The organism is Mesorhizobium sp. B2-5-13 (genome assembly GCF_006440535.1).
Classification (GTDB): Bacteria; Pseudomonadota; Alphaproteobacteria; order Rhizobiales; family Rhizobiaceae; genus Mesorhizobium; species Mesorhizobium salmacidum.
Window position 1 is genome coordinate 1 of the sequence record NZ_VFUI01000025.1, and the last position, 52,820, is coordinate 52,820.

At 61.6% G+C, this 52,820-nt stretch carries 61 protein-coding genes and 1 pseudogene; 9 read left to right on the top strand and 53 right to left on the bottom strand.

The features are described from left to right. The 4 genes from kdsA to FJ434_RS30535 all read right to left on the bottom strand — a co-directional run. A partial coding sequence (kdsA, locus tag FJ434_RS26145; RefSeq protein ID WP_140796818.1) for a 3-deoxy-8-phosphooctulonate synthase occupies positions 1-632 on the bottom strand: 632 nt, incomplete at its 3' end. Beyond that, positions 629-1,513 carry a VOC family protein gene (locus FJ434_RS26150; RefSeq protein WP_140752445.1) on the bottom strand — a complete coding sequence of 295 codons (885 nt, stop codon included), beginning with the start codon at positions 1,511-1,513 and terminating at the stop codon, positions 629-631. The genes FJ434_RS26150 and kdsA, both read right to left, overlap by 4 nt. Before the next feature lie 180 nt (positions 1,514-1,693). After that, entirely contained in the window at positions 1,694-1,984 is a 291-nt protein-coding gene (locus tag FJ434_RS26155; protein WP_027145608.1) for a Dabb family protein, read from the bottom strand. Between the two features lie 134 nt (positions 1,985-2,118). After that, positions 2,119-2,253, bottom strand: a complete 135-nt coding sequence (locus FJ434_RS30535; RefSeq protein WP_263489212.1) for a hypothetical protein — start codon at positions 2,251-2,253, stop codon at positions 2,119-2,121. A 332-nt stretch (positions 2,254-2,585) separates the two neighbouring features. On the opposite strand from FJ434_RS30535, the gene FJ434_RS26160 reads away from it, so the two are divergent. Then, positions 2,586-3,842, top strand: coding sequence for a cyclopropane-fatty-acyl-phospholipid synthase family protein (locus tag FJ434_RS26160; RefSeq protein ID WP_140711517.1), 1,257 nt, complete (start codon positions 2,586-2,588; stop codon positions 3,840-3,842). Between the two features lie 152 nt (positions 3,843-3,994). On the opposite strand, the gene FJ434_RS26165 is transcribed toward FJ434_RS26160, so the two are convergent. Then, entirely contained in the window at positions 3,995-5,974 is a 1,980-nt protein-coding gene (locus tag FJ434_RS26165; protein ID WP_140752447.1) for a bifunctional 2',3'-cyclic-nucleotide 2'-phosphodiesterase/3'-nucleotidase, read from the bottom strand. 151 nt (positions 5,975-6,125) lie between these two features. Further along, positions 6,126-7,391, bottom strand: a complete 1,266-nt coding sequence (locus FJ434_RS26170) for an NAD(P)/FAD-dependent oxidoreductase (RefSeq protein ID WP_140752449.1) — start codon at positions 7,389-7,391, stop codon at positions 6,126-6,128. 163 nt (positions 7,392-7,554) lie between these two features. On the opposite strand from FJ434_RS26170, the gene FJ434_RS26175 reads away from it, so the two are divergent. Beyond that, positions 7,555-8,214, top strand: coding sequence for a 5-formyltetrahydrofolate cyclo-ligase (locus FJ434_RS26175; RefSeq protein WP_140505244.1), 660 nt, complete (start codon positions 7,555-7,557; stop codon positions 8,212-8,214). 143 nt (positions 8,215-8,357) lie between these two features. Here the strand turns inward: FJ434_RS26175 and FJ434_RS26180 are convergent, their stop codons facing one another. Further along, entirely contained in the window at positions 8,358-8,831 is a 474-nt protein-coding gene (locus FJ434_RS26180) for an Lrp/AsnC family transcriptional regulator (RefSeq protein WP_015317948.1), read from the bottom strand. A gap of 157 nt (positions 8,832-8,988) precedes the next feature. Between FJ434_RS26180 and ald the strand changes: the two genes are divergently transcribed. After that, positions 8,989-10,104, top strand: coding sequence for an alanine dehydrogenase (ald, locus tag FJ434_RS26185; protein WP_140752451.1), 1,116 nt, complete (start codon positions 8,989-8,991; stop codon positions 10,102-10,104). Between the two features lie 221 nt (positions 10,105-10,325). Here ald and FJ434_RS26190 read toward each other — a convergent pair whose 3' ends face one another. The 5 genes from FJ434_RS26190 to FJ434_RS26210 all read right to left on the bottom strand — a co-directional run bounded on the left by FJ434_RS26190 (position 10,326) and on the right by FJ434_RS26210 (position 14,252). Continuing rightward, positions 10,326-10,793 (bottom strand): DUF1203 domain-containing protein, encoded by a 468-nt coding sequence (locus FJ434_RS26190; protein ID WP_140752453.1) that lies wholly within the window; start codon positions 10,791-10,793, stop codon positions 10,326-10,328. A gap of 210 nt (positions 10,794-11,003) precedes the next feature. Continuing rightward, a complete protein-coding gene (locus tag FJ434_RS26195) occupies positions 11,004-11,567 on the bottom strand; it encodes a GNAT family N-acetyltransferase (RefSeq protein WP_027145601.1) in 564 nt (187 codons plus the stop codon). 4 nt (positions 11,568-11,571) lie between these two features. Next, positions 11,572-12,438, bottom strand: a complete 867-nt coding sequence (gene sseA / locus FJ434_RS26200; RefSeq protein WP_140505242.1) for a 3-mercaptopyruvate sulfurtransferase — start codon at positions 12,436-12,438, stop codon at positions 11,572-11,574. 36 nt (positions 12,439-12,474) lie between these two features. Next, complete coding sequence (locus FJ434_RS26205) at positions 12,475-13,218, bottom strand: alanyl-tRNA editing protein (RefSeq protein WP_140752455.1); 744 nt, start codon at positions 13,216-13,218, stop codon at positions 12,475-12,477. Further along, a complete protein-coding gene (locus FJ434_RS26210; protein ID WP_140505239.1) occupies positions 13,218-14,252 on the bottom strand; it encodes a cysteine synthase A in 1,035 nt (344 codons plus the stop codon). The genes FJ434_RS26205 and FJ434_RS26210 overlap by 1 nt, the downstream gene beginning before the upstream one ends. A 207-nt stretch (positions 14,253-14,459) precedes the next feature. On the opposite strand from FJ434_RS26210, the gene FJ434_RS26215 reads away from it, so the two are divergent. Together FJ434_RS26215 and FJ434_RS26220 are read left to right on the top strand one after the other, a co-directional pair. Beyond that, a complete protein-coding gene (locus FJ434_RS26215) occupies positions 14,460-15,281 on the top strand; it encodes an SDR family oxidoreductase (protein ID WP_140752457.1) in 822 nt (273 codons plus the stop codon). Positions 15,282-15,373: 92 nt separating this feature from the next. Then, positions 15,374-16,348, top strand: coding sequence for an alpha/beta hydrolase (locus tag FJ434_RS26220; RefSeq protein WP_140752459.1), 975 nt, complete (start codon positions 15,374-15,376; stop codon positions 16,346-16,348). A gap of 105 nt (positions 16,349-16,453) precedes the next feature. On the opposite strand, the gene FJ434_RS26225 is transcribed toward FJ434_RS26220, so the two are convergent. Then, positions 16,454-17,878: a DEAD/DEAH box helicase gene (locus FJ434_RS26225; RefSeq protein ID WP_140505234.1), complete on the bottom strand. Its 1,425-nt coding sequence runs from the start codon at positions 17,876-17,878 to the stop codon at positions 16,454-16,456. Between the two features lie 411 nt (positions 17,879-18,289). Between FJ434_RS26225 and FJ434_RS26230 the strand changes: the two genes are divergently transcribed. Then, a complete protein-coding gene (locus FJ434_RS26230) occupies positions 18,290-19,822 on the top strand; it encodes an acyl-CoA carboxylase subunit beta (RefSeq protein WP_140752461.1) in 1,533 nt (510 codons plus the stop codon). A 26-nt stretch (positions 19,823-19,848) separates the two neighbouring features. On the opposite strand, the gene FJ434_RS26235 is transcribed toward FJ434_RS26230, so the two are convergent. Next, positions 19,849-21,378, bottom strand: coding sequence for an NAD(P)H-hydrate dehydratase (locus tag FJ434_RS26235; protein WP_140752463.1), 1,530 nt, complete (start codon positions 21,376-21,378; stop codon positions 19,849-19,851). Positions 21,379-21,735: 357 nt separating this feature from the next. On the opposite strand from FJ434_RS26235, the gene FJ434_RS26240 reads away from it, so the two are divergent. Beyond that, positions 21,736-22,074 carry a P-II family nitrogen regulator gene (locus FJ434_RS26240; protein ID WP_006205430.1) on the top strand — a complete coding sequence of 113 codons (339 nt, stop codon included), beginning with the start codon at positions 21,736-21,738 and terminating at the stop codon, positions 22,072-22,074. Positions 22,075-22,157: 83 nt separating this feature from the next. Next, a complete protein-coding gene (gene glnA / locus FJ434_RS26245; protein WP_015317961.1) occupies positions 22,158-23,567 on the top strand; it encodes a type I glutamate--ammonia ligase in 1,410 nt (469 codons plus the stop codon). A 662-nt stretch (positions 23,568-24,229) separates the two neighbouring features. On the opposite strand, the gene FJ434_RS26250 is transcribed toward glnA, so the two are convergent. Continuing rightward, a complete protein-coding gene (locus FJ434_RS26250) occupies positions 24,230-25,270 on the bottom strand; it encodes a glutamine synthetase beta-grasp domain-containing protein (RefSeq protein WP_140505231.1) in 1,041 nt (346 codons plus the stop codon). Positions 25,271-25,582: 312 nt separating this feature from the next. Between FJ434_RS26250 and FJ434_RS26255 the strand changes: the two genes are divergently transcribed. Then, entirely contained in the window at positions 25,583-25,777 is a 195-nt protein-coding gene (locus FJ434_RS26255; protein WP_140505229.1) for a DUF2735 domain-containing protein, read from the top strand. Positions 25,778-25,856: 79 nt separating this feature from the next. Here the strand turns inward: FJ434_RS26255 and FJ434_RS26260 are convergent, their stop codons facing one another. From FJ434_RS26260 to tuf, 38 genes and pseudogenes are all read right to left on the bottom strand, one after another. Then, complete coding sequence (locus FJ434_RS26260; RefSeq protein ID WP_140752465.1) at positions 25,857-27,746, bottom strand: MFS transporter; 1,890 nt, start codon at positions 27,744-27,746, stop codon at positions 25,857-25,859. Positions 27,747-27,930: 184 nt separating this feature from the next. Further along, positions 27,931-28,722: an ATP12 family chaperone protein gene (locus FJ434_RS26265; RefSeq protein WP_140711511.1), complete on the bottom strand. Its 792-nt coding sequence runs from the start codon at positions 28,720-28,722 to the stop codon at positions 27,931-27,933. Positions 28,723-28,734: 12 nt separating this feature from the next. Further along, the gene (locus FJ434_RS26270) at positions 28,735-29,607 is read right to left on the bottom strand and encodes a DMT family transporter (RefSeq protein WP_181166125.1); all 873 of its coding nucleotides are present in this window, start codon (positions 29,605-29,607) and stop codon (positions 28,735-28,737) included. A gap of 47 nt (positions 29,608-29,654) precedes the next feature. After that, positions 29,655-30,635: an RluA family pseudouridine synthase gene (locus FJ434_RS26275; RefSeq protein WP_140752469.1), complete on the bottom strand. Its 981-nt coding sequence runs from the start codon at positions 30,633-30,635 to the stop codon at positions 29,655-29,657. Between the two features lie 104 nt (positions 30,636-30,739). Continuing rightward, positions 30,740-31,114 (bottom strand): fluoride efflux transporter CrcB, encoded by a 375-nt coding sequence (crcB, locus tag FJ434_RS26280; protein WP_140752471.1) that lies wholly within the window; start codon positions 31,112-31,114, stop codon positions 30,740-30,742. Between the two features lie 48 nt (positions 31,115-31,162). Continuing rightward, on the bottom strand, positions 31,163-32,986 hold the full coding sequence (locus tag FJ434_RS26285) for a hypothetical protein (protein ID WP_246678413.1): 1,824 nt from the start codon (positions 32,984-32,986) through the stop codon (positions 31,163-31,165). 71 nt (positions 32,987-33,057) lie between these two features. Then, positions 33,058-33,879 carry an aspartyl/asparaginyl beta-hydroxylase domain-containing protein gene (locus tag FJ434_RS26290; protein ID WP_181166124.1) on the bottom strand — a complete coding sequence of 274 codons (822 nt, stop codon included), beginning with the start codon at positions 33,877-33,879 and terminating at the stop codon, positions 33,058-33,060. A gap of 157 nt (positions 33,880-34,036) precedes the next feature. Next, positions 34,037-34,294, bottom strand: a complete 258-nt coding sequence (locus FJ434_RS26295) for a DUF930 domain-containing protein (protein ID WP_246678414.1) — start codon at positions 34,292-34,294, stop codon at positions 34,037-34,039. Positions 34,295-34,706: 412 nt separating this feature from the next. Continuing rightward, on the bottom strand, positions 34,707-36,014 hold the full coding sequence (locus FJ434_RS26300; RefSeq protein ID WP_140752473.1) for a replication-associated recombination protein A: 1,308 nt from the start codon (positions 36,012-36,014) through the stop codon (positions 34,707-34,709). Between the two features lie 140 nt (positions 36,015-36,154). Further along, a complete protein-coding gene (locus tag FJ434_RS26305) occupies positions 36,155-37,648 on the bottom strand; it encodes a DegQ family serine endoprotease (RefSeq protein WP_140752475.1) in 1,494 nt (497 codons plus the stop codon). 176 nt (positions 37,649-37,824) lie between these two features. Then, positions 37,825-38,253, bottom strand: a complete 429-nt coding sequence (gene rplQ / locus FJ434_RS26310; RefSeq protein ID WP_027145580.1) for a 50S ribosomal protein L17 — start codon at positions 38,251-38,253, stop codon at positions 37,825-37,827. Between the two features lie 101 nt (positions 38,254-38,354). Further along, the gene (locus FJ434_RS26315) at positions 38,355-39,365 is read right to left on the bottom strand and encodes a DNA-directed RNA polymerase subunit alpha (protein ID WP_006205443.1); all 1,011 of its coding nucleotides are present in this window, start codon (positions 39,363-39,365) and stop codon (positions 38,355-38,357) included. A 102-nt stretch (positions 39,366-39,467) separates the two neighbouring features. Further along, the gene (rpsK, locus tag FJ434_RS26320; protein WP_006205444.1) at positions 39,468-39,857 is read right to left on the bottom strand and encodes a 30S ribosomal protein S11; all 390 of its coding nucleotides are present in this window, start codon (positions 39,855-39,857) and stop codon (positions 39,468-39,470) included. Positions 39,858-39,998: 141 nt separating this feature from the next. Then, entirely contained in the window at positions 39,999-40,367 is a 369-nt protein-coding gene (rpsM, locus tag FJ434_RS26325) for a 30S ribosomal protein S13 (RefSeq protein WP_006205445.1), read from the bottom strand. A 216-nt stretch (positions 40,368-40,583) separates the two neighbouring features. Beyond that, positions 40,584-41,180: an adenylate kinase gene (locus FJ434_RS26330; RefSeq protein WP_140752477.1), complete on the bottom strand. Its 597-nt coding sequence runs from the start codon at positions 41,178-41,180 to the stop codon at positions 40,584-40,586. Further along, on the bottom strand, positions 41,177-42,517 hold the full coding sequence (gene secY, locus FJ434_RS26335) for a preprotein translocase subunit SecY (RefSeq protein ID WP_027145578.1): 1,341 nt from the start codon (positions 42,515-42,517) through the stop codon (positions 41,177-41,179). The genes FJ434_RS26330 and secY overlap by 4 nt, the downstream gene beginning before the upstream one ends. A 194-nt stretch (positions 42,518-42,711) precedes the next feature. Beyond that, complete coding sequence (gene rplO, locus FJ434_RS26340) at positions 42,712-43,185, bottom strand: 50S ribosomal protein L15 (protein WP_140505214.1); 474 nt, start codon at positions 43,183-43,185, stop codon at positions 42,712-42,714. Between the two features lie 22 nt (positions 43,186-43,207). Continuing rightward, entirely contained in the window at positions 43,208-43,405 is a 198-nt protein-coding gene (gene rpmD / locus FJ434_RS26345; RefSeq protein ID WP_006205449.1) for a 50S ribosomal protein L30, read from the bottom strand. A 24-nt stretch (positions 43,406-43,429) separates the two neighbouring features. Continuing rightward, positions 43,430-43,993 (bottom strand): 30S ribosomal protein S5, encoded by a 564-nt coding sequence (rpsE, locus tag FJ434_RS26350; RefSeq protein WP_032933400.1) that lies wholly within the window; start codon positions 43,991-43,993, stop codon positions 43,430-43,432. A 128-nt stretch (positions 43,994-44,121) separates the two neighbouring features. Then, positions 44,122-44,481 (bottom strand): 50S ribosomal protein L18, encoded by a 360-nt coding sequence (gene rplR / locus FJ434_RS26355; protein WP_140752479.1) that lies wholly within the window; start codon positions 44,479-44,481, stop codon positions 44,122-44,124. Positions 44,482-44,620: 139 nt separating this feature from the next. Next, positions 44,621-45,154: a 50S ribosomal protein L6 gene (gene rplF / locus FJ434_RS26360; protein WP_013895694.1), complete on the bottom strand. Its 534-nt coding sequence runs from the start codon at positions 45,152-45,154 to the stop codon at positions 44,621-44,623. A gap of 88 nt (positions 45,155-45,242) precedes the next feature. Next, positions 45,243-45,641: a 30S ribosomal protein S8 gene (gene rpsH, locus FJ434_RS26365; RefSeq protein ID WP_006205453.1), complete on the bottom strand. Its 399-nt coding sequence runs from the start codon at positions 45,639-45,641 to the stop codon at positions 45,243-45,245. Positions 45,642-45,653: 12 nt separating this feature from the next. Continuing rightward, positions 45,654-45,959, bottom strand: a complete 306-nt coding sequence (gene rpsN / locus FJ434_RS26370) for a 30S ribosomal protein S14 (protein WP_010909282.1) — start codon at positions 45,957-45,959, stop codon at positions 45,654-45,656. Positions 45,960-45,986: 27 nt separating this feature from the next. Beyond that, entirely contained in the window at positions 45,987-46,565 is a 579-nt protein-coding gene (gene rplE, locus FJ434_RS26375) for a 50S ribosomal protein L5 (protein ID WP_032935916.1), read from the bottom strand. After that, on the bottom strand, positions 46,558-46,872 hold the full coding sequence (gene rplX / locus FJ434_RS26380) for a 50S ribosomal protein L24 (RefSeq protein ID WP_006205456.1): 315 nt from the start codon (positions 46,870-46,872) through the stop codon (positions 46,558-46,560). The genes rplE and rplX overlap by 8 nt, the downstream gene beginning before the upstream one ends. A gap of 12 nt (positions 46,873-46,884) precedes the next feature. Further along, positions 46,885-47,253, bottom strand: coding sequence for a 50S ribosomal protein L14 (rplN, locus tag FJ434_RS26385; protein ID WP_006205457.1), 369 nt, complete (start codon positions 47,251-47,253; stop codon positions 46,885-46,887). Positions 47,254-47,337: 84 nt separating this feature from the next. Further along, positions 47,338-47,577, bottom strand: coding sequence for a 30S ribosomal protein S17 (gene rpsQ, locus FJ434_RS26390; RefSeq protein WP_010909280.1), 240 nt, complete (start codon positions 47,575-47,577; stop codon positions 47,338-47,340). Positions 47,578-47,588: 11 nt separating this feature from the next. Next, entirely contained in the window at positions 47,589-47,789 is a 201-nt protein-coding gene (gene rpmC, locus FJ434_RS26395) for a 50S ribosomal protein L29 (protein ID WP_006205459.1), read from the bottom strand. A gap of 13 nt (positions 47,790-47,802) precedes the next feature. Then, the gene (gene rplP, locus FJ434_RS26400) at positions 47,803-48,216 is read right to left on the bottom strand and encodes a 50S ribosomal protein L16 (protein WP_006205460.1); all 414 of its coding nucleotides are present in this window, start codon (positions 48,214-48,216) and stop codon (positions 47,803-47,805) included. 27 nt (positions 48,217-48,243) lie between these two features. Continuing rightward, complete coding sequence (rpsC, locus tag FJ434_RS26405) at positions 48,244-48,969, bottom strand: 30S ribosomal protein S3 (protein ID WP_013895697.1); 726 nt, start codon at positions 48,967-48,969, stop codon at positions 48,244-48,246. Beyond that, a complete protein-coding gene (gene rplV, locus FJ434_RS26410; protein ID WP_006205462.1) occupies positions 48,969-49,358 on the bottom strand; it encodes a 50S ribosomal protein L22 in 390 nt (129 codons plus the stop codon). The genes rpsC and rplV overlap by 1 nt, the downstream gene beginning before the upstream one ends. A 2-nt stretch (positions 49,359-49,360) precedes the next feature. Then, the gene (gene rpsS, locus FJ434_RS26415) at positions 49,361-49,639 is read right to left on the bottom strand and encodes a 30S ribosomal protein S19 (RefSeq protein ID WP_006205463.1); all 279 of its coding nucleotides are present in this window, start codon (positions 49,637-49,639) and stop codon (positions 49,361-49,363) included. A 16-nt stretch (positions 49,640-49,655) separates the two neighbouring features. Beyond that, a complete protein-coding gene (gene rplB, locus FJ434_RS26420; protein ID WP_140505210.1) occupies positions 49,656-50,489 on the bottom strand; it encodes a 50S ribosomal protein L2 in 834 nt (277 codons plus the stop codon). Between the two features lie 22 nt (positions 50,490-50,511). Then, positions 50,512-50,805 carry a 50S ribosomal protein L23 gene (locus FJ434_RS26425; RefSeq protein ID WP_010909275.1) on the bottom strand — a complete coding sequence of 98 codons (294 nt, stop codon included), beginning with the start codon at positions 50,803-50,805 and terminating at the stop codon, positions 50,512-50,514. Then, complete coding sequence (rplD, locus tag FJ434_RS26430; protein WP_140505208.1) at positions 50,802-51,422, bottom strand: 50S ribosomal protein L4; 621 nt, start codon at positions 51,420-51,422, stop codon at positions 50,802-50,804. Before rplD ends, FJ434_RS26425 begins: the two co-directional genes overlap by 4 nt. Further along, the gene (rplC, locus tag FJ434_RS26435) at positions 51,422-52,144 is read right to left on the bottom strand and encodes a 50S ribosomal protein L3 (RefSeq protein ID WP_140752481.1); all 723 of its coding nucleotides are present in this window, start codon (positions 52,142-52,144) and stop codon (positions 51,422-51,424) included. The genes rplD and rplC overlap by 1 nt, the downstream gene beginning before the upstream one ends. 61 nt (positions 52,145-52,205) lie before the next feature. After that, complete coding sequence (gene rpsJ / locus FJ434_RS26440; protein WP_010909272.1) at positions 52,206-52,514, bottom strand: 30S ribosomal protein S10; 309 nt, start codon at positions 52,512-52,514, stop codon at positions 52,206-52,208. 69 nt (positions 52,515-52,583) lie between these two features. Beyond that, positions 52,584-52,820 (bottom strand): annotated as a pseudogene (gene tuf / locus FJ434_RS26445) (elongation factor Tu); the annotation flags it as partial.

Sequence of the window (52,820 nt, forward strand, 5' to 3'; positions counted from 1 at the left end):
CCCGGCTGCTGCACCGAATGGGTGGCGTCGAAGATCACCGGGGCGCCGATCTCGGCCATGACAGGCAGAGCGCGCATATCCGACACCAGTGTGTTGTAGCCGAAAGAAGCGCCACGCTCGGTGGTCAGCACATTGGCATTGCCGGAACCGGTGATCTTGGCGACCACGTTCTTCATGTCCCAAGGCGCGAGGAATTGCCCCTTCTTGACATTGATGACCTTGCCCGTCCTTGCGGCGGCGACCAGCATATCGGTCTGGCGCGACAGGAAAGCCGGTATCTGCAGCACATCGATATGCGGAGCAACAATCGCGCACTGCTCCTCGGTGTGGACATCGGTCAGCACGGGAAGCGAGAATTCCTTGCGCAATTCATCGAAGACGGGAAGCGCGGCGTCCATGCCGGCACCACGCGTTGCCGAAAGAGACGTGCGGTTGGCCTTGTCATAGCTCGTCTTGTAGACGAGGCCGATGCCGAGCCTGCCGGTCAGTTCCTTCAGCGCACCGGCCATATCGAAGGCGTGCTGGCGCGATTCAAACTGGCACGGGCCGGCGATCAGCGCGAGGGGCCCCGCATTGTCGAAGACGACATTGCCGACGGTTACCGACGAATTGGGCGCCAGGGGGTTGCTCATTGGATCTCCCGAAAGATGAAAGCCGCGCCCTGCCCGGGTGCCGGCCGCACGATGATGTCATTGCCCGACATATCGTGTTCGATGGCATTGGCCGCAAGCAGGCTTGCGGCGGCGTCAATGTCGCGGATCGAAAAAACCACGGCGGCGAAGCGCAACTCTGATGGCGCCCCGGCCGGCATTCCAAAGCGCGCCGTGAAAGAGGCTGCGTCCAGGACGGTCAAGATCGCGTTCGGCAGATGAAAAGCGCCGCCTTGGGTATCGGCGGACGGGTCGTTGACCGCCACTGAAATCAGCCGGTGCTGCTCGGCTGGGGCGCCGCCGCTGATTGCAATCACCTCGACAATTCCGTCGACGCCGTTGGGGTGAGCCTGCAATGCTGCGCGGTCCACTTTCGGCGCATTGATGCGCTGGCAGGTAAAAAGAAATGCGTCCGTTTGGCCGTGAGCCGCAGCAAAGGCGAGCTTGAACGAGGCCGTATCGCTTTTGCCCGCCGCGTCGGTGAAGGTTCGCGAGAAGCTCAGCGTGTCTCCCGCCGACAGGCCGGCTTTGACATAGCGTTCATGGTCGCCATCGGCATTGTCCGTGCCAAGAACCACCGCGGAAAATCCCTCGTTGCCATGGCTTTCGCGATAAAGGCGGTCGCGCGCAACGAAGACATTGCCCTCGGCAGCCGCCTCTGTCGCAGCCTGTTCACTGCCAATCGCAAGCGGCTCCAGATAGGTGCCGTCAGCAAGGAAAACGCAGCAGTTTTCCGTGCCAAAGGGATGGATGCCGGCCGGAGCGACGACGAAGCCAAGCGCGTCGAGCCGGGCGCGCGCGGCATCGAGGCTCTGTGTCGGCAAAACCAGATGATCGAGCGGATGAATGCCTGATGAGGTCATGGAAGCGCGATGTGCATCATTCGGAAGATCCGTTCAAGACCTTGGTCGCCGGCGGCGGCTCGTCGCGCTGGACGAATTGCGGGCCTGGCGGAAGGCCGTCAACCTTACCGGCGGCCTTCACATGCTGTCCGGTTATTTCACGGGGCGCCGCGAACGGCACCTTCTGGAGCAAGCGCTGGATCAGCTTCCGGCCACGACATCAGCGGAATAGCGCAGTTCGCGCATTGGTTTGACGTTGCTGGTGGTCTGCGCATAGAGCGGGTGCGCCTTGTAGGCGGCCAGCGCCGCGTCATCGGCGAATTCCGCGTAGACGACGACATCAACTTCATCCGACAGCGGGTCGACCTTGGTGTTCAACGTGACCTCGAAAAGGCTGGAATGAGGAATATCGCCGAGCGCCAGCAGCCCGGTGCGAACTGCTTCCACATCTTCCTTGCGCCGTGCGCTGAAGAAAACGATATGCCGGATCAATCCCGCCTCCTCGATCTGAATGTCGGGGTCTTTTGTGACGGCGGTCTCCTCGCGTCAACCGGTCATGGCGCCACACGTCCCTGCGACGCGCCTCGATCGGTGCTGGACCTCAGCTGCCAATTTGAAGGGGATGTCTAGGTCTTGCCGGTGACGTAGCGCACCGCATGGGAAACCTCCCTGACCGTGACGTCGAGATACCGGCCCTGATTGTAGAGGCCGTCCCAGATCAGGAAGAACGCGATGGCGGCAATGACAATTACATAACGCATGGCTAAAGCTATCGTACTAGCACTGCTGCTGCCATAGGCGTTTTTGATTGGGCTGCAGCGACCTTACGCAAGGCGTCAGATGCCGGGCGCCGCGTGGCACGGTCCAGCTTTCGGCATGCCTCTTGAAGTTCCCCCTCATGACGTGGAAGATTGTGGCAGGCATTCACTGGAAGCGCTGAAGCTCTGGCTAAGGGGCGCGCTTTCGTTCGAGCCCGCCTGTCGCCGGATCCGCAAGCTACCGGTCGAGGCAAGGGCGTTCGAACCCGGCGGATGATCCAAGGGAACCGTAGCTCGGCAATTGCGCCGACGCCACGGAGATCCAGGGGCATGGAATGGGACACGGGGAACATCACGGCATAGTGCCGAGCGAAGCGGTCAGGCTCGATGAATTCAATTTCGCCGAGATCGTCAAGGGCCTGCCGGCCAAGGCGCGCATGGTGCTGTCGGCGGCCATGAGCCTGCCGCGCGGATCGCTGAAGGTCAGGATGCCGGACGGCCGCGCCGTTCTCGTCGGCGGCAAGGCGCCGGGTCCCGACGCCGAACTCGTGCTCAAGAACTGGCGTCTGCCAGGCCGCGCCTTTTCCGGCGGCACGATCGGCGTTGCCGAATCCTATATGGACGGCGATTGGGAAAGCCCTGACGTCACCAGCTTCCTCGAACTGTTTGTGGTCAACTCGGCGATCGGCGAACGCGTCGCGGGCGGCGCCAGCTGGCTCATCAACACGGTCCAGCGCATCCGCCACTGGTTCAACGAGAACACCCGCACGGGGTCGAAGCGCAATATCTCGGCGCATTACGATCTCGGCAATGCCTTCTACAAGGAATGGCTCGACCCGAGCATGACCTATTCCTCGGCGCTTTATGCCAATGGCGCCAACGATCTCGAGAGCGCCCAAGCCGCCAAATACCGGGAGCTGGCCAGGGATACGGGCATAAGTGGCAAGGATCATGTGCTGGAGATCGGCTGCGGCTGGGGCGGCTTTGCCGAATTCGCGGCGCGCGAAATCGGCTGCCGGGTTACCGGATTGACCATCAGCCGCGAGCAGCACGATTTCGCCAAGGCACGCATCGCCAAGGCCGGGCTTGCCGACAAGGTCGACATCAAGCTGCAAGATTACCGCGATGAAACCGGCACTTACGATCGCATCGCCTCGATTGAGATGTTCGAGGCTGTCGGCGAGAAATACTGGCCGGTATTCTTCTCCAAGATGAAGGCTTGCCTGAAGCCCGACGGCACCGCGGGGCTGCAGATCATCACCATCAACGAAGCCGCCTACGACACCTACCGCGCCAGGCCGGATTTCATCCAGCGCTACGTCTTCCCGGGCGGCATGCTGCCGACGCCGTCCATCTTGAAGTCGCTTGGCGCAACGCACGGCCTTGCCCATCTACGCGAACGCGTTTTCCCCGAGGACTATGCCCGCACGCTTTCCGAATGGCGCCAGCGTTTCCGGGGATCGTGGGAAAAGATCGTGCCGCTCGGCTTCGACGATCGTTTCAAGAAGCTCTGGGAATTCTACCTGCATTATTGCGAGGCCGGTTTTCGCACCAGCTATATCGACGTGCGCCAGGTGGTCTACAAGGCGTAAGGCTGGCCAGGCTGACAGCGGCTTTTCCACGGATGCGCTGGATCTTGTCATGCCGGTGATCAAGGGCGATCCGCGCCGCCCACCCTCCAAAGAGCTGACTGGAGGCCTGGGGATGCGGCCAAGACTGACCGCATCCGGCTTTGACGGCCTTATCAGAGAAAAATGCGATATCTGGCAAAACCAGCTTCGCCCTCGCCGGCAGGCTCGATCCTCAGCGACTTCACATCGGCAATGAAGTCCTTTGCCTTGACGCCTGTCTCGAAGACGACGCTGGCTCCCGGCAACGGAGCGAACGACCAGTTGCCATCCGCCGTCGGGTTGACGGTGCCTTGGCTGATGACGTAGCGGACGATGACGTCGCGGTTGGTGTCAGGCGCCTCGTAGATGATCTTCGAGGCATTGATGTCGGGAAAGTTGCCACCGCCGCCGGCACGATAGTTGTTGGTCGCAACGATGAATTTCGCTGCTGGATCAATCGGCTTGCCGTCGAATTTCAGGTCGACAATTCGATTGGAACCGGCATTGGCGACGCCGCCCTTCGAATCGTATTTCGGCGGCTGCGACAGGTCTATCCTGTAGCTGACGCCATCGATGACATCGAAATTATAGGAGGGGAATTCAGGGTCGATCAGCGGCTGGTCAGCCTTCCCTGCCTCGATCTTTTTGAAGATGCCGGCCGACATCTCCAGCCATTCCTTCACCTGCGCACCCGTGATCTCAACCGCGCGAACCGTGTTCGGATAGAGATAGAGGTCGGCGACGTTCTTGATTGCGATGTCGCCCACCGGCACGTCGGTGTAGTAGTCGGCGCCGCTGCGCCCGCCAGCCTTGAAGGGCGCCGCCGCCGACAACATCGGCACGTCCTTCCACTGGGTGCTCTTCAGGATATCCTTGAGATACCAGCTCTGCGCCTGGTTGACGATTTGCACCGACGGATCATCGGCCACCAGCGCGAAATAGGAATAGAGCGGCGCCGAGGTCTTGCCGACAGGGCGGCGCACATAGGCGAGCGTCGCCTCGTGGTCCTGCTCGACAGCGGCAATGATGCGCTTGTCGTCCGGGACGATCGGCTTGTTCTTGTTGTCGACACGCTCGAAGATCGGCCGCGCCTCCGATGTCCCCGAGACCACTTTCCACTTCGACCCGTCGCGTTCCAGCATCAGGTCGATCAGGCCCATATGCGAGCCCCAGAAACCGCCCATGACGGCGGGTTTGCCTTGCAGCGTCCCCTTCTGTGCGTCAACGCCCTCTAGCGCCTGGAAATCCTTCTTGCCGGGGAAGACCAGGTGCTGGTGGCCGGTGAAGACCGCGTCGATGCCTTCGACGCCGGCGACGAAGAACGAGGCGTTCTCCATCATGTCACCCTGTTTGACGTCGATGCCGGAATGCGACAGCGCGATGACGATATCGGCACCCTCCTCCTTCATCTGCGGCACCCAGGCCTTCGCCGCCTCGACGATGTCGCGCGTCTTGACGTTGCCTTCGAGATTCTTGAGGTCCCAGATCATGATCTGGGGCGGTACGAAACCGATGATGCCGATCCTGATCGGCTGTTCCGCGCCTGACCCGTCCTTAATCTTCTTGTCCAGGATTATGTAGGGCTTGAGGTAGAGCTTGTCGTCGCGCGGGTTGGCGGCAAGCTCGGTGCCCCGGATGAGATTGGCGCAGACGAACGGGAAATTGGCGCCGGCCAGCACCTTGTCCAGAAAGGACAGGCCGTAGTTGAATTCGTGGTTGCCAAGTGTCGAACACTCATAGCCGAGCAGGTTCATGCCTTTCATGATCGGATGGAGATCGCCCTCCTTCAGGCCCTTCTCATAGGCGATGTAGTCGCCCATCAGATTGCCCTGCAAAAGGTCGCCATTGTCGATCAGCATCGAATTCGCGGCTTCCTTGCGCACGGCGTCGATCAGGGACGCCGTGCGCGACAGGCCCATCGTGTCATTGGCTTTGTCGGCGTAGTAATCATAGGGCAGCACGTTCACATGGATATCGGTGGTTTCCATGATTCTCAGATGCGCCTGGTTGGCCTGCGCACGGGCGGAGAAGGGATGAAGCATGATCAGCGCCCCTGTGGCAGCGGCCCCCGCAAGGAGACCACGGCGAGAGACGGGATGGAGCAGTTGCGACATGTTTTCTCCTTACTTCGACGACCTGACAAGCCCTGCCCCGAGGCGAACTTCGCGCTGAAACCGGCTCAAGTCCACTCAAGAAGTCGCGCGCATCGGCACGCCAATCCATCAGCTACAGATGACGGCCCGATGAAAAGCGCGGTGAAGAAAGTCAGCTCCTGTCGTCGTCGCCCTGGGTGATCAGCCGGGCGCTGCGCTGGCCTGTGACGTAGATCCATAGCCAGCTCAGCGAAACCGCAAGCCGGTTGCGGAAACCGATCAGGAAATAGATGTGGGCGATGCCCCAGAGCCACCAGGCGAGCCAGCCGGTCAGCTTGATCCAGCCGAAATCGATCGCGGCCGCGCGCTTGCCGATCGTCGCCAGATCACCGGCATGCTTGTAATGGAAAGGCCGCGGGCTCGTGTCGCCGGCAAGCCTGGCCTTGACGGTCGCGGCAACATGCCGTCCCTCCTGCTTGGCGGAAGGTGCCACGCCGGGCACCGGCCGTCCGTCGGGCCGCAGCACAAGCGCTGCGTCGCCGATGACAAAAATTTCCGGGCTGCCGGGCACACTGAGATCAGGCTCGACCAAGACCCTGCCGGCTCGGTCCGCCTTCGCTCCCAGCCATTCGGCGGCGGGCGAAGCGGCAACGCCGGCTGCCCACAGGATCGTGCGTGCCGGCAGAACCGTGTCGCCAAAAACCACGCCTTCGGCATCGCAGCGCGTGACGGCCCGGCCAAGCTCGACCACAACACCAAGCCGTTCCAGCGCCTTCCCGGCATAGTCGGAGAGCGTCGGCGCGAAATTGGCCAGAATGCGGTCGCCGGCCTCGATCAGCACCACGCGCGTCTGGCGCGTATCGATGTTGCGGAATTCGCCGCGCAGCGTGTCATGCGCCAGTTCGGCAATGGTTCCGGCAAGTTCGACGCCGGTCGGCCCGCCGCCGACGATGGCAATGGTCAGCAGCGCCTGGCGCCTGGCGGGGTCGGGTTCCCGCTCCGCCTGCTCGAAGGCCAGAAGAATGCGGCGCCGAATGGTGGTGGCGTCCTCCAATGTCTTCAGGCCCGGTGCGAAAGGCTCCCATTCGTCATGGCCGAAATAGGCGTGGCGCGCGCCGGTGGCGAGCACCAGCGTGTCGTAGGCGACGGTGCTGCCATCGTCGAGCAAAACACGTTTGCCGGCCCGGTCGACTCCCGTGACATTGGCCAGCAGCGTGGTCACATCCTTGCGCTTGCGCAGGAGATGGCGGATCGGCCAGGCAACCTCCGAGGTCGCCAGCGCCGTGGTTGCCACCTGATAGAGCAGCGGCTGGAACAGATGATGGTTGCGCTTGTCGATCATGGTGATGCGCACTGGTACACCGGCCAGCGCGCGGGTGAATTCAAGGCCACCGAACCCGGCGCCGACGACGACGACATGGTGTCTGGCATCGCTCATTTCGTTCACCCTTGATGGGCAAGATTGCCTGCCTAGATGTAGTATTTTTGTGCAATGCAACAATGGCAGGACAGTGCGCGAGACTCGTCGTGCCATGTCGTGAATGCGCATGTTGTATCGTATCGCGAGGTATAGCGTCATCGAACGCGAGATGAGGTGAGGCATGGCTAAAGATCATGACGAACAGGGTCCGGCACAGTATGCCTCGCCACCCTGCTTCCTGCATGAGCTCGATCCCGCGTTCCAAGCACCGCTCAGCGACTGGACCGACGTCAGGCGCTGGCGCAAGGCCGAGCGTGAGCGTCTGATCGCGGCGCGCCTTGCCGTTTCCGCCGAAGCGCGAACGGCAATGTCGCAACGCATCGCGGAAGGCCTCGAGGCAGTGATCGGTGGCGTAGCAGGCCGGATGGTCAGCCTCTACTGGCCGTTTCGCGGCGAGCCGGATTTGCGGCCATGGATGGCGTCGATCAACGCGCAAGGCGGCCGCACCGCGTTGCCCATCGTTGTCGAAAAGGGTCAGCCGTTGATCTTTCGCGCCTACAAACCGGGCGACCGGCTGGAGAAAGGGGTGTGGAACATCCCGATCCCGGCCGAAGGCGATCCGGTGCTGCCGGACATCGTGATCTCGCCCATTGTCGGCATTGATCCGGCAAGCTATCGGCTGGGCTATGGCGGCGGCTTCTTCGACCGCACGCTGGCCGCCATGTCGTTCAAGCCACTGGTCATCGGCGTCGGCTACGAATTGCAGCGCATCGCCACCATCTATCCGCAGTGGCACGACATCCCCATGGACCGGATCGTGACGGAGGCTGCCACGGCGTAAGTTAGAGCCCGTTTCGAAGCTCGTTCATGTGAGTCATATGGAGGTGTTTCGAGAACCGGAGCGCAGCGGACATTTGGGTCCGTGAGCACCGGAGCGCAGAAAACGCCTTCAGATGGCCATAGGAACGAGGTTTCGGTCGGGCTCTAAGCCATTTCCGGCTTCAACCCCATGGCCGTTCGGTCGACGATTTCGCGCAAGGCGAAGGACGAATTGATCTTCGTTACGTGCGGCATCGCCGACAACCATTCCTTGTGGATGCGCTCGTAGTCGACGAGATCCTTCGCCGCGATCCTCAGGATATAATCGTACTCGCCCGACATCAGGTGGCACGACAGTACGTTCGGACAGCGTTTGATCGCCGCTTCGAAGTCCGACAGCGTCTTCTCGAACTGGCCGGAGAGCGATATGTGGACGATCGCCGTCATCTGGTGGCCAAGGGCTGCATTGGACAGCCGGGCGTGGTAGCCGCGAATGGTTCCGGATTTTTCCAGATTGTCGAGCCGGCGCGAACAGGCCGACTGCGACAGGCCGACCTTTTCGGCAAGGGCCGCGTTCGGCATTCGGCCATCCTTCTGCAATGTCTCCAGAATGGCGATATCAATCCTGTCGAGCGGCATTCTTCGTGATTCCTGCGAATATCGGTACATTTTTCGCAACGATTATCGAAGGACGCGCGCTCCTGCAAGCGCATTCGCAAACACCTGCGCGCCGATTCATGGTTCACTGCGTCCATACAGGGAGTGAGCCCAAAAGGGCCCGGATCAGGAGAAGAAAATGCGCGTCGGCTGCCCCAAGGAAATCAAGAACCACGAATACCGTGTCGGCCTCACGCCGGGCTCGGTCCGCGAATATGTCGCCCATGGCCATGAAGTTCTGGTCGAGGCCGGCGCGGGCGCCGGCATCGGCGCCGATGACAATGCCTATCGCGCCGCCGGCGCCACCATCGCCAAGACGGCCGCCGACGTGTTCGCCAAGTCGGACATGATCGTCAAGGTCAAGGAGCCGCAGCCCAATGAGTGGGTACAGCTGCGCGAAGGCCAGATCCTCTACACCTATCTCCACTTGGCCCCGGATCCGGAACAGACCAAAGGCCTGCTCGCTTCGGGCGTCACCGCGGTTGCCTATGAAACCGTGACCGACGATCGTGGCGGGCTGCCGCTTCTGGCGCCGATGTCGGAAGTCGCTGGCCGCCTGTCGATCCAGGCCGGTGCCACGGCGCTGCAGAAGGCCAATGGCGGCCGCGGCGTGCTGCTCGGCGGCGTGCCCGGCGTGCTGCCCGGCAAGGTCACCGTGCTCGGCGGCGGCGTTGTTGGCCTCCACGCGGCCCGCATGGCCGCCGGCCTTGGCGCAGATGTCACCATCATCGACCGCTCGATCCCGCGTCTGCGCCAGCTCGACGACCTCTTCGCCGGCCGGGTCCACACCCGTTACTCGACCGTCGAGGCGCTCGAGGAAGAATGCTTCTCGGCCGACATCGTCGTCGGCGCCGTGCTCATCCCGGGCGCTGCCGCGCCGAAGCTCGTCACCCGCGAAATGCTGTCCGGCATGAAAAAGGGCTCGGTACTGGTCGATGTCGCCATCGACCAAGGCGGCTGCTTCGAGACCTCGCACGCGACCACCCATGCCGAACCCACCTACGAGGTCGACGGTGTCATCCACTACTGCGTCGCCAACATGCCTGGTGCGGTGCCGGTCACTTCGGCCCATGCGCTGAATAACGCAACGCTGCACTATGGCCTGCAGCTCGCCGACAAGGGCCTGAAGGCCCTGGTCGACGACCATCACCTGCGCAACGGCCTCAACGTCCACAAGGGCAAGATCACCAACCGCGCGGTCGCCGAAGCGCTCGGCTATGAACTGGTCGAGCCGAAGGCAGTGCTCGCGGCTTAATACACCCGAAAGCTTCCTTCAGTCCCCGCCGGCTCAAACCGGCGGGTTTTTTCTTGAGCGATCGGCGCAGGCAACAAAAAAGCGGAGCCAAAGCCCCGCTTCCTCGATATCGAGATTTGCCGCCGGTTCATCCGCGGTCGGCCAATCGATCGACAACGGCTTTCTAGCGCGTCCATGCGACAGCAGTGCGACAGAAGCTTTCTATCGGCAATCGTTGCATCTCATGCGCGCTCGATACGGCACTGGTAGCAATTGTTGCGCGCCGAGCGGACATGCACATAGGCAATGTCTTCACGCTCGAACAAGGTCTCGGCTCGTGCGGCAATTGCTTGGGTCGGGATGACGCCACCGCTACCATAGACGATACGATCATCGCTGCCATAGCCGCGCACGATATAGTCCGGGCTATCGAGAATCTCCGGCGGCAGTCCTGCCCCGGCGGCACGCTCGCACTCCTGGGCATGCAGGAAGATCGGCCCTGTTTCAGCGTAGGGCTGAGGGTTCGGAAATGGCCGGTAGGCGAGGATTAGGTAGACATCCCCGGCGGCGATATTCCTAAGGCAATGCCGGCAAGGCATGCCATCACCGTCAGAGATTTTCCGCTCGGGCGTGTGGCCATAGGCATCGGGACCGCCGCGCTGCAGGGCCCTTACATCTTCGGTCGGCAGAGCTGTGAACTGGATGGTCATGGCAAGATCTCCGCTGCTGTCGACCGGAAATTACCCGCTCGCGACAGGGCTTCCCACCCGATTCCCGCCAAGCATCTGGGAACCGATCCGATGTGAGGTAGGTCCCGTAGACCTTCCATGGGATCCCCGGCATCTTCAGACATAAGCCGGCTAATCAGTGCGACAAATCACTTGAAATCGTCGAAGCGGCGGTTCAGATTCCGGCTGGAGTTACGGCCGCATGACGCTGGCCGAGCGCTCGGCGAAAGGTAGGGGATGCACGACCTCTTTCTTCTGAGCGACCGGCTTGAAACCGAGCTTCTGGTAGAGCGGCAGCGCTGCGGGGTGGTCGAGCGTGCAGGTCTGCACCGTCACCCGTTTCGGCCCATACGACCACGCCGCCGCAATCGCCGAGCCAAGGAACCAGCGGCCGATGCCTTGCCCGGTGGCGTGTTCCATCATGCCGAAATAGGCGAGTTCGACTTCCTCGGGCAGATGCGGCTTGAGGTCGAAGAAGCCTGCCGGCGAACCGTCGAGATAGAGCACCCTGATGTCGCGATCCTCGCGGTGGATTCCGGCCGACAGCTCGTCGTCATTCAGCCTTAGAACATTCACCCAGTGCCATTTGCGCCCCACCCGGTCCATCAGGTAGCGGTAGAAATGCAAGGGAATATCCCTGGTCTTCAGCAGTGCGACCTGACGGTTGTAGGGCACCGGTGGCGAGGCGGCCTGTGGGGCATGCATCTCCAGAAAAGTCACCGTGACTTCAATATCCTGCAGCACGCCGTTTTCCATCAATTCATTCCTTGCCGGTCTTCGCTGGGCCGGTCACGACCGGCGTATCGGACAGCCCGCCCCACTCGGTCCATGAGCCGTCATAAAGCCTGTTGTCGGTGTGGCCAAGCGTCTCCAGCGCCAGCGTGACCACCGCAGCGGTGACGCCGGAGCCGCAGGATGTGACCACTGGTTTGGACAGGTCGATACCGGAGTTCTCTATCACCTTGCGCAAACGGTCCTTCGGCAGCAGCCTGCCGTTTTCGGAAAGCGCCGAATAAGGGATGTTGCGTGCGCCCGGCATATGGCCGGAGCGGATGCCAGCGCGGGGCTCGGGCTCGGCACCGGTAAAGCGGCCTGGTCCCCGGGCGTCGGCAATCTGGCTTGCTTTCGTATCGACGATCCTGCGCATGTCGGCCAAACCGACGACGCGACCGGCATCGAAATCAGCATGAAAGACGCTTGGCGCGATCTTGGTCGGCTCGGCTGTTACCGGCCGGTCGGACGCCTTCCAGTTGTCGAAACCGCCGTCCAGAATATAGGTCTGGAAGACGCCCATGATGCGGAACATCCACCATGCCCGGGGCGCCGAGAAGAAACCCGGGCCATCATAAACGACGATGGTGTCATCGGCCGAAACGCCCATTGAGCCGACATACTGGGCGAAATGCTGCGGCGATGCCAGCGTATGCGGCATGGCGGCGTCGGGATCCGAAACGGCATCCTGGTCCAGGAAACGGGCGCCTGGAATATGGGCAGCATCATACTCGGCGCGCGCGTCGCGTTTTTGCGCCGGCAGATACCAGGAGGCATCTATGATCGTTAGGCCCGGCTGGCCCAAGCGCTCCTGCAGCCAGTCGGCGTCGACGGTGAAAGGACTGTCTTCGGCCATTTTCTCTCCTACCGCCTTTTGACGGTGTCTGTCTGTTCAGTTCGCCGGCATGGGGCCGAAGCGGATGCGGAAGCGCCTGTTCTCCCGGCCTTTCTTCTCGATCTTGCCGATGTGGATCTCGCCGATTTCGCCGGTGCTCTTCACATGCGTGCCACCGCAGGGCTGGCTGTCCACCGAGGCGCTTTCGCCGATGCAGACGAGGCGGATATTGCCCGTGCCAACGGGCGGTCGGACATTCTTGGATTTCACCAGGCCGGGATTGGCGGCCAATTCCTCGTCGCTGATCAGCCTGGTGAAGATGCGATGATCAGCCCTCACCAGGTCCATCATGCCGGCAGTCACATCTTCCTTGGTGAAGCTGGCGTCCGGAATGTCGAAATCGACACGGCTGTCGTCCTCGGAAACCGCCGCACCGGTGATCGGGAACGGGCAGACGACTGTCAGCAGGTGGCAGGCAGCGTGCATGCGCATCAGCAGGTGCCGCCGCTCCCAGAAGATTGCCAGCTTCACCCGCTCGCCAACGGCCAGTGCCGCCTGCGCGGGCGCCGGCACGTGGATGATCTCGTCCTTGGTTTCGCCTGTAATCGTGGCGGCGATCTCGATGCGGCTGCCGTCGGCACACTCCAACGTGCCGCTATCGCCCGGCTGGCCGCCAGAGGTGGCATAAAAGATCGTCCGGTCGAGGATGATGCCGCCGCGCTCATTGATGGCGACGACCGTGGCGTCAGCCGTCCTGAGATAGGCATCGTCGCGAAACAGCGCTTCTGTCTTGTGCGCCATCACGCGACCTTTTCGAACGGCACCGAGATCTTGCTCTGCAGTTCCATCCAGCCCGGCACAGGAAGCTTCTTGTCGCGCAGGAATTCCGGGTTGAACAGCTTCGACTGATAGCGCGTGCCGTAGTCGCAGAGGATCGTCACGATGGTGTGGCCCGGGCCCAATTCCCTGGCCAGCCGCATCGCGCCGGCAATGTTGATGCCAGTCGAGCCGCCGACGCACAGGCCTTCCTCCTGGATCAGGTCGAAGACGATCGGCAGCGCGTCCTCATCCTTGATCTGGTAGGAGAAGTCAGGCGTGAAGCCTTCGAGATTGGCGGTGATGCGCCCCTGCCCGATGCCTTCGGTGATCGAACTGCCTTCGGACTTTAATTCGCCGCTGGTATAGAAGCTGTAGAGGGCGGCGCCGAGAGGATCGGCGAGCGCAATCTTGACGTTCTTGCTCCTGGCCCTCAAACCGAGCCCGACACCGGCCAGCGTTCCGCCCGAACCCACCGCCGAGACGAAACCGTCGACCTTGCCGCCGGTCTGGGCCCAGATTTCCTCGGCCGTGGTACGGATATGACCATCGCGGTTGGCGACATTGTCGAACTGATTGGCCCAGATGGCGCCGTTCGGCTCAGTTCTCGCCATCTGCTCGGCCAGCCGCCCCGACAGCTTCACATAATTGTTGGGGTTCTTGTAAGGCACGGCGGGCACTTCGATCAGTTCGGCGCCGAGCAACCTGATCGTGTCCTTCTTTTCCTGGCTCTGCGTATCCGGGATGACGATGACCGTGCGATAGCCGAGTGCCTTGGCGACGAGCGTCAACCCGATGCCGGTGTTGCCGGCCGTCCCCTCGACGATGACACCGCCCGGCTTCAACAGGCCACGTTGTTCGGCATCGCGGATGATGAACAGCCCGGCGCGATCCTTGACCGACTGGCCCGGATTCATGAACTCGGCCTTGCCCAGGATCTCGCAGCCGGTCTCTTCGGAAGCTTTATTGAGGCGGATCAGAGGCGTGTTGCCGATCGCGTCGATCACAGAACGGGGCATTCAGGATTCCTTGTGTACGTGCGCCGAAACCCTAGAAACCCAACGCTTCGGTTTCAAGGCAAGAATTCGTCTGGTCCAGTCGCATTTCCGGCGCTGCGGTGCATGGATGTCGCTGGGGACCATTTGCACCTGGCGTCGAGAAGCACCCTTTTCATTCGATTTCTCCACCGCTAGAGCAAGACACTAATAACTCCGCGGGGCGCAAGCATGACACTCTATCGGGCCGATCCGAAACACGGCGTCGCATGGGTCACGGGCGGCAGCAGCGGCATCGGCCGCTCGCTGGCCAGGGATCTGGCGTCACAAGGGTATGCGGTGGCGGTGACAGCGCTGGACGACGATCCGATCGACACGCTCATCGTCGAGACCGCACAGATGCCGGGCAAGGTCGTGTCCTTTCCCTGCGACGTCACCGACGAGCCGCGCATGGCAAAGACGGTGGCGGCGATCGAGAAGGACCTCGGGCCGATCGTGCTCGCCATCTTCAATGCCGGACACTACATCGCGACACCTGGAGAGTCGCTCGTCGTCAAGGACTTCCGCCGCTCCTTCGAGGTCAACTATTTCGGCATCATCAATGGGCTGGTGCCTGTGGTCGAGTATATGCGGGTGCGCGCGCGTGGCCATGTCGTTCTGGTCGGCTCGGTGACCGCCTATTTCGGCTGGCCAACCACGGCGGCCTATGGTGGCACCAAGGCGGCGATCAACATCCTGGCCGAGTCGCTGAAATATGATTTCGACAAGATGAACATCCGCGTCCAGGTGGTAAACCCCGGTTTCGTCGACACGCCACTGACCGAAAAGAACATGCTGCCGATGCCGGGCCTGATGCCGGTTGGCCGTGCGACGCGCCGCATGGTGAAGGGAATCAAGTCCGGCGGCTTCGAAGTCACCTTCCCGTATAGAACGAGCTGGCCGCTGAAAATTCTTGGCATGCTGCCAAGGCCTTTATGCAGATGGGTGATCAACCTGACGACCAGCTGGAAGGCACGGCCGCTGTATTATGAGCGCAAAGCGCCCAACAAGTAGATGCCCACAGGATTGGTGGCTTGGCTGCCTGAACGGCCGTTGCCTGTGCATGGCCACCACCATAGCTTGAATGTTGTTGCGTGGAGTCTGCGATGGGGCGACGGATCGTGTTTGCTGTGCTGGGCCTGATCGCCATCCTCGCACTGGCCTCCGTATTGGGTCCACGCGTACCCGTCGACACCACGATCCGTTTCGATCCTTCCGTCATCGGTGACGACCCACAGGCCTATGTGGCAAAGGTTGAAGCCGCCATGCCCGGTATTCGCGACGGGCTGGAGAAGGAGATCGTCTGGGCGAACCCGATAGTGCACGCCAAGACGCCGCTGTCGATCGTCTACATCCATGGCTTTTCCGCATCGAAGGGCGAGGTCCGGCCCTTGCCCGACGACGTTGCCGACCAGCTCGACGCCAACCTGTTCTACACCCGTCTCACCGGTCACGGCCAGGACGGCGCGGCGATGACGCAAGGCAGTGTCAATGCCTGGATCAACGACTATGAGGAGGCGCTCGCCATCGGCCGGGCGATCGGCGACAAGGTGATCGTCATCTCAACGTCGACCGGCGGCTCGCTGGCGGCCTGGGCGGCGACGCAGGCCGGTGCATCCGAGGGCGTGGCGGCCATTGCATTCATCTCGCCCAATTTCGGCGTGAAGGCATCTGGCGCCGAGGTCCTGACCATGTCATGGGGAAAGCAGATCGCCGAACTCGTCGCCGGCAGGGAACGCAACTTCGCGCCGCGCAACGCGCTGCATGAGAAATTCTGGACCACCAGATATCCGATCGCAGCGACAATGCCGATGCAGGCCCTGACGGAGCTAGCCTATGGCGCGCCCGTGGAGAAGGCGACCATCCCGGCTTTGTTCATCTTCTCGGATTTGGACAGAGTGGTGCGGGCCGACCGTACCCGCGAAATCGCCGCGCGCTGGGGTGGCCCGCATGAGCTGGTCCCCATCGAAGGCAGTGGCGATCCCGACAATCATGTCATCGCCGGCGACGCGCTGTCGCCATCCACCACGGCTTTCCTGGCGCAACGGATTGCTGTCTGGGTCGAGGCGGTGGCGAAGTAAGGTTCGGAGACGAAAAGGGCTGATGAAGCATTGCTTCATCAGCCCCTTTCTTTGTTGGTCAGTCACCAGCCAACCACCAAGGGTTGGCCAACTGCATAAGGCGTATTAAGCAGCTCGCGCCGCCGGACGCTTGCCGCCGAAGCGGCGCTTGTTGTTGCCCTTGAAGGGCTTGGCGCCTTCGGGCTTGCGTTCGCCGGCAAAGGCTGGCTTGTCGCCGAAACGCTTGTTGCCGAAGCCGTTGTTCTGCTTCTTCTCGCCGCCCGGTCGCCGGCCGTCGCGACGCCCATTGCGGTCGCTGCGATCATTGGCGGGTTCGAAGCGCTCGTTCTTTTCCGCCGGATTGCGTGCCGGATCGGGGCTGCCGAGATGGTCAGCAACAACAGGCAGCTTGGTGCGGATGATCCGCTCGACCTGGCGCAGCTTGCTGTTCTCCGAAGGATCGCAAAGCGTGATCGCGATGCCATCCATCCCGTTGCGACCGGTGCGGCCGATGCGGTGGACGTAGCTTTCAGCCTCGTCCGGCAGGTCGAAATTCACGACATGGCTGATGCCGGGCACGTCGATGCCGCGCGCGGCGATGTCGGTCGCGACCAGGATGCGCACCGAACCGTCGCGGAAATCATTCAGCGCCTTCTGACGGGCATTCTGCGACTTGTTGCCGTGGATAACGGCGGCCTTGAAGCCGTCGCGCTCGAGGTCCTTGGTCACCCGGTCCGCACCATGTTTGGTACGCGAAAAGATGATGACGGACTTCATCGCCTCATCGGCGAGCATCGTCGACAACACCTGGCGCTTCTGCTTGGTGCGGGCGAAGACGACGCCCTGGACGATTTCGGCGGCCGCAGTGCTTTGCGGCGAGACTTCGACACGGACAGGGTTCTTCAGGAGGCCCTTGGCGAGTTCAGCGATCTCGTCCGGCATGGTGGCCGAGAAGAGCGCCGTCTGGCGATCGGGCGCGGTCGCCTTGGCAATGCGCTTGACGTCGTTGATGAAGCCCATGTCGAGCATGCGATCGCCCTCGTCCAGCACCAGCCATTTGGTGTCGGAGAGGATGAGGTCGCCCTCGCGCACGAGGTCGGTCAAGCGACCGGGCGTGGCGATGAGGATATCGACGCCGGGAGCAACCTTCTTCACCTGGCTGAAGCGCGAGACGCCGCCCAGCACGAGTGCCGTCGAGACATGCGCGCCTTTGGCGAGGATCTTGATGGTGTCCTCGATCTGCACCGCAAGTTCGCGGGTCGGCGCCAGGATCAGCGCGCGGGTCGTCTTGGCGCGCCGCTTGGTGCCGAGCGCGATGATCTTCGATAGGATCGGCAGCGCAAAGGCCGCGGTTTTGCCGGAGCCGGTCTGCGCAATGCCGAAAATGTCACGGCCTTCCAGCTGCGGCGGGATGGCCTGCATCTGGATCGGCTTCGGTTCGGCGAATCCGGCATTGTGGGTGGCCTTGAGCAGCGCACCCGTAATTCCCAGCGCCGCGAAACCGGAGAGTTCCGCGGTGTCGTTGCCGGGCAAAGTGTTTTCGTTGGTCAAAATAATCTTCTTTCACGCGGCCTCTGGCCGCAAACGTCAATCGCGGCAGGGCGCAACCTGCCGTCGAAAATTTGATATGGAACGACAAGGCGGGCGGACACGTGCGTCCACTCGGCTGCGCTGTCGTGCCCGCAGGCATCATGCCACGGGGCTTTTTCGCCACTTTGTGATGTACCGGAAAGAGGGGCCGATATACCGGAAAGAGGGAAAACAGACGCAACCAGTCTCATTTGTCGAGAAGGCCGGAATCTCCCGGCCCAAGCGCCTATGGGTTGCATATGGCTGAGTTCGCCCCGGAATGCAAGAGGCGCGATGTTGCGGTGCAGCAAAAACCAACCAAAAGCCGACGCTTGCGCTCCCCGACGGGCATCATTACCACAAACGCAGCTTCCGTTTTCTGGGGACCGAGCGATGAAAGACGTGCTGAAGGAACTCGAGCGGCGGCGTGACATCGCCCGCATGGGTGGCGGCCAGGCCCGCATCGACGCCCAGCACAAGAAGGGCAAGCTCACAGCGCGCGAACGCATCGAGGTGTTCCTCGATGAGGGTTCTTTCGAGGAGTTCGACATGTATGTCGAGCACCGCTCGACCGACTTCGGCATGGAGAAGACCAAGATCGCAGGCGATGGCGTCGTCACCGGCTGGGGCACGGTCGACGGCCGGCCGGTCTATCTCTTCGCCAAGGATTTCACGGTGTTCGGGGGCTCGCTGTCGGAAGCCCATGCCGAAAAGGTCATCAAGGTGCAGGAGATGGCGCTGCGCAATCGCGCGCCGATCATCGGCCTCTACGATGCCGGGGGCGCGCGCATCCAGGAAGGCGTCGCCGCCCTCGGCGGGTATGCCGAGATCTTCCAGCGCAATGTGCTCGCTTCGGGTGTCATTCCGCAGATCTCCGTCATCATGGGCCCTTGTGCCGGCGGTGACGTCTATTCGCCCGCGATGACCGATTTCATCTTCATGGTGCGCGATACCTCTTACATGTTCGTCACAGGGCCGGATGTGGTGAAGACCGTGACCAACGAGACGGTGACCGCCGAGAGCCTCGGCGGCGCTTCCGTCCACACAACGAAATCCTCGATCGCCGACGGCGCCTATGACAATGACGTCGAAGCACTCTTGCAGATGCGCCGGCTGGTCGACCTGTTGCCAGCTTCCAATACGTCGGAGCTCCCCGAGATCGAATGCTACCAGTCGGTCACCGACCATGACATGTCGCTCGACCGGCTGATCCCCGACAATGCCAACAAGCCCTACGACATCAAGGAGCTGATCCTGAAGGTCGCCGATGAGGGTGATTTCTTCGAGATCCAGCAGAGTTTTGCGAAGAACATCGTCACCGGTTTCGGCCGGGTAGAGGGCCGCACGGTCGGCTTTGTCGCCAACCAGCCAATGGTTCTGGCGGGCGTGCTCGATTCCGACGCCAGCCGCAAGGCGGCGCGCTTCGTGCGTTTCTGCGACTGCTTTTCAATCCCGATAGTCACCTTCGTCGATGTTCCCGGTTTTCTGCCCGGCACGGCGCAGGAGTATGGCGGCCTGATCAAGCATGGCGCCAAGCTGCTTTTCGCCTATGCCGAGGCGACCGTGCCGAAGATCACCGTCATCACCCGCAAAGCCTATGGCGGCGCCTACGACGTCATGGCGTCGAAGCATCTGCGCGGCGACATGAACTATGCCTGGCCGACGGCGCAGATCGCCGTTATGGGGGCGAGAGGCGCGGTCGAGATCATCTACCGCAATGACATCGGCGATGCCGAAAAAATCGCTGCCCATACAAAGGCTTACGAGGACCGCTTCCTGTCGCCGTTCGTAGCCGCCGAGCGCGGCTATGTCGACGAGGTGATCATGCCGCACTCGACCCGCCGCCGTATCGCCCGGGCGCTTCGCATGCTGCGCAACAAGGATATGCAGAACCCCTGGAAGAAGCACGACAACATTCCGCTGTGAGCTGGTGTCGCGGGCATCGCGGTTGATCAGCGCCCGCCTCCGGCAGCAACCAGTTCGCGCAGCACCGGCATCATCGCCTGCGGCAAATCCTCGGCGACCAGCCCCGGCCCGAACCGACTGCCGGTCTCGGCGTGAATCCAGACCGCCGCGCAGGCCGCTTCGAAGGCCGGCATGCCTTGGGCAAGCAGTCCGGCCGTGATGCCGGACAACACATCGCCCGACCCAGCGGTGGCAAGCCAGGCCGCGCCATTGGAATTGATCGCTGCCCTGCCGTCCGGAGCGGTGATCACCGTATCGGCGCCCTTGTAGACGATGACGGCATTGGCTCGTGCGGCCGCCGCGCGTGCCTTGTCAAGCTTCGATGAGGCATTGTCATCGGCGATGCCAGGAAACAGCCTAGCGAACTCCCCTTCATGCGGTGTCATCACCAGCGCGGGCGCGTTCGGCCCGCGGGCGGCTTCGAACAAGACATCTGGCGCCTCACGAAACGAAGTGATCGCGTCGGCGTCGAAGACCAGGCCGGCAATTCCAGTGGACGCGGCCGCTGGCTTGCCCAACGCGAGTAGCGCAAGCGCGAACGCCTGGGTTTTTTCACCGACGCCAAAGCCAGGCCCGAGAACAAAGGCCGATGGCCGGCGCTCCTCGACAAATGCCTCAATGTCGGCAGCGTCGTCGGCCCTGCGCAGCATGATCGAGGTCAGGTGCGCGGCATTGACCTGCATGGCGTTGCCCGGCGACAGGACCGTCACCGCCCCTGCCCCGCTTCGGGCAGCGCCAAATGCAGAGAGCCGCGCCGCGCCGGTGGCATTGGGGCCGCCGGAAAAGACACCGACATGGCCGCGCTTGTATTTGTGCGCGTCGACGGCCGGCACCGGCAAATAGCGCAACCAAAGCGCTGGTCCATTCTCGAACGTCCGGGGCTGGAGCCTTGCAATGATCTCCAGCCCAATGCCGATATCGGCAAGCACGATCTCGCCGCATCGCTCCCGGCCGGGCAGGAGCAGATGGCCGGGCTTCTTGCGCGCAAAGGTCACTGTGAGCTCGGCCGAAAACGACCTGCCGAGCACCTTGCCGCTGTCGCCGGCAATGCCGGAAGGCAGGTCGACCGCGACAACCGGCAAATGCAGGTCGGTGACCAGATCGACCGCCCTGGCGGCCTCACCCGACAGCCGCTTGGACAGCCCTGCCCCGTAAAGCGCATCGACGACGATCGAGCCGGGTCCGGCATCCAAGTCCGATAGCGGCCGGGGCTTGATTGGGCATTCGGCGGCGGCGAGTGCCGCATCGCTATGCGGCTTCGGCGGGGCAGACGCCCAGACCGTGGTGGCGACGCCGCTGCCGGCGAGGATCCGGGCAACGACATAACCGTCGCCACCATTGTTGCCCGGGCCGCACAACACATGGACGTGCGCCGCCGCTGGATAGCGCCTGAGCACTTCGGCCGCGACGGCTTGCCCTGCACGTCGCATCAATCCAATGCCGTCGGTTGGACCTGCTGCAATTGTCAGCCGATCCGCCTCGTCCATCTCGGCGGAAGTAAGAAGTTCGTGGCTCATGGATTGCCGATCCGCATTCGATCAAGCATTGTCCAGTTTTCGGCTCGACGCAAACGGGGAGGAGCTGGCGCTGTCATGACCATGTCGATCGGCGCAAGGATCGCAGGCACCAAGCTGCGCACCAGATGAGCAATTTGCCCAGATATTGGGCAGACATGCACAGGAGTGCCGGATAGGCTACAGCCATTCATGCCGCTTCCAATGCAGCGCATGACGCGAATTTGCATCTGGGGGTGACATAGCTTTGAAATCGTATGACACCGCTTCTGTTCCCTCCGACTGGCACAGTTCGTGCTTGATTGAGGCGCAAGCGGGGGCTCACAACCCGTTTCTTTGGCAGTGGAGGCCACTTTTTACATGAAAAAGATCGAAGCGATCATCAAGCCATTCAAGCTGGACGAAGTGAAGGAAGCGCTTCAGGAGGCCGGACTGCAAGGCATCACCGTGACCGAGGCCAAGGGGTTCGGGCGCCAGAAGGGTCACACCGAACTCTACCGCGGCGCCGAATATGTCGTCGACTTCCTGCCCAAGGTGAAGATCGAGGTCGTGCTCGGCGACGATGCCGTGGAAGGCGCGATCGAGGCCATCCGCAAGGCGGCCCAGACCGGCCGCATCGGCGACGGCAAGATATTCGTCTCCAACATCGAGGAAGTCGTGCGCATCCGCACCGGCGAAACCGGAATGGACGCGGTTTGATCCGAGCCGGCCATCCTCTAAGACCGGCCATCCTCTAAGAAACGTCATCCATCAAAAAACGTCAGCACACAGGGATACATGACATGACGACAGCCAAAGACATCATGAAGCAGATCAAGGACAACGACGTGAAATTCGTCGACCTGCGCTTCACCGACCCGAAGGGCAAGCTGCAGCACGTGACGATGGATGTTGTCGAGGTCGAGGAAGACATGTTTGCCGACGGCGTCATGTTCGACGGCTCCTCGATCGCCGGCTGGAAGGCCATCAATGAGTCCGATATGGTACTGATGCCCGATCCGGACACGGTCCACATGGATCCGTTCTTCGCGCAGTCGACCATGGTCATCCTGTGCGACATCCTCGATCCGGTCTCGGGCGAATCCTACAACCGCGATCCGCGCGGCACGGCCAAGAAGGCCGAGGCCTACATGAAGTCGGAAGGCATCGGCGACACCATCTATGTCGGCCCGGAAGCCGAGTTCTTCGTGTTCGACGACGTCAAGTACAAAGCGGATCCCTACAACACCGGCTTCAAGCTGGATTCGACCGAACTGCCGTCGAACGACGACACCGATTACGAGACCGGCAATCTCGGTCACCGCCCGCGCATCAAGGGCGGCTATTTCCCGGTGCCGCCGATCGATTCGGCACAGGACATGCGCTCCGAAATGCTGACGGTGCTCGCCGAAATGGGCGTGCGCGTCGAAAAGCATCACCATGAGGTGGCCGCCGCCCAGCACGAACTCGGCATCAAGTTCGACACGCTAGTCCGCAACGCCGACAAGATGCTGATCTACAAGTACGTCGTGCACCAGGTCGCCAATGCCTATGGCAAGACGGCGACCTTCATGCCGAAGCCGATCTTCGGCGACAACGGCTCGGGCATGCACGTCCACCAGTCGATCTGGAAGGGCGGCAAGCCAACTTTCGCCGGCAATGAGTATGCCGGTCTGTCGGAGAGCTGCCTGTTCTACATCGGCGGCATCATCAAGCATGCCAAGGCGATCAATGCCTTCACCAACCCGCTGACCAACTCCTACAAGCGTCTGGTGCCGGGCTACGAGGCGCCGGTGCTGCTCGCCTATTCGGCGCGCAACCGTTCGGCGTCCTGCCGCATCCCATTCGGCAGTTCACCGAAAGCGAAGCGCGTCGAAGTCCGCTTCCCGGATCCGGGCGCGAACCCCTATCTCGCTTTCGCCGCCATGCTGATGGCCGGCCTCGACGGCATCAAGAACAAGATCCACCCGGGACAGCCGATGGACAAGGATCTCTACGACCTGCCGCCGAAGGAGCTGAAGAAGATCCCGACCGTCTGCGGTTCGCTGCGCGAAGCGCTCCAGAGCCTCGACAAGGATCGCGGCTTCCTGAAGGCCGGCGGTGTCTTCGACGACGACCAGATCGACAGCTATATCGAGCTCAAGATGGCCGAAGTGATGCGCTTCGAAATGACCCCGCATCCGGTCGAATACGATATGTACTATTCGGTCTAAGATTCCGTTCGGATAGTGTTTCGAAGCCCTTGAAGGATTTCCCCCTTCAAGGGCTTTTTGCTGGTCCAAGGAGGACGCATCTCAGTTGGGGCAGCCGGCCCTCTTGGCCGCCGCAGAAGACCTCCGATTGGGTGGCAAAAAAACCCGTTCGAGCAAGTTGGCGGATGGCCTTTCGGGACGCAATCGAACGCCAGGAGCGAGCGGCGCACTGCCTCAGGCTGCAATGCCCGCTCGTCCGGCGCCCCGCCAATGCCGTCGTTCACGAAACCCCCGCCCCGTTCGAACAGCATCGCTTTGGCGTAACCCCCAGGGCGACGAATACGCATGCCGCGGCGTGGCCTGTCAACGCCGCCTGCCGGAGGCACAAATCGCCGATTTCGATGCATGAACAGTGGCTTATATAAAGGATCGGTGTGTACGGACGAGCTGAAACAGGCTGTTTTCCGGGCTTTTTCAATGAAACTCGGAAATGCATGAGACGAGCGGCGGCAAGGGGCGTCAACCAAAGCCTCTCGTTCGGCTGAAATTGCCCGTCCCTTTTCAACCTGACTTTTTTTGGGGGAATTCGCCGTTCCGGCAAAAAAGGCCCGGGCGTTTCCGCCGGGCCTTTTCCACAATGAACATCCGCGTGCGGCGCGGAGCTGACCACGCCGCAAAGAGAATCAGGCAGCGGCCGAAACCTCTGCGCTCGCCGGCACCGAAGCGATCGTCTTCAGGATCTGCGAGGCGATCTGGTAGGGGTCGCCCTGAGAATTCGGACGGCGGTCTTCCAGATAGCCCTTGTAGTCGTTCTTGACGAACGAATGCGGGACGCGGATCGAGGCGCCGCGATCGGCGATGCCATAGCTGAACCTGTTCCACGGCGCTGTCTCGTGCTTGCCGGTCAAACGTTTGTCGTTGTCCGGGCCGTAGACGGCGATGTGGTCCATCAGGTTCTTGTCGAAGGCCGCCATCAGCGCTTCGAAATAGGCCTTGCCGCCGACTTCACGCATATAGGACGTCGAGAAATTGGCATGCATGCCCGAGCCGTTCCAGTCGGTGTCGCCGAGCGGCTTGCAGTGGTATTCGATGTCGATGCCGTACTTCTCGGTCAGGCGCTGCATCAGATAGCGGGCCATCCACATCTGGTCGGCGGCCTTCTTGGAACCCTTGCCGAAAATCTGGAATTCCCACTGGCCCTTGGCCACTTCGGCATTGATGCCTTCGTGGTTGATGCCGGCCGCGAGGCAGAGATCAAGATGTTCCTCGACGATCTGGCGCGCAACGGAGCCGACATTCGAATAGCCGACGCCGGTATAGTACGGGCCCTGCGGCGCGGGATAGCCGCTTTCGGGGAAGCCGAGCGGACGGCCATCCTTGTAGAAGAAATACTCCTGCTCGAAGCCGAACCAGGCGCCTTCGTCGTCGAGGATGGTGGCGCGCTTGTTGGATGCATGCGGCGTAACGCCGTCGGGCATCATGACTTCGCACATGACGAGCACGCCGTTGGTGCGGGCCGGATCGGGATAGACGGCGACCGGCTTCAGCACGCAATCGGAGCTATGCCCCTCGGCCTGCTGCGTCGAGGACCCGTCGAAACCCCACAGCGGCAGCTGATCGAGCGTCGGGAACTCGGCGAATTCCTTGATCTGCGTCTTGCCGCGAAGATTGGGGACCGGGGTGTATCCATCGAGCCAGATATACTCGAGCTTGTATTTGGTCATTCTAGAGCCTCTCGTTGCTTGGACACCGCAAGCAGGCGATGTCGATGCATGGCCGAAACAGGCCGGCCTGCCGATGATTAAAAAGCAATTCGTATGCCACTCGGCCTCCGACGGGTGCGGCAAAATGGTCATGCCAAGGCTTTGATTTTGCTGAGCCGTCTCAGCAATGCGTCAAGATCGTCCAAACGGCAATACTGCTTAAATCATAGGCAAATCATGATCTTTTCATGAGCATATTGCCTAAATGAATCGCAGAACCTATTTTGATGAGAACTGAATCGGCAAGCTTCTGAAAAAGCAGGGAGACCGGCAATGCAAGTCACGCAATCGCGTCCGTCGGCGAAAATCCTGATGTTCCCGCTGGCAGCGCGCAAATCTGCCTTAAATTTAGGCGCCAAGGCCAAATTCGCGGCAGAGCTTGCCGCGCTTCGCGGCGAGCACGCCGATTCCGATGGCTGGTATCACGAGGCCGCCGTCGAGGAAGAGAACCCGCAACGGAAGAGCTGAAGCCCTCCACGTCGATCTCACATGAAAAAGCCCGGCGCGATCGCTCGCGCCGGGCTTTTCGCTCGTATCGGCCGATCGGCTACTCCTTGGCGTGCAGGTCGGTACCGAGCGTATCCTTGACGAAGATCATGCCGATGATCAGCGTCATTGCCGCGATTACCACCGGATACCAGAGGCCATAATAGATATCGCCCTTGTAGGCGCTGAGCGCGAACACGGTCGCCGGCAGCAGGCCGCCGAACCAGCCATTGCCGATGTGGTAGGGCAATGACATGCCAGTGTAGCGAATGCGAGTCGGGAACATCTCGACAAGGATCGCCGCGATCGGCCCGTAGACCATGGTCACGAACAGCACCAGGATGAACAGGATACCGATTGTCATCGACCAGTTCACCGCCGCCGGATCGGCGAACATGGCGAAGGCGCCGCCGCCCGGTATGTTGTAGACGGTGACCTCGGGTGCGCCCGCTGCCTCCTCGGTAGTCAAGAGCTTGTCCTTGACCGCCTGATCAATCGGCACAGTCGCCTTCTCACCGGCACGGATCGCGGCAGCGTCCAGCTTCAGTTCCGGGTTGGCGGCAACAAACGCATCGAGTTTCGGGTCCGCAACCTTGATCGCCGCACGCTTCAGCGGATAACCGCCGTCCCGCAGGGACATGTTGACAGCCTTGGCGAAGGCCGCGTCCTTGGCCTTGGCCTGATCGCCGGCGGCGACCGCGTCGTAGGACGCCACCGTCTCTGTACCAATCTTGACTGACGCGGCCGTCCCGGGCGCGGCCGTCGACACCACATCGTACGGAACCGAGTTCTTGGTCAGGAACGAAGTCGCGATGTCGCAGGACGTCGTGAATTTCGCGGTTCCGACCGGATTGAACTGGAACCTGCAGTCGCCGGGTGCTGCCGTCACAGTTGCCCGAGTGCTCTGCTGTGCCTTGGCGAGCGCCGGATTGGCGGCCCAGGTCAATGCCTTGAACAGCGGGAAGGTGCAGACTATGGCAAGCGCCAGGCCAGCCATGATGATCGGCTTGCGGCCGATCTTGTCGGAGAGCCAGCCGAACACGACGAAGAAGATCGAGCCGAGCGCCAGCGCGACGGCGATCATGATGTTGACCGACTGCGCGTCGACCTTCAGCACGTTTTGCAGGAAGAACAGCGCGTAGAACTGGCCATTGTACCAGACGACGGCCTGACCGGCGGTGAGGCCGAGCAGCGCCAGGAGAGCGATCTTCGCGTTTTTCCACTGACCAAAGGCTTCCGAGAGCGGCGCCTTGGAGCCCTTGCCCTCGTCCTTCATCTTCTGGAAGGTCGGGGACTCCGAGAGAGACAACCGGATCCAGATCGAAATGGCGAGCAGCAGGAAAGAGACGATGAAAGGAATGCGCCAACCCCAGGCGGCGTAGCTCTCCTTGCTCAGCGATCCCTGCACAATCAGGATGACGATCAGCGACAGAAACAGGCCGAGCGTCGCTGTCGTCTGGATCCAAGAGGTGTAAAAGCCGCGGCGGTCATCGGGCGCGTGCTCGGCGACATAGGTCGCCGCACCACCATATTCGCCGCCCAGCGCCAAACCCTGCAGCATGCGCAGGACAATCAGGATCACCGGAGCAGCGATGCCCAGGGTTGCATAGCCGGGCAACAGGCCGACCAGGAAGGTCGACAGGCCCATGATCGTCATGGTGACCAGGAATGTGTATTTGCGGCCGACGAGGTCGCCGATGCGACCGAACAGCAGCGCGCCGAACGGGCGCACCAGGAAACCTGCGGCAAAGGCCAGCAGCGCGAAGACGTTGCGCGTTGCCTCGGGAATCGTCGGACTGAAAAAGGTCGAGCCGATGAAAGCCGCCAGCGAGCCGTAGAGATAGAAATCATACCATTCGAAAACGGTGCCGAGCGAGGAAGCGAAGATGACTTTCTTCTCCTCCCGCGTCATGCCCCGGCTCCTTCCGCCGGCGGTCGATGCCATTGCCATTGAGTTATCCTCCCGTGAGACCCAGCCCTAGATGCTGTGCGCCAACGTCCGCGTTCTCCTCCGAACGCGGACTCGAAAAGCGCAGCCAGCACATGAAAAATGGCAGAAAGCGCCGGGGAAAGGCACCGCGACGATGGGATTATGACTTTCGTATTAGGTGCAGTGCGAAGGCGGAGCGAAGCGCTCAGGCCCGCAGCGCTTCGAGCAAGCTGACAGCGGCCATCATGTCTCGTTTGCGGGCGGCACGACGCGCGGCTGCTTCGGCGTCCTGTCCCCAATGCGCGATCTGCCAGTCCTCGTCGACATGGCCGGCGGCCCAGGCCTCCTCGCCATCGAGCTCGCCGAAATCGACCGCCAACGCCAGCAATGCCGATCCGGTCAGCGATGTCATGACATGAATGGCGGCCAGGCGCAGCGGCTCGGCGCGCTGCGCCAGATGGCTGCCCAGCACGGCAATGGTTTCGCGCGGCTGCTCGACATGGATGATACCCTCGGCAAGGTTGAAGCGAACCCCAAGCGCGGCGCGTGCCCAGTCGATGACGGGATCCCACTGCTCGTTCTGCCGTGCGACCAGCCCTTGCGGGGCATCGGCGCGGTAACAGAGCAGATCCGACGAGGCAAAACGCAGAATGTCTTCCAGCACCGCCTGAGGATCGCTGGCCACGCCATCGATGGCGGTGTTGACCAGCCGCATCACCGGCATCGTCACCGGATTGATCGTCTCACCCTGTTCCGCGAACTCGCCGGCAACCAGCGCCGCGGCCGTTTCAGTCGGCAGCGCCAGCAGCGCCTTGCCCGGCGTGCGCACCGGCCTGCCGTCGAGTTGCACCGCAAAACCAGCTTCCACCGGCACGACCGAGACCTCCTTGTAGAAGCGCTTGGGCAGCGGCGTCTTCATCTGGATCTGGGCGCGACGTACCGGATCCGGATCGGAAAGATACTTGCCCGCTTCAAGGTCGTTGAGGATGTCACGCATGAAGTCTCTTTCTCACACCGGTGTCAGCTTGCGTGCCGGCCGGTTGACGATGATCAGCCCCGCCGCAATTAAGCCAAGTGCCAGAAAAATGCGAATAGTCAGCGACTCGTTCAAGATGATCGCACCGCATAAAACACCGAAGACCGGCGACAGGAAGGTGAAGCTCGACAGCCCTGAGGCCGGATAGCGGCGCAGCAGCCAGAACCACAGCACGTATGTAAAGGCGACGATATAGATTGCCTGGAAAAGCAGCGCCAATGTCGGCAGCAAGGCTGGATCGCGAACGGGTGGGCCAGCGAGAGGCATTACCAACACGCCAACGATCGCCGCGCCGGCGAGTTGATAGAGCAGCAGCTTCTCCGCGCTTGCCTCGACCAGTTTCGATCGTTTGATGAGGATGTTGGTCAGGGCCCAGAAAAATCCGGAACCAAGGCTCAGGAGATCGCCAAACAGCATGTCTCCGGTACCGCCGAGCTTGTCGGAAAAAACGGTGGCGAGACCCGCGAAAGCCAACAGCAGGCCAAGGAACTTGCGCGTGGTGATCTGTTCGCCGAGCAGAAAGTGGCCGCCGATCAGCATCCAGAACGGCATTGAGTTGACCAGCAGCGTGTTGCGGGCAACGGTGGTGTGCTCCAGCCCGACATAGAGGCAAAGGAACTCGACGCCGAAAAGCACGCCGACCGCGATGCCGGCCAGCAATGTCCCATCCTTGGTGAACAGCGCAATGCCGCGCCAGCGGCACCAGAGGAAGACGCAGAAGCCGCCAATGACCGAGCGTGCGATTGACAGGAAGACTGGGTCATAGCCGGCGTAGGAGATCTTGGCGGCGACGTAGTTCAGGCCCCAGGAAAAGGTCAGCCCGACCATGATGGCGGCGGCGGCCATATCGACCGTGTCGCGCCGATCGAGCGCGTCGGTGGCGCCGCTCACGGTCAATCCTCCGCGCTGGCGTCGTCGAAGCCGATCAGGTTCCAGCTCTGGCGCATGTGCGGCGGCATCGGCGCGGTGACGTCGATAACGCCCTTGTCCGGGTGCGGGATAATGATGCGGCGTGCGTGCAGGTGCAGGCGGTTTTGAATGCCGCCGGGAAAATCCCAGTTGGTGTCGGCTTCGAAGTATTTCGGGTCGCCGATGATCGGGCAGCCGATATAGGCGGCATGGACGCGGAGCTGGTGGGTGCGGCCCGTATAGGGCTCCATCTCCAGCCAGGTCATGGTCTGCGCCGCCTGCTCGATGATGCGGTAGTAGGACACGGCATGGTCGGCGCCCTTTTCACCATGCGCGGCCACGCGCACGCGGTCGCCATCCTCTGTCGGCTCCTTGATCAGCCAGGTCGAGATCTTGTCCTCGCGCTTGGGCGGCACGCCTTTGACCAACGCCCAGTAGGTCTTCTTGGTTTCTCGCGCCCGGAACGCCTCCGAGAGCTTCATGGCGGCAAGCCTGGTACGGGCGACAACCAGCACGCCCGACGTATCGCGGTCGAGCCGATGCACCAGCCGCGGCTTCTCGCCCTTCTGGCTGCGCCAGGCTTCCAGCATGTCGTCGACATTGCGCGTGACGCCGGAGCCGCCCTGAACCGCAAGGCCCGCCGGCTTGTTGAAGACGAAGACCTTCGGGTCCTCATGGAGCAGCATCTTGGCGAGCACATCGGCGTCGCCCTGGTTGCGGATCGAGTGGCCCGTGAGCGCGCTCTCGCCCTTCTTGTCCACCTCGAGCGGCGGCACACGCACCATCTGGCCCGGCTCGACGCGGGTGTCGGCCTTGACCCGGCCGCCATCGACGCGGATCTGGCCGGAGCGCAGCAGCTTCTGCAGATGGCCGAAGCCAAGTCCCGGGAAATGCGTCTTGAACCAGCGATCGAGCCGCATGCCCGCCTCGCCGGTCTCCACCGTGATCTGTTCAACGCCTGCCATTTTTTCGCTATCCGTTTTCCCGAGCAGGGCTCTTGGCCTGCGCTTGGCGCGGCAATAGCACTAATGCATGCCGGCCAAAACCATAAAGCATGCCATGGCGTGCTTTATGGCAGGCTTCTTGCGAGCCAAAGTCCCAGAAACAGGGCAATGATCGCGCCAATGACGCTTGCAAGCGCGTAACCGAACGCAGGCAGCGTGGCTCCCCGTTCCCACAGCGCCGCGAAATCGAGCGAAAAGGCGGAAAAAGTGGTGAAGCCGCCAAGGATGCCGGTGGCGACGAATAGCCTGAGCTCGTTCGATCCGCCGCGGCGCGCCAAAATGGCGATGAACAGGCCCATCGCAAAGGAGCCGATGATGTTGATCGCCATCGTTCCCCAGGGATAATTGGGGCCGACAAGGCGCAGCGCGCCCATACTGGTCAAATGGCGGATGCCGGCACCGATGCCGCCGCCGACCATAACGAGAAGCAGATTGAACATGGAAGTTTACTGCCTCACACGGTAGCCTCGGTCAATGCCGATCGACCGTCACCACTCAGGCGTTGTCCAGCCTGGATATTTCTTCCTGAATTCGCCATACAGGGCATCGATTTCCGGTTTGCTGACCGGACGCATCTGCTCGTAAAGATAGCCGGTAACGTTGCCCGACAGCCGGTATTCCGCAATGCGTCTGTATGCGGCTCCGATGCCTTTCCCCTGAACAATGTATTGCGCAGGCATTGTAATGCAGATCTGCGCACCCGGCTGCAGGTGGGTCACTGGCGGATCGGTTACAACAATATATCTGGACTTCAACGGCTCCACGCGGAATTGGTCGCGACTGTCAACCTGGCAAGACAAGGTAAGGTGGGGAAAAAGATCGGGATTCATAACAAACAGCAGCGAATCACTCATCACCGAGCTTGAGGCGAATACGGAGAAACGGTCCCCGGATCTAGTTTTGTTGACGAGATCATCAACGAGGCGTTTATATTCTTCTAAATTGTCAAGCCGAAGAGGGAGCGTTGCTTCCCTGGCGAAGACGAAGCTGACCGGCGACAGCCACTGGCGGCCGACCGGAAAAAGGGTACCGAAATACGCAAATCCGGCGACAATGGCTATGGCGACGGTTGACCATCGCGATCTCAGCGCCGGCATTGAAACGATGGCAACGATTGCCTGGGCGTATGCAGGAAAGAGCCAAAGAAAAAGTGGCATCGAATGATGCCGATCCAGGTCCTGCGTGCGGGTAAAAAGAAGAAACGTGAGTATGGAGGCCACGACGCAGAACAGGGAAAAATTATTGCGACGTATGATAGAGTAGTAAATTCCTACAAAAATCAGCAGCCAGTTCACGTAGCTGAGACGAGATTCTATTTGGTCGACTTGGGAGACGAAGGTCGTCCTGTATCCGCTGTAAAGGTCGCTATAGCTGGTTCCCAGGATCCTGGCGATCAGGGGCAGCTGGAAATTCCATGCAGTTCCAAGAATAACGAGAATTGCACAGGCACCTCCTAACACGGCTTTCCAGAGCGTCGGGATGTTTCGGTCCTTCGCGACCTGCAACAGGCAAAAGAACGCCGCGGAGAGCATTATCCCCATCGCACCATATGCATACCAACGGCGCAGCATGAACGCAGACCACAGACACACGCCGACGCAAATCCCGCTGATCACCGGCTCGCGGGTCAGGAACTTTGACCTCCAAAGAAAATACGTTGCCGCGGCAAGCGTGAAACAGCCGGCAATATCAGGTAACCCGCGAAGCGTCGCCGCCCAGAACGGAGTGTAGAGAAAGGCAGCAATCCAGACGGAGACCCAGCCTCGGGACGGCGACGTCTTGGAGACAGCCTCCAGGTAGCTCATTCTCGCTATGAAAAGGACTGTGGGAACCAGATAGACCGTGACTATTCCGATGATGAATGGAAGCCTTGAACCTCCAAAAAGCACATAGAACGGCAGCAACGGCACCAAAATTGCCAAACCGTAATCATCCGTCTGGAGAGACAGGCCCAATCGATTCAGGCACTTGAGAGGGCTCTCAACCAAGAGAGCACCGAGCTGATTAAATCCGTTGAAATAAGCAATAAAGTCCCAGTAATAGACTTTCTCTTCAAGATTTAAATAAACGACGCACAAGGAGATTCCTATCAATGCGCTACAGAGATAGGTCCCGACCCAAAATCGGAATGCTTTGTTCTCCGTCAACCGACCCACCCAAGGAAGCACAGTGAAGAAACAGGTATTTAAACGCATTGGCGCCGCCAGCGTGGTGGATACGCTAAAAAAATTACCGCTTGGATAAATTTTCAGAGACAGGATCTCATAAGATCCAATGTTCAAAATGCATACTAAGATGGTGCGAGCGGCCACCAAAATGCCGCTCCTTGCGCAGGAAGCGGCTGCGCTGCCGGCGGACCAGGCAGCTTCAGCCGCTCTTCAGATCAGGTGGTTTTCGGCTTTGTGGAGCCGATCATCTTCCAGTTCTTGTAGAACATCGAATTGATGCGCTCGACGCTCACCGAGACGACCGCAAGCATGCCAGCGATCAGGCGAGGCACCGGGGACGGCCTGATAATATCCATGAACACGCAGTAGCGGCGGCCATCATATTCGTTGACCGAGCGATGCAGCAGCGTGTCGTCGAAAATGAACTGCGGATTGTCGTACCAGTAGTTCTTGACATTGCCGCATTCGACGAAAATCTCAGCTTTCACCGGGATCAGATTGTAGAGGATGCGCAGGCTGAGCCGCAGCGGCCCGAAATGCCAGGAGGTCGATTCGCGCTTGCTGAAGACGGAAACGGCGATCGTCTTGATGTATTTGAAATCCTTGTTGAATTCCTCGACGTTGTCTATCCTGTGCTTGCCGTACCACTGGTAGACATACATGCCGCGCCGGCCGGCGCCGAAATTGGCGTCGATATCGGCGATGATCTCATCCTTGCGCGCCTTGAAGACATCAAGGACCTCGTTGACCTCACGCTGATAGTCGGCGGGAAACTGCTCCAGCTTCCACACGCCCGGATTTCTGTAGCACAGAAGATCGACCAGCAGGTTGAAGGGTGAGAGCAACCAGGTGAAAAGCCCGTTGCCAAGGAAGTAGCCGCTGAACAGCGCCAGATCCTTCCTGTCGTTGCGCAGCACATCGATCAGACCACAGACGATGAAGATCGTCGTCAGGATCGGTATGAAATAGAAGCCAAGGGCAAGAATCGGGATGGCAATAGCGAATTTGCGAAGCGATTTGCGAAGGGTTTTTGTCATTTTTCCACGCGCGATGCGCGATCCTGTTGCGAATGAGATGCCCAAATCATGGCAACGGCCACCGCCCGACCGTGCGCCTTGATAAGGTTTTTTGGGTCACCGCACAACGGCCATGGTATCCGGCCGGGCTGGCTGCCTGGTGAAGCCTGCCGGGCTGTCAATGCACCGCCGGCAAGCCAAGCTCGTCCCATTTGTCCCTGGCCACGGGATCGCCGACCAGGAACTCGAAGCCAATGACGCTTTCGCCGTCCTGTGCGAGCTGGCATTTGACCTTAAGACTGTACCAGTTTTTGCGGCTGCGAAAAGCCGCACCATCAGCGGCGATCGTCGTGCCGGTGATCTTTTCCTCGGCGGTTGCGTAGGGCACCACCCGCTCCGGCTGGAAATCCGCATGCCATTGGCGGATCTGATCCATGGCCTCCAGGTTGCAAAGCTGCACCATCCCCTCGTCGGATGCGAAGGTCTTGAGATCGGCGCGCGCCTGGCCTGCTGCGCGGATCGGCCAGGGTCTTGGCCGACAGCATCCTCGTCGGGCGAATCATGGCAAGCGCGGCGGGCGGTTGAGTTTTGGGCGGGTTCGAAGCAGGCGGTGGCTCTGCCGCCCTCGCCTCCGGCACCGCCGCAGCGGCGGAGGCCGGCGGCGGTCTCGCCGATGCCTCGAACTGTTCAGGCGCCAGGATGTTGACCGACACCCGCTCTTCCTCCAGCCGGTTCGGCCGCTTCGGCAACGGCATCAATGCCAGTGTCGCGGCGAACAGTGTATGGAGGACGACCGAAGTTGAAATGCCCCAGGGCGAAGCCTCGTCCCGAAGCGTGACGACCACCGGCTATTCCCGCTCTTTGCGCAGCTTTGCCCAGTAGTCGAGCCGCTTTCTGATATCGCGCTCGAAACCACGCTCGGGCGGATCGTAAAAGGTCTGTCGACCCATCTTTTCGGGAAAATAGTCCTGGCCTGAAAAGGCGTCCGGCTCATCATGGTCGTAACGGTAGCCGGCGCCGTAGTCCTCCTCTTTCATCAGCTTGGTCGGTGCGTTGAGGATATGCTTGGGCGGCAGCAGTGAGCCATGTTCCTTCGCGGCCCGCGTGGCTGCCTTGAAGGCCGTATAGACGGCGTTGGATTTGGGCGCGGTGGCGAGATAAACCGTGGCCTCGGCGAAAGCGAGTTCGCCCTCTGGAGAACCGAGATAGTCATAGGCATCCTTGGCGGCATTGGCGATGACCAGTGCCTGCGGATCGGCAAGCCCGATGTCCTCCATCGCCATGCGTACCAGCCGGCGGCCGAGATAGAGCGGATCCTCGCCGGCATCGAACATGCGCGCGAGATAGTAGAGTGCGGCATCCGGATCCGAGCCGCGCACCGACTTGTGCAGCGCCGAGATCAGGTTGTAATGGCCATCCTGGCCCTTGTCGTAGATCGGCGCACGGCGCTGGACGATGCGCTGCAGCCCTTCGGGATCGAATATCTCGCCAGGCTTGGCGGCACGCCAGACTTCCTCGGCCAGCGTCAGCGATGCGCGCCCGTCGCCATCGCTCATGCGGATGAGCATCGCCCGCGCCTCGTCATCGAGCGGCAGCGCCCTGCCCTCTGTCTCCTCCGCCCGCGTCATCAGCTTGGCGATACTGTCTTCGCCGAGCGAATGGAAGACCATGACCCGCGCGCGCGATAACAAGGCCGCGTTGAGTTCGAAGGACGGGTTTTCGGTTGTGGCGCCGACCAGGACGACCGTCCCATCCTCCATGACGGGGAGAAAAGAATCCTGCTGGGCACGGTTGAAGCGGTGGATCTCGTCAACGAAAAGAAGGGTTTGGCGGCCGTTGGCGCGGCGCAACTTGGCCGCCTCGAACACTTTCTTCAGATCGGCGACGCCGGAAAAGACGGCCGATATCTGCTCGAAGGCAAGGCTGGTCTCGCCGGCGAGCAGCCTCGCCACCGTGGTCTTGCCGGTGCCGGGCGGCCCCCAGAAGATCATCGAGCCCAACGAACCGGAGCCGATCAGCCGGGTCAGCGCGCCATCGGGGCCCGTCAAATGCTCCTGGCCGACGACCTCGCCAAGGTTCTTCGGACGCAACCTGTCGGCCAGCGGCCGCCCGGGCGGCACCTTATCCGGTTCGTCGACGCTGAACAGATCGGCCATGCACTTCCTCAGAGCAATCCCAGGAAAACCGTGAAGCGGTTTTCCGTCCGGAATTGCGTCAAAACAAGGAGCAGATCGGCGTTTCGGCAAAACGCTGATCCGCTGTAAGTTTGAAGCGCGATCCCTTCAGGGGCTCGAACTCAGTAACGCAATACCTGGCGCAGTATCTGCCCACCGCGCTCGACGGTAAAGCGCCACCAGCGCGTATCCTGCTGCGCTACCTGCGCCAGCGTTGCGGCGGTGTCGATGCTGGTGCCGTTGACCTCGCGCACGACGTCGCCCGGCTGGAAGCCGAAATCGGCGGCCGGCGAATCACGGTTGATGTCGATCACGGTCACGCCCTTGAGATCGGTGCGCAGGCCGAGCTTCTGGGCAAGCCGCGGCGACAGTTCCGAGACCTTCGCGCCCGAGAACGGGCTGCGGCCATGCAGCGTCACTTCCGAGGCTTTTGCCCCCTCCGGCGCGCGCTCCAGCGCGATGTCCATCGCCGCCTGCTGGCCCTTGGTCAGGATCGCGAAATTTGCCTTGGTGCCGATCGACAGCGTCGCCATGCGATAGTCCAGCGCCTCGATGCTCTCGACCGGCTTGCCGTTGATCTGCAGCACGACATCGCCCGGCTTCAGCCCTGCCTTGCCGGCGGGACCCGTCGCGTCGACCGAGGAGACCAGCGCCCCGATTGGCTTTTCCATGCCGAGCGATTCGGCGATCTGCGGCGTCACCGCTTCGAATTCGGCGCCGACATAGGGCCGTTCGAAGAAATCGAGGCCGGCCTTGGCGGCATCGGCGAAAGCCCGCACCATATTGGCGGGGATGGCAAACCCGATACCGATCGAGCCGCCGCTGCGGCTGTAGATGGCGGTGTTGATGCCCACAAGTTGGCCGCCCATATTGATCAGCGCACCGCCGGAATTGCCGGGATTGATGGCGGCATCGGTCTGGATGAAATAGCCAGAGTCCGAAACGCCGATATGGCTGCGAGCAAGGGCGGAAACGATACCGCTGGTGGTGGTCTGGCCGACGCCGAAGGGATTGCCGATGGCCAGCACCAGGTCGCCGACCTCGAGCGCGTCGGAATCGCCGATGGCGATGACCGGAAACGGCTTGTCGGACTCGATCTTGAGCACGGCCAGATCGAGCGTTTCGTCCTTGAGCATCACCTTGCTGGCGAATTCGCGGCCGTCGGCGGTCGCCACCTTGACCTCGTCGGCGTCCTTGATGAGATGGAAGTTGGTGACGATGACACCGCTCGGATCGACCAGCACGCCCGAGCCCAGCGAAGACTGCGCGCGCGGCTGGGCGCGGCCGAAAAACTCCTCGAAGAAGGGATCGCCTTCGAAAGGCGAGGTCACCTTGGCCGTCTGCGAGGCATAGACATTGACCACGGCCGGCGCCGTCTGCTTGACCAGCGGCGCGAAGGAAAGCTGGACCTCCTCGCGGCCGAACGGCACGCGCTTGTCCGGGCCGGAAGTGGCATTCTCGCCTTCGACGCCATGCAACAAGTCGGTCAGTACATCGGAGAGCCCCGGATCGGCTGGCTTGGCGGCGTCCTCGGCCAGCGCCTGCCGGACTGCCGGTGCGGCTGCGAACACCATGAAGGCGCAGAGCAGAACAAGGGACAGTTTTTTGGCGCGCATTGCGAATCCTCCAAGCGAGTTCGGGCGCATTGTCCCGACGAATGTGCAAAATGAAAGGCTAAGCCGCTGAAATCCGATTATTTTCGCGGCAATCAACATTTTTGGGTACGACTTGCGCGCGGAATACGAAAAAGGGGCCCGCGGGCCCCTTTAAATCAATCTGGAAAGACGAAACCTTATGCGGCTGCGGCTTCGTCCGTGCCTTCGGCTTCGATGCGGGCGCGGTCGCCGGCGCCCTTGGCCGAGGTGTCGCGGTCGACGAACTCGATGACCGCCATCGCGGCATTGTCGCCGTGACGGAAGCCGGCCTTCATGATGCGCAAATAGCCGCCGTTGCGGGTGGCGTAGCGCGGGGCGATGGTATCGAACAGGCGCTTGACGACGCCTTCATTGCCGATCTGCGCGATCACCTGGCGGCGGGCGTGCAGGTCACCGCGCTTGCCGAGCGTCACCAGCTTCTCGACGATTGGACGCAGGTCCTTCGCCTTCGGCAAGGTGGTGACGATCTGCTCGTGCTCGAGCAGCGACACCGCCAGGTTGGCGAACATCGACTTGCGGTGGCTTATGCTGCGGGCGAAGCGGCGGCCTTTGAAACCGTGGCGCATGGCTCTCTTCCTTCTTCAGTTCAAGAGGCCACGGCCTCTGATGGTTTTCCGCACGACCGTCGGATCGAGCGGCTCACGCCGCCGATCCTTGGAGTTCATGCTCAATATTGGTCTTCGTAACGCTTTGCGAGGTCTTCGATGTTTTCCGGCGGCCAGTCCGGCACTTCCATACCGAGGTGCAGGCCCATCGCCGCCAGAACTTCCTTGATCTCGTTCAGCGACTTGCGGCCGAAGTTCGGGGTGCGCAGCATCTCGGCTTCGGTCTTCTGGATGAGATCGCCGATGTAGACGATGTTGTCGTTCTTCAGGCAGTTGGCCGAACGAACCGAAAGCTCGAGTTCGTCGACCTTCTTGAGCAGCGCCGGATTGAAGGCGAGCTCGGTGACCGCTTCCGCGGCGACTTCCTTCTGCGGCTCGTCGAAGTTGACGAACAGGCCAAGCTGGTCCTGCAGGATGCGGGCGGCGAAAGCCACCGCATCCTCGCCCGAGATCGAACCGTCGGTCTCGATGGTCATGGTCAGCTTGTCATAGTCGAGAACCTGGCCCTCGCGGGTGTTCTCGACCTTGTAGGAGACCTTCTTGACCGGCGAATACAAGCTATCGACCGGGATCAGGCCGATCGGCGCGTCTTCGGCGCGGTTGCGCTCCGCAGGCACATAACCCTTGCCCGTGTCGACGGTGAATTCCATGCGGATTTCAGCGCCTTCGTCCAGCGTGCAGATGACGTGGTCGGGGTTGAGGATCTCGACGTCGCCAACCGTCTGGATGTCGCCGGCCAGAACCGCGCCCGGGCCCTGCTTGCGCACGACCATGCGCTTGGGGCCATCGCCTTCCATGCGGATGGCGATTTCCTTGATATTCAAGACGATGTCGGTCACGTCCTCGCGCACGCCGGCGATGGACGAGAATTCATGCAGAACACCGTCGATCTGCACGGCGGTGACAGCCGCACCGCGCAGCGAAGACAGGAGCACGCGGCGCAGCGCGTTGCCGAGCGTCAGGCCAAAGCCGCGTTCGAGCGGCTCAGCGACCAGCGTGGTCAGCGTCTTCTTCTTCGACGAGAACTCGATCTTGTTCGGCTTGATCAGTTCCTGCCAATTTTTCTGGATCATGATGCTTTCCTTCCGTTGACCCACCACCATCCAATCGTGGCGGGCGACCTGGAATACCGCGGAGGAGCGCCTTGGGCGCTCACGCGGCGTTCGATAAATTGCTTAGACGCGGCGCTTCTTGCGCGGGCGGCAGCCATTGTGCGGGATCGGCGTCACATCACGGATCGAGGTGATGGTGAAGCCAGCCGCCTGCAGGGCGCGCAGCGCCGATTCACGACCGGAGCCCGGTCCGCAGACCTCGACTTCGAGCATGCGCATGCCGTGTTCCTGGGCCTTCTTGGCAACGTCCTCGGCAGCCATCTGGGCGGCGAACGGGGTCGACTTGCGCGAACCCTTGAAGCCCTGGGCACCGGCCGACGACCAGGCGATTGAATTGCCCTGCGCGTCGGTAATGGTGATCATCGTGTTGTTGAAGGTCGAATTGACATGGGCAACGCCCGACGAGATGTTCTTGCGTTCGCGGCGGCGAACACGTGCGGCTTCCTTGGCCATGGTAGTCCTTTCAGTTGATCTCTACACCGCCGTAATGCCAGCGGCTCCACCTGGAAAAGTGAATAGTGAATTGGTGAGTAGTGACGAGGTGCAGGCGTTAACGCCGGTTCTCACTACTCACTAACAGCTACTCACCCCCAATTACTTCTTCTTGCCGGCGATCGACTTGGCCGGGCCCTTGCGGGTACGTGCATTGGTGTGCGTGCGTTGACCGCGAACCGGCAGCGAGCGGCGGTGACGCAGGCCGCGGTAGCAGCCGAGATCCATCAGACGCTTGATGTTCATCGACACTTCGCGGCGCAGGTCGCCTTCGACCTGGTAATCACGGTCGATGGTCTCGCGGATCTGCAGCACTTCCGCGTCGGTCAGCTGGTTGACGCGGCGCTCGGCCGGGATGCCGACCTTGTCGACGATCTCCTGGGCGAACTTCTTGCCAATGCCGTGAATGTACTGAAGCGCGATGACGACGCGCTTGTTGGTCGGAATGTTGACGCCGGCTATACGAGCCATGTTCTTCTCTTCTCCATATGGGCCGGCCAACCCTCAAAAAGGCAGATCCGGCGCTATCCACATTGCCCCGCGTCCGGTGGAGGCCGGCCCTTGCGGGAGTTTCCAGTTCAAAGCAACTGCCTTGCCCTTGCGGGCAAGCAAAATGCGCACCTGATAGGAAGACGGGCCGCCATACCGCAGCGAGCCGCCTCCGTCAAGCTTAATCTTTAAATTCCCTTACCGCGCCTTCGCCGCCGCCGCGACCACAGCTTCGATCTCCGCGGTCACCGCGTCGATACTGGCCATGCCGTCCACGGTCTTGAGCTTGCCCTTGGCGTAATAGTAGCCCGTCAGCGGAGCGGTTTTCTTGTAGTACTCCCGCAGGCGCTCTTCGAACACAGCGGGATTGTCGTCCTTGCGCACCGGCTGGCCAGCCGCCTTGGCATCATCGGCGCGCTTGACGATCCGACCGACCAGGGCCCTGTCGTCGACGACAAGTTCAATGACCGTATCGAGACCAATGCCGCGCTCCGAGAGCATCGATTCGACCGCATCGGCCTGCACCAGCGTACGCGGATAACCATCGAGGATGAAACCCCTGACGCAGTCGGCCTGATCAATACGCTCAGCGACAATGGCGTTGACGATGGTGTCCGAGACCAGCTCGCCGGCATCCATCACCGCCTTGGCGCGCTTGCCGACCTCGGTACCCGCCTGGACGGCGGCACGCAGCATGTCACCCGTCGAGAGCTGGGGTATGCCGTGTTTTTCTACCAGTCTTTGTGCTTGTGTCCCCTTGCCCGCCCCCGGCGGCCCAAGCAAAATCAACCTCATCTGGCTTTCTTCCCCCCGCGCAGCTTCGACTTCTTGATCAGCCCTTCATACTGGTGCGCGATCAGGTGACCCTGAATCTGCGCAACCGTATCGAGCGTGACACTGACCACGATCAGAAGCGATGTGCCACCAAGGTAGAATGGTACGCCAGTCGCCGAGATCAGGAACTCCGGCAGCAGGCACACCAGCACCAGGTAGATGGCGCCGACGACGGTGATGCGGGTGAGAACGTAATCGATGTAGTCGGCGGTGCGCTCGCCCGGGCGGTAGCCCGGGATGAAGCCCGAATGCTTCTTGAGCTGGTCGGCGGTGTCCTTCGGATTGAAGACAATCGCGGTATAGAAGAAGGCGAAGAACACGATCATCGCCGCGTAGAAAGCCATGTAGAGCGGCTGGCCGTGGCCGAGCGAGGCCAGGATGGTGCTCGCCCAGGCCGGCATGTTGGTCGTCTGCGAGAAGCCGGCGACGGTGGCCGGCAGCAGGAGCAGCGACGACGCGAAGATCGGCGGGATGACGCCCGACGTGTTGAGCTTGAGCGGCAGGTGCGAGGTATCGCCCTGGAACATGCGGTTGCCGACCTGGCGCTTCGGATACTGGATCAGCAGGCGGCGCTGCGCGCGCTCGAAGAAGACGATGAGCGCGATGACGACAATGGCCAGCACGATGATCGCCAGGATCAGGCCGGTCGACAGCGCGCCGGTGCGGCCAAGTTCCAGCGTGCCGGAAATGGCACGCGGCAGGCCGGCGACGATGCCGGAGAAGATGATCAGTGAAATGCCGTTGCCGATGCCGCGCGCGGTGATCTGTTCGCCAAGCCACATCAGGAACATGGTGCCGCCGACCAGCGTGACGACGGTCGAGAGGCGGAAGAACATGCCGGGATCATTGACGATGCCGTTACCGTTCTCCAGCCCGACCGAAATGCCGTAGGCCTGCACCAGCGCTAGGAGCACGGTGCCGTAGCGCGTGTATTGGTTGATGACCTTGCGGCCCTGCTCGCCCTCCTTCTTAAGCCCTTCCAGCGAGGGAATGACCGAGGTCATCAGCTGCATGATGATGGAGGCGGAGATATAGGGCATGATGCCGAGCGCGAAGATCGCCATGCGCTGCACGGCACCGCCGGCGAACATGTTGAACATGCCGAGCACGCCCTTGCTCTGCGAGGAGAAAGCCTGGGCGAAGGCGTCGGGATTAATGCCGGGAAGCGGGATGTAGGTGCCGAGCCGATAGACGAGCAACGCGCCGATGGTGAACCAGATGCGCTTCTTCAGGTCCTCCGCCTTGGCGAAGGCCGAGAAATTCAGATTCGAGGCTAGTTGTTCAGCAGCCGAAGCCATGCCTGATTCTCCGCTTGGTAACGCTTGATGGCCCGTGGGGTCAGGCGGTGCGTTTCACCGAAACTCACGAGATAAGCTCCGGGCTGTAAACATGCAAGCGGCCGCGTTGACGCGGCCGCTAAATTGAGCAGATCAAAGCGCGATCGAAAGCAAAAAGCGAATGCCACACTTGCCGACCGCGCTTCAAATTGCCGTTACTCGGCAGCTGCCTTTTCCGGTAGCTTGACCGAACCACCGGCCTTTTCGATCTTCTCGATCGCGGCCTTGGAGGCGCCGGCGACGTCGAAGGCAAGCTTGGCCTTGAGTTCGCCGTCGGACAGCACGCGCACGCCATCCTTGACGCGACGGATGACGCCGGCGGCGACAAGCGTTTCGGCCGTCACGGTTGCCTTGACGTCAAGCTTCTTGGCATCGACGGCTTCCTGGATGCGGGCCAGCGAGACGACAACGAAGCTCTTGGCGAAGATGTTGTTGAAGCCACGCTTCGGCAGGCGCCGGTAGAGCGGCATCTGGCCACCCTCGAAGCCGTTGACGGCAACGCCGGAGCGCGCCTTCTGCCCCTTGACGCCGCGACCGGCGGTCTTGCCGGAACCTGAGCCGATGCCACGGCCGAGACGCTTCTTGGAGTGCGTCGCGCCGTCCTTGTCACGCAGATCGTTGAGTTTCATCTTGCTTCTCCTGCGCTTTGGCTCAGCCCTCGTCCACGACGCGGACGAGATGCTGGACGGCAGCGATCATGCCGCGCACGGAGGGCGTATCCTCCAGCGTGCGCTGCTTGTGCATCTTGTTGAGGCCGAGGCCGACCAGCGTCGCGCGCTGTTCCTTCGGACGGCGGATCGGCGAGCCGATCTGCTCAACAGTGATGGTCTTGGTTGCTTTCTTGGCCATGGTCAAAATCCCTGGTCAGGTCGACTATTCTTCAGCCGCAACGGCGGTGCCGCGGCGGGCCTGAAGGGTCGAATACTTGATGCCGCGCGCCGCAGCCACATCCTTGGGATGCATCTGGCTCTTCAGCGCGTCGAAGGTGGCGCGAACCATGTTGTAGGGGTTCGACGAACCCATCGACTTGGCGACCACGTCATGCATGCCGAGCGTCTCGAAGACGGCGCGCATCGGGCCGCCGGCGATGATGCCGGTACCCTGCTTGGCGGCGCGCAGCAGCACGCGCCCCGCACCCCAGCGTCCTTCGACGTCGTGATGCAGCGTGCGGCCCGAGCGCAGCGGCACGAAGATCATGTCGCGCTTGGCCGATTCGGTTGCCTTGCGAATGGCTTCCGGCACTTCGCGCGCCTTGCCGTGACCAAAGCCGACACGGCCCTTCTGGTCGCCGACGACGACGAGTGCGGCGAAGCCGAAGCGGCGGCCACCCTTGACGACCTTGGCGACGCGATTGATGTGGACGAGCTTGTCCACCATGCCGTCATCGCGCTCTTCACGCTCGCGGCCGCGGCCGCCTTCCCTACGTTCCTGTGCCATATCCTGTTCCTTGTTCTTTTCCGGAAGCACGGGTTGCTGATTGCTGATGCCGCTTTTGGGTCATCAGCGGTGAACTTCTCCTTTGCATGATCTTGTCCGAAAAGTCTGCAACTTTTCGGGATCATGCATTAGAAGCTGAGACCGCCTTCGCGGGCAGCCTCGGCCAGCGCCTTGACGCGGCCGTGATAGATGTACGGGCCACGGTCGAAGACGACTTCCTTGACGCCGGCCTTGGCGGCGCGCTCGGCGATCAGCTTGCCGATCGCGGCGGCGGCGGCGGTGTCGGCGCCGGTCTTGAGTGAACCCTTGAAGTCCTTCTCGAGCGTCGAGGCGGCAGCGATAGTGTGCCCCTTGGCGTCGTCGATCACCTGGACGTAGATGTTCTTCGATGTGCGGTGCACAGAAAGGCGCGGACGCTCGCCGGCGACTTTCTTGATCTGGCGGCGGACGCGTTGCGCACGGCGCTGGATAGCTTCCTTGGTACCCATGATGTCTTCCTTGCCTTCAAAAAACGGGGGCCGCCATATGCGGCAGGCGAAGCGCCTCCCGCGACCGCTCCCCGCGGCGTTACCACTTCCGTGGCCTGGCCCTGTCCGAAAAGTCTGCAACTTTTCAGGGCCAAGCAGACTACTTCTTCTTGCCTTCCTTGCGGACGATCTTCTCGCCGGCGTAACGGACACCCTTGCCCTTGTAGGGCTCGGGACCGCGGTATTCGCGGATTTCCGCGGCAACCTGGCCGACCTGCTGCTTGTCGATGCCGGCCACGGTGATTTCGGTCGGCTTGGGCACGGTGATCGTGATGCCGGCCGGCGTCTCGTAGACGACATCATGGCTGAAGCCAAGAGCCAGCTGCAGGTTCTTACCCTGCAAGGCAGCGCGATAGCCGACGCCGGTGATCTCGAGCTTCTTCTCGAAGCCGTCCTTGACACCCTGCAGGATGTTGACGATCTGCGTGCGCGACATGCCCCACTTGGAGCGAGCTGTCTTGGTCTGGTCGCGCGGCTGGACAGCGATCTCGCTGCCTTCCATCTTGACCAGCACTTCGTCGTTCACCACGAACTTCAGCTCGCCCTTGGGGCCCTTCGCCGTCACGGTCTGGCCGTTGACGGTCGCGGTCACGCCCTGCGGCAGCGAAACGGGTTTCTTTCCAATACGAGACATTTTGTTGTCCTCGTCACTTCTCTTGTTTCAGGTCTCTGTCTTCGGAACGATCCGAAGACCGGATTCCAATTTGCGGTGAGCTGCCAGATCAGAAGATCTGGCAGAGGATCTCGCCGCCGACGTTCTGCTCGCGTGCTTCGTGGTCGGCCATCACGCCCTTCGGCGTCGAAAGGATGGCGATGCCGAGGCCGTTGGCGACGTGCGGGATCGACTTGGCCGAAACGTAAACGCGGCGGCCGGGCTTCGAAACGCGGGCGATTTCGCGCACGACCGGAGCACCGTCGAAATACTTCAGCTCGATTTCGATCTCGGACTTGCCGTTGTCGAAGTCGGTCTGGCTGTAATCGCGGATATAGCCTTCAGCCTTCAGCACGTCGAGGACGCGGGTGCGCAGACGCGAGGCCGGCGTCGAGACACTCGACTTCTTGCGGCCATAGGCGTTGCGGATGCGGGTCAGCATATCGCCGAGAGGATCGCTCAATGACATGTTATGTCCTCCTTACCAGCTCGACTTGACCAGGCCCGGGATCTGGCCGTTATTGCCGAGGTCCCGAAGCGCGATGCGCGATACTTTGAGCTTGCGATAGTAGGCACGCGGACGGCCGGTGACTTCGCAGCGGTTGCGGATGCGGATCTTGGCCGAGTTGCGCGGCAGGGCAGCAAGCTTCAGCTGAGCGCGGAAGCGCTCTTCCATCGGCTTGGACTGATCCATGATGATCGCCTTCAGCGCGGCGCGCTTGGGACCGTACTGGTCGGCAAGCTTGCGGCGCCTGTTGTTCTTCTCGACTGAGCTGGTCTTTGCCATTTCAGATTTTTCCTTTTCTCGCTGCCGTTACTGGCGGAAGGGGAAGTTGAAAGCCTTGAGCAAAGCCCTGGCTTCGTCGTCCGTCTTCGCAGTCGTACAAACGATGACGTCCATGCCCCAGATCTGATCAACCTTGTCGTAGTTGATCTCCGGGAACACGATGTGTTCCTTGATGCCCATGGCGTAGTTGCCACGGCCATCGAAGCTCTTCGGATTCAATCCGCGGAAGTCGCGGACGCGCGGCAGCGCAATGTTCACGAGGCGATCGAGGAACTCGTACATGCGTTCCTTGCGCAGCGTGACCTTGGCGCCGATCGGCATCTTCTCGCGAACCTTGAAGCCCGCGATCGAATTGCGGGCGCGGGTCACGACGGCCTTCTGGCCGGCGATCATCGCCAGGTCCTCGGCCGCGACCGAAGGCTTCTTCGAATCGGCGGTCGCTTCGCCCACACCCATGTTCAGCACGATCTTGTCGATGCGCGGAACCTGCATCTCGTTGTCGTAGCCGAATTGCTCCTGCAGCGCCTTGCGGATGGTCTCGTTGTAGACCTGCTTGAGGCGCGGCGTGTTGTTGGCAGTCGCCTGCTTGGTTTGAGCCTTAGCCATTGATGACTTCTCCCGAGCGCTTGGCGACGCGCACCTTCTTGCCGTCCTTCTGGAAGATGAAACCGACGCGGGTCGGCTTGCCATCCTTCGGGTCGGCCAGCGCGATGTTCGACAGCTGGATCGGCGCTTCCTTGGTGATGATCCCGCCCTCTTGGGACTGGGACTGCTTCTGGTGACGACGGATCATGTTGACGCCGCGCACCAATGCGGTGTCATCCTTCGGCTGAACCGAGAGGACTTCGCCCGAACGGCCCTTGTCCTTGCCGGCCAGCACGACGACCTTGTCGCCTTTTCTAATCTTTTGCATTGGTCCGGCTCCTTACAGCACTTCAGGCGCGAGCGAGATGATCTTCATGTGGTTCTTGGCGCGGAGTTCGCGCGGAACCGGTCCGAAGATACGCGTGCCGATCGGCTCTTTCTTGTTGTCGACGAGAACGGCCGCGTTCTTGTCGAAACGGATCACGCTGCCGTCCGGGCGGCGGATGTCCTTGGCCGTGCGAACCACGACCGCCTTCATCACGTCGCCTTTCTTAACGCGGCCGCGCGGAATGGCTTCCTTGATCGACACCACGATGATGTCGCCCACGGAAGCGTATTTCCGCTTCGAGCCGCCCAGCACCTTGATGCACATGACACGACGCGCGCCGGAATTATCCGCCACGTCGAGGTTTGTTTGCATCTGAATCATGACTGGCCGCCTTCTTCTTTTCTAACGGGACGGGCTCGAAGCCCCTCCCCGGTCTGTCCAAAATTCGTTGTTTACGCCCGGAGGTCAGGCTTGGTCCGAGGACACGACGATCCAGCGCTTGTCCTTGGAAATCGGCTTCGATTCCTGGATGAACACCTGATCGCCGACCTTGTGGGCGTTGTTCTCGTCGTGCGCCTTGTACTTCTTGGTCATGCGCACGGTCTTCTTCATCACGGGATGCGTGAAGCGCCGTTCGACCTTGACGACAACCGTCTTCTCGTTCTTGTCGCTGACGACGGTGCCCTGCAGAATGCGCTTTGGCATGGTTTTCGTCCTTAAGCCTTCTTGGCCGCGGACTTTTCCGCAGCGATGGTCTTGATACGCGCAATGTCCTTGCGAACCTGCCTCACGCGCGCGGTCTTCTCGAGCTGGCCGGTGGCCTTCTGGAAGCGCAGGTTGAACTGCTCCTTCTTCAGGCTGGCCAGGTCGTCGGTCAGCTGGTCCTGGGTCTTGGTCCGGATGTCTTCGGCTTTCATGATCAGCCCGTCCTTATTCTGCGATGCGCTGTACGAAGCGCGTCCTGACCGAGAGCTTGGCCGCGCCGAGACGCAGCGCCTCACGGGCGGTTTCTTCATTGACGCCATCGATCTCGAACATGATGCGGCCCGGCTTGACGCGCGCCGCCCAGTAGTCGACCGCGCCCTTGCCCTTGCCCATGCGGACTTCGGTCGGCTTCGACGTGACCGGCACATCCGGGAAAATACGGATCCACACGCGGCCGGCGCGCTTCATTTCGCGAGTGATCGCGCGGCGGGCCGCCTCGATCTCACGCGCGGTGACACGGTTCGGCTCAAGCGCCTTCAGCCCGAAACCACCGAAATCCAGGTTGGTGCCGCCCTTTGCGGTACCATGGATACGGCCCTTGAACTGCTTGCGGAACTTTGTGCGCTTTGGCTGCAGCATCGTTCTAACTCCAAATTCCTAAATGTCTCAGGCGTTTTCGCGACGACGACCGCGTTCGCGATCACCACCACCGCCATGCGCAGCATCACCCTCGGTCGCACGACGCTCCGAAGCCATCGGATCGTGCTCGAGGATTTCGCCCTTAAATACCCAGACCTTGACGCCGCAAATGCCGTAGGCCGTATTCGCCTCGGCCGTGCCGTAGTCGACATCGGCGCGCAGCGTATGCAGCGGCACGCGACCTTCACGGTACCATTCCATGCGCGCGATCTCGGCGCCGCCAAGGCGGCCGGCGCAGTTGATGCGGATGCCTTCGGCACCGAGGCGCATGGCCGACTGCACGGCACGCTTCATGGCGCGGCGGAACGCGATGCGACGCTCGAGTTGCTGGGCGATCGACTGGGCGACCAGGGTCGCGTCGATTTCCGGCTTGCGCACTTCGACGATGTTGAGGTGCGTCTCGGACTTCGTCATCTCCATCAGCTTCTTGCGAAGCTTCTCGATGTCGGCGCCCTTCTTGCCGATGATCAGACCCGGGCGCGCGGCATGGATGGTGACGCGGCACTTCTTGTGCGGACGCTCGATCACGACCTTCGAGATCGCGGCCTGCTTGAGCTCCTTCTCAAGATACTTGCGGATCTTAATGTCCTCATGCAGCAGCTTGCCGTACTCGCCGGTGTTCGCGAACCAGCGCGAATCCCAGGTGCGGTTGATGCCGAGGCGAAGACCGATCGGATTGACTTTCTGGCCCATTATGCGGCCTCCCCTTTTTCTTCGACTTCACGAACGACGATCGTGAGGTGCGAGAACGGCTTCTCGATACGGCTGGCGCGACCACGGCCACGAGCGTGGAACCGCTTCATGACGATTGACTTGCCGACATAGGCTTCCGCCACGATCAGAGCATCGACGTCGAGGTCGTGGTTGTTTTCCGCGTTGGCGATTGCCGATTCCAGCGTCTTCTTGACCGTGCCGGAAATCCGCTTGGCCGAGAATTCGAGATCGGAAAGCGCTGTCGCGACCTTCTTGCCGCGGATCAGCGCGGCAACCAGGTTCAGCTTCTGCGGGCTGATACGGATCGTGCGCAACACGGCGCGCGCTTCGTTGTCAGCAAGCCTGCGCGGAGCTTTGGCCTTGCCCATGATTATTTCCTCTTCGCCTTCTTATCCGCGCCGTGACCGTAATAGGTCCGCGTCGGAGCGAATTCACCGAACTTGTGACCGACCATGTCCTCGTTCACCGAGACGGGAACATGCTTCTGGCCGTTGTAGACACCGAAGGTGAAGCCGACGAACTGCGGCAGGATGGTGGAGCGACGGCTCCACATCTTGATCACCTCATTGCGACCACCTTCACGAACCTTGTCCACCTTCTTGAGAAGGTAGCCGTCGATGAAGGGGCCTTTCCAAATAGAACGAGTCACTTGGCGTTACCTCTTCTTAGCTCTTGCGCTGATGGCGCGAGCGCAGGATGAACTTGTCGGTCGCCTTGTTGGACCGCGTCTTCTTGCCTTTGGTCGGCTTGCCCCACGGGCTGACCGGATGGCGGCCACCGGAGGTGCGGCCTTCGCCGCCGCCGTGCGGATGGTCGACCGGGTTCATGGTCACGCCGCGATTGTGCGGACGCTTGCCACGCCAAACCGTGCGGCCGGCCTTGCCATCGTTGATGTTGCCGTGGTCCGGATTGGACACGGCACCGACGGTGGCCATGCAGGAGCCGTGAACGACACGCTGTTCGCCCGAGTTGAGGCGCAGGATCGCCATACCCTGGTCGCGGCCGACCAGCTGGCCGTAACCACCTGCCGAACGGGCGACCTGGGCGCCCTTGCCGGGCTTCAGCTCGATGTTGTGGACGATGGTGCCGACCGGCATCGAGGCCAGCGGCATCGCATTGCCCGGCTTCACGTCGACCGCTTCGCCTGCCACGATCTTGTCGCCGGGAGCCAGACGCTGCGGAGCGATGATGTAGGACAGCTCACCATCATCATACTTGATCAGCGCGATGAAGGCGGTGCGGTTCGGATCATATTCGATGCGCTCGACCGTGCCGACAACGTCGAACTTGCGACGCTTGAAGTCGATAATGCGATACGAACGCTTGTGACCGCCGCCGATGAAGCGGGCGGTGATGCGGCCGTGATTGTTGCGACCGCCCGATTTGGTCAGGCCTTCGGTCAGGCCCTTGATGGGCTTGCCCTTGTAGAGGCCCGAGCGGTCGACGATGACCAGCTGGCGGGTGCTCGGCGTTATCGGGTTGAATTTCTTAAGTGCCATTGTCCTGTCCTCGCGGCCTTGCTCAGAGACCCGTCGCGACGTCGATCGACTGGCCGTCGGCCAGCGTCACGATCGCCTTCTTGACGTCGCTCTGGCGGCCGATCGTGCCGCGGAAGCGCTTGATCTTGCCCTTGCGGACAAGCGTGTTCACGGCCATCACCTTGACGCCGAACAGCGCTTCGACGGCGGCCTTGATTTCCGGCTTCGACGCCTTCTTGGCGACGTTGAAGACGACCTGGTTCTGCTCGGAGGCCATGGTCGACTTTTCGGTGATCGCCGGCGAGACGATCACGTCGTAGTGACGAAGGTCGGTCATTTAAAGCGCTCCTCGAGAGCCTCGACGGCGGCCTTCGAAAGGACCAGCGTGCCGCGGCGCAGAATGTCGTAGACGTTGATGCCCTGGATGGGCAGCACGTCGATGTTAGGGATGTTGGTGGCTGCCAGCTTGAAGTTCTTGTCAAGCTCGGCACCGCCAATCACCAGGGCGTTGGTCAGGCCCAGCGTCGCGAAATTCGCGATCAGCGCCTTCGTCTTGGCCTCGGTCAGCTTCAGCTCGTCGATGATGATGATCGACGCGCTCTTGGCCTTGGCCGAGAGAGCATGCTTGAGGCCAAGCGCACGAACCTTCTTGGGCAGTTCATGCTCGTGGCTGCGAACGACCGGGCCGTGGGCCTTGCCGCCGCCGCGGAACTGCGGAGCGCGTGCCGAGTGGTGACGGGCGCGGCCCGTACCCTTCTGCTTGTACATCTTGGCGCCGGTGCGCGCGATTTCGGCGCGGCCCTTTGCCTTGTGCGTGCCCTGCTGCTTCTTGGCAAGCTGCCAGCGCACGACGCGCTGGAGGATGTCTTCGCGCGGATCAAGGCCGAAAATTCCATCGGAAAGTTCCAGCTTGCCGGCGTCTTTACCGCCGAGCGTTGTGATCTTGAGATCCATTATTCCGCTCCCTCTGTGGCCGGAGCCTCGTTCTTCGCAGCCGCCGCAACAGCGCGGATCGCGGCGGGCTTCGGCGCATTGGCCGGCAGCGCCACCTTGGCCGCGTCGCGGACCAGGATCCAGGCGCCCTTCGATCCGGGAACCGCACCGCGGATCAGGATCAGGCCGCGGTCGGCGTCGGTCGAGACGATCTCGACATTCTGCGTGGTGACGCGGGTGTCGCCCATGTGGCCAGCCATATGCTTGCCCTTGAACACCTTGCCAGGGTCCTGACGCTGGCCAGTCGAACCGTGAGTACGGTGCGAGACCGAGTTACCGTGCGTGGCACGGCCACCACCCATGTGGTGGCGCTTGATGACGCCCTGGAAACCCTTGCCGATCGTCGTGCCCGTCACATCGACCTTCTGGCCGGCGACAAAGTGCTCGACGGTGATCTCGGCGCCAACATCGATCATGTTGTCGGCGGAGACGCGGAACTCGGCAACCCTCGCCTTCGGCTCGACGGAAGCGGTCGCGAAATGGCCGCGCATCGCCTTCGACGTGTTCTTCACCTTGGCGAGGCCAACGCCGAGCTGAACGGCGGTGTAGCCATTCTTCTCCTGCGTGCGCTGTGCCACGACCTGGCAGTTCTCCATCTGGAGAACGGTGACGGGAACATGTTCCCCGGCATCATTATAGATGCGGGTCATTCCCACCTTCTTTGCAATCACACCTGAACGCATCGGTTCAATTCCTTTAGAGTTCCGGGCCAGGGACACCGCCCCCTACCGCGCTCTCATTCCCTTAGAGCTTGATCTCGACGTCGACGCCGGCGGCCAGATCGAGCTTCATCAAAGCATCGACGGTCTGCGGGGTCGGATCGACGATGTCGAGCAGACGCTTGTGCGTGCGCATCTCGAACTGCTCGCGGCTCTTCTTGTCGACGTGAGGCGACCGGTTGACCGTGAACTTTTCGATCCGCGTCGGCAGCGGAATGGGCCCGCGGACGTTTGCACCGGTGCGCTTGGCCGTCGACACGATTTCCTTCGTCGAGGCGTCGAGCACGCGGTGGTCAAACGCCTTCAGGCGGATGCGGATATTCTGTCCGTTCATGCGTCACTTCCTTGTTCTGGCGCGGCGCGGGCAACTGCGGCGCCCGCGACAGATCGGTTTAAGTCCAAATTACTCTTTGATGGTGACGACGATGCCGGCACCGACGGTGCGGCCGCCTTCACGGATGGCGAAGCGCAGCTTCTCTTCCATGGCGATCGGCACGATCAGCTCGACATCGACCGTGATGTTGTCGCCGGGCATCACCATCTCGGTGCCTTCCGGCAGCGACACGATGCCGGTCACGTCGGTCGTGCGGAAGTAGAACTGCGGACGGTAGTTGGTGAAGAACGGCGTGTGACGGCCACC

Bases quoted from the DNA above. Each gene is read 5' to 3' on its own strand.
- rpmD (WP_006205449.1), bottom strand. From the start codon at position 43,405: ATGGCCAAGAAAGCAACCAAGACCATCACTGTTGAGCAGATCGGCTCG.
- rplF (WP_013895694.1), bottom strand. From the start codon at position 45,154: ATGTCTCGTATTGGAAAGAAACCCGTTTCGCTGCCGCAGGGCGTGACC.
- FJ434_RS26265 (WP_140711511.1), bottom strand. From the start codon at position 28,722: ATGCGTGACATCCTCAACGACCTTGAAGCGGGCAAGTATCTTTCCGAT.
- rplB (WP_140505210.1), bottom strand. From the start codon at position 50,489: ATGGCACTTAAGAAATTCAACCCGATAACGCCGAGCACCCGCCAGCTG.
- rpsE (WP_032933400.1), bottom strand. From the start codon at position 43,993: ATGGCACAGGAACGTAGGGAAGGCGGCCGCGGCCGCGAGCGTGAAGAG.
- rplV (WP_006205462.1), bottom strand. From the start codon at position 49,358: ATGGGCAAGGCCAAAGCTCCGCGCAGGCTTGCTGACAACGAAGCGCGC.
- rplD (WP_140505208.1), bottom strand. From the start codon at position 51,422: ATGGATCTCAAGATCACAACGCTCGGCGGTAAAGACGCCGGCAAGCTG.
- FJ434_RS26300 (WP_140752473.1), bottom strand. From the start codon at position 36,014: ATGGCCGATCTGTTCAGCGTCGACGAACCGGATAAGGTGCCGCCCGGG.
- rplO (WP_140505214.1), bottom strand. From the start codon at position 43,185: ATGAAACTCAACGATCTGCGTGACAAGGACGGCGCGACGCACTCCAAG.
- rplC (WP_140752481.1), bottom strand. From the start codon at position 52,144: ATGCGTTCAGGTGTGATTGCAAAGAAGGTGGGAATGACCCGCATCTAT.
- rpmC (WP_006205459.1), bottom strand. From the start codon at position 47,789: ATGAAAGCCGAAGACATCCGGACCAAGACCCAGGACCAGCTGACCGAC.
- rplE (WP_032935916.1), bottom strand. From the start codon at position 46,565: ATGGCTAAGGCTCAAACCAAGCAGGCGACTGCCAACAACACGCCGCGC.
- ald (WP_140752451.1), top strand. From the start codon at position 8,989: ATGCGCGTCGGCTGCCCCAAGGAAATCAAGAACCACGAATACCGTGTC.
- FJ434_RS26180 (WP_015317948.1), bottom strand. From the start codon at position 8,831: ATGCCGCTCGACAGGATTGATATCGCCATTCTGGAGACATTGCAGAAG.
- rpsH (WP_006205453.1), bottom strand. From the start codon at position 45,641: ATGTCATTGAGCGATCCTCTCGGCGATATGCTGACCCGCATCCGCAAC.
- FJ434_RS26240 (WP_006205430.1), top strand. From the start codon at position 21,736: ATGAAAAAGATCGAAGCGATCATCAAGCCATTCAAGCTGGACGAAGTG.
- FJ434_RS26295 (WP_246678414.1), bottom strand. From the start codon at position 34,294: ATGGATCAGATCCGCCAATGGCATGCGGATTTCCAGCCGGAGCGGGTG.
- rplP (WP_006205460.1), bottom strand. From the start codon at position 48,216: ATGCTGCAGCCAAAGCGCACAAAGTTCCGCAAGCAGTTCAAGGGCCGT.
- FJ434_RS26195 (WP_027145601.1), bottom strand. From the start codon at position 11,567: ATGGAAAACGGCGTGCTGCAGGATATTGAAGTCACGGTGACTTTTCTG.
- FJ434_RS26315 (WP_006205443.1), bottom strand. From the start codon at position 39,365: ATGATCCAGAAAAATTGGCAGGAACTGATCAAGCCGAACAAGATCGAG.
- rpsM (WP_006205445.1), bottom strand. From the start codon at position 40,367: ATGGCTCGTATAGCCGGCGTCAACATTCCGACCAACAAGCGCGTCGTC.
- rpsN (WP_010909282.1), bottom strand. From the start codon at position 45,959: ATGGCAAAGACCAGCTCAGTCGAGAAGAACAACAGGCGCCGCAAGCTT.
- rpsQ (WP_010909280.1), bottom strand. From the start codon at position 47,577: ATGCCAAAGCGCATTCTGCAGGGCACCGTCGTCAGCGACAAGAACGAG.
- FJ434_RS26425 (WP_010909275.1), bottom strand. From the start codon at position 50,805: ATGACCGACCTTCGTCACTACGACGTGATCGTCTCGCCGGCGATCACC.
- FJ434_RS30535 (WP_263489212.1), bottom strand. From the start codon at position 2,253: ATGCGTTATGTAATTGTCATTGCCGCCATCGCGTTCTTCCTGATCTGG.
- rplR (WP_140752479.1), bottom strand. From the start codon at position 44,481: ATGGGTACCAAGGAAGCTATCCAGCGCCGTGCGCAACGCGTCCGCCGC.
- FJ434_RS26210 (WP_140505239.1), bottom strand. From the start codon at position 14,252: ATGCCCCGTTCTGTGATCGACGCGATCGGCAACACGCCTCTGATCCGC.
- FJ434_RS26260 (WP_140752465.1), bottom strand. From the start codon at position 27,746: ATGGCAATGGCATCGACCGCCGGCGGAAGGAGCCGGGGCATGACGCGG.
- rpsK (WP_006205444.1), bottom strand. From the start codon at position 39,857: ATGGCCAAGGAAGCCGCACGTGTTCGCCGCCGCGAACGCAAGAACATC.
- secY (WP_027145578.1), bottom strand. From the start codon at position 42,517: ATGGCTTCGGCTGCTGAACAACTAGCCTCGAATCTGAATTTCTCGGCC.
- FJ434_RS26255 (WP_140505229.1), top strand. From the start codon at position 25,583: ATGCAAGTCACGCAATCGCGTCCGTCGGCGAAAATCCTGATGTTCCCG.
- FJ434_RS26275 (WP_140752469.1), bottom strand. From the start codon at position 30,635: ATGGCAGGCGTTGAACAGATCACGGTGGAGACCGGCGAGGCGGGCATG.
- FJ434_RS26220 (WP_140752459.1), top strand. From the start codon at position 15,374: ATGGGGCGACGGATCGTGTTTGCTGTGCTGGGCCTGATCGCCATCCTC.
- FJ434_RS26215 (WP_140752457.1), top strand. From the start codon at position 14,460: ATGACACTCTATCGGGCCGATCCGAAACACGGCGTCGCATGGGTCACG.
- rplN (WP_006205457.1), bottom strand. From the start codon at position 47,253: ATGATTCAGATGCAAACAAACCTCGACGTGGCGGATAATTCCGGCGCG.
- sseA (WP_140505242.1), bottom strand. From the start codon at position 12,438: ATGGCCGAAGACAGTCCTTTCACCGTCGACGCCGACTGGCTGCAGGAG.
- glnA (WP_015317961.1), top strand. From the start codon at position 22,158: ATGACGACAGCCAAAGACATCATGAAGCAGATCAAGGACAACGACGTG.
- FJ434_RS26205 (WP_140752455.1), bottom strand. From the start codon at position 13,218: ATGGCGCACAAGACAGAAGCGCTGTTTCGCGACGATGCCTATCTCAGG.
- FJ434_RS26150 (WP_140752445.1), bottom strand. From the start codon at position 1,513: ATGACCTCATCAGGCATTCATCCGCTCGATCATCTGGTTTTGCCGACA.
- FJ434_RS26165 (WP_140752447.1), bottom strand. From the start codon at position 5,974: ATGTCGCAACTGCTCCATCCCGTCTCTCGCCGTGGTCTCCTTGCGGGG.
- FJ434_RS26170 (WP_140752449.1), bottom strand. From the start codon at position 7,391: ATGAGCGATGCCAGACACCATGTCGTCGTCGTCGGCGCCGGGTTCGGT.
- crcB (WP_140752471.1), bottom strand. From the start codon at position 31,114: ATGTTCAATCTGCTTCTCGTTATGGTCGGCGGCGGCATCGGTGCCGGC.
- FJ434_RS26160 (WP_140711517.1), top strand. From the start codon at position 2,586: ATGGGACACGGGGAACATCACGGCATAGTGCCGAGCGAAGCGGTCAGG.
- FJ434_RS26175 (WP_140505244.1), top strand. From the start codon at position 7,555: ATGGCTAAAGATCATGACGAACAGGGTCCGGCACAGTATGCCTCGCCA.
- rpsC (WP_013895697.1), bottom strand. From the start codon at position 48,969: ATGGGCCAGAAAGTCAATCCGATCGGTCTTCGCCTCGGCATCAACCGC.
- rpsJ (WP_010909272.1), bottom strand. From the start codon at position 52,514: ATGAACGGACAGAATATCCGCATCCGCCTGAAGGCGTTTGACCACCGC.
- FJ434_RS26305 (WP_140752475.1), bottom strand. From the start codon at position 37,648: ATGCGCGCCAAAAAACTGTCCCTTGTTCTGCTCTGCGCCTTCATGGTG.
- rplQ (WP_027145580.1), bottom strand. From the start codon at position 38,253: ATGCGCCACGGTTTCAAAGGCCGCCGCTTCGCCCGCAGCATAAGCCAC.
- FJ434_RS26190 (WP_140752453.1), bottom strand. From the start codon at position 10,793: ATGACCATCCAGTTCACAGCTCTGCCGACCGAAGATGTAAGGGCCCTG.
- FJ434_RS26235 (WP_140752463.1), bottom strand. From the start codon at position 21,378: ATGAGCCACGAACTTCTTACTTCCGCCGAGATGGACGAGGCGGATCGG.
- FJ434_RS26270 (WP_181166125.1), bottom strand. From the start codon at position 29,607: ATGGCCGCCGCCGCCATCATGGTCGGGCTGACCTTTTCCTGGGGCCTG.
- FJ434_RS26330 (WP_140752477.1), bottom strand. From the start codon at position 41,180: ATGAGGTTGATTTTGCTTGGGCCGCCGGGGGCGGGCAAGGGGACACAA.
- FJ434_RS26250 (WP_140505231.1), bottom strand. From the start codon at position 25,270: ATGACCAAATACAAGCTCGAGTATATCTGGCTCGATGGATACACCCCG.
- rplX (WP_006205456.1), bottom strand. From the start codon at position 46,872: ATGCAAAAGATTAGAAAAGGCGACAAGGTCGTCGTGCTGGCCGGCAAG.
- FJ434_RS26290 (WP_181166124.1), bottom strand. From the start codon at position 33,879: ATGACAAAAACCCTTCGCAAATCGCTTCGCAAATTCGCTATTGCCATC.
- FJ434_RS26230 (WP_140752461.1), top strand. From the start codon at position 18,290: ATGAAAGACGTGCTGAAGGAACTCGAGCGGCGGCGTGACATCGCCCGC.